General features: G+C 39.3%; 55 protein-coding genes and 1 pseudogene. 38 read left to right on the top strand and 18 right to left on the bottom strand.

The window, feature by feature from the left end:
• Positions 1–548 precede the first annotated feature (548 nt).
• Together GD002_RS08660 and GD002_RS08655 are read left to right on the top strand one after the other, a co-directional pair.
• A complete protein-coding gene (locus GD002_RS08660; protein ID WP_153731965.1) occupies positions 549–1,307 on the top strand; it encodes a TerC family protein in 759 nt (252 codons plus the stop codon).
• A gap of 172 nt (positions 1,308–1,479) precedes the next feature.
• Complete coding sequence (locus GD002_RS08655; protein ID WP_153731964.1) at positions 1,480–2,829, top strand: TrkH family potassium uptake protein; 1,350 nt, start codon at positions 1,480–1,482, stop codon at positions 2,827–2,829.
• Positions 2,830–2,885: 56 nt separating this feature from the next.
• Here GD002_RS08655 and GD002_RS08650 read toward each other — a convergent pair whose 3' ends face one another.
• On the bottom strand, positions 2,886–4,649 hold the full coding sequence (locus GD002_RS08650) for a B12-binding domain-containing radical SAM protein (RefSeq protein ID WP_153731963.1): 1,764 nt from the start codon (positions 4,647–4,649) through the stop codon (positions 2,886–2,888).
• A gap of 191 nt (positions 4,650–4,840) precedes the next feature.
• Here GD002_RS08650 and GD002_RS08645 point away from each other — a divergent pair, with 191 nt between their 5' ends.
• Positions 4,841–6,229, top strand: a complete 1,389-nt coding sequence (locus GD002_RS08645) for a two-component system sensor histidine kinase NtrB (RefSeq protein ID WP_194841528.1) — start codon at positions 4,841–4,843, stop codon at positions 6,227–6,229.
• A 53-nt stretch (positions 6,230–6,282) separates the two neighbouring features.
• Here GD002_RS08645 and GD002_RS08640 read toward each other — a convergent pair whose 3' ends face one another.
• Positions 6,283–6,945 carry a hypothetical protein gene (locus GD002_RS08640; RefSeq protein WP_153731961.1) on the bottom strand — a complete coding sequence of 221 codons (663 nt, stop codon included), beginning with the start codon at positions 6,943–6,945 and terminating at the stop codon, positions 6,283–6,285.
• A 59-nt stretch (positions 6,946–7,004) separates the two neighbouring features.
• Positions 7,005–7,187: pseudogene (locus GD002_RS08635) on the bottom strand (YkvS family protein); the annotation flags it as partial.
• A gap of 259 nt (positions 7,188–7,446) precedes the next feature.
• On the opposite strand from GD002_RS08635, the gene GD002_RS08630 reads away from it, so the two are divergent.
• From GD002_RS08630 to GD002_RS08600, 7 genes are all read left to right on the top strand, one after another.
• Positions 7,447–7,590: an aspartyl-phosphate phosphatase Spo0E family protein gene (locus GD002_RS08630; protein WP_153731959.1), complete on the top strand. Its 144-nt coding sequence runs from the start codon at positions 7,447–7,449 to the stop codon at positions 7,588–7,590.
• Between the two features lie 198 nt (positions 7,591–7,788).
• On the top strand, positions 7,789–8,658 hold the full coding sequence (locus GD002_RS08625; RefSeq protein WP_153731958.1) for an NAD(P)-dependent oxidoreductase: 870 nt from the start codon (positions 7,789–7,791) through the stop codon (positions 8,656–8,658).
• A 441-nt stretch (positions 8,659–9,099) separates the two neighbouring features.
• Entirely contained in the window at positions 9,100–11,121 is a 2,022-nt protein-coding gene (locus tag GD002_RS08620; protein ID WP_153731957.1) for a GGDEF domain-containing phosphodiesterase, read from the top strand.
• A gap of 77 nt (positions 11,122–11,198) precedes the next feature.
• Entirely contained in the window at positions 11,199–11,429 is a 231-nt protein-coding gene (locus GD002_RS08615; protein WP_153731956.1) for a hypothetical protein, read from the top strand.
• 137 nt (positions 11,430–11,566) lie between these two features.
• Positions 11,567–12,007 (top strand): cyclic-di-AMP-binding protein CbpB, encoded by a 441-nt coding sequence (cbpB, locus tag GD002_RS08610; RefSeq protein ID WP_153731955.1) that lies wholly within the window; start codon positions 11,567–11,569, stop codon positions 12,005–12,007.
• Between the two features lie 90 nt (positions 12,008–12,097).
• Positions 12,098–13,585 carry an MDR family MFS transporter gene (locus GD002_RS08605; protein ID WP_194841527.1) on the top strand — a complete coding sequence of 496 codons (1,488 nt, stop codon included), beginning with the start codon at positions 12,098–12,100 and terminating at the stop codon, positions 13,583–13,585.
• Complete coding sequence (locus GD002_RS08600) at positions 13,572–14,459, top strand: LysR family transcriptional regulator (protein WP_153731954.1); 888 nt, start codon at positions 13,572–13,574, stop codon at positions 14,457–14,459. The genes GD002_RS08605 and GD002_RS08600 overlap by 14 nt, the downstream gene beginning before the upstream one ends.
• Positions 14,460–14,948: 489 nt before the next feature.
• Here the strand turns inward: GD002_RS08600 and GD002_RS08595 are convergent, their stop codons facing one another.
• The 4 genes from GD002_RS08595 to GD002_RS08580 all read right to left on the bottom strand — a co-directional run bounded on the left by GD002_RS08595 (position 14,949) and on the right by GD002_RS08580 (position 17,857).
• Positions 14,949–16,139 carry an MFS transporter gene (locus GD002_RS08595; protein ID WP_153731953.1) on the bottom strand — a complete coding sequence of 397 codons (1,191 nt, stop codon included), beginning with the start codon at positions 16,137–16,139 and terminating at the stop codon, positions 14,949–14,951.
• 140 nt (positions 16,140–16,279) lie between these two features.
• On the bottom strand, positions 16,280–16,735 hold the full coding sequence (locus GD002_RS08590) for a TlpA family protein disulfide reductase (RefSeq protein ID WP_153731952.1): 456 nt from the start codon (positions 16,733–16,735) through the stop codon (positions 16,280–16,282).
• A 101-nt stretch (positions 16,736–16,836) separates the two neighbouring features.
• Positions 16,837–17,379 (bottom strand): peroxiredoxin, encoded by a 543-nt coding sequence (locus GD002_RS08585; protein WP_153731951.1) that lies wholly within the window; start codon positions 17,377–17,379, stop codon positions 16,837–16,839.
• A 175-nt stretch (positions 17,380–17,554) separates the two neighbouring features.
• On the bottom strand, positions 17,555–17,857 hold the full coding sequence (locus GD002_RS08580) for a hypothetical protein (protein ID WP_153731950.1): 303 nt from the start codon (positions 17,855–17,857) through the stop codon (positions 17,555–17,557).
• Between the two features lie 200 nt (positions 17,858–18,057).
• Here GD002_RS08580 and GD002_RS08575 point away from each other — a divergent pair, with 200 nt between their 5' ends.
• The 5 genes from GD002_RS08575 to GD002_RS08555 are packed head-to-tail and all read left to right on the top strand — an operon-like array spanning position 18,058 to position 22,521.
• Positions 18,058–19,164, top strand: coding sequence for an ABC transporter ATP-binding protein (locus GD002_RS08575; protein ID WP_153731949.1), 1,107 nt, complete (start codon positions 18,058–18,060; stop codon positions 19,162–19,164).
• Positions 19,154–19,978: an ABC transporter permease gene (locus GD002_RS08570; RefSeq protein WP_153731948.1), complete on the top strand. Its 825-nt coding sequence runs from the start codon at positions 19,154–19,156 to the stop codon at positions 19,976–19,978. Before GD002_RS08575 ends, GD002_RS08570 begins: the two co-directional genes overlap by 11 nt.
• Positions 19,962–20,762 (top strand): ABC transporter permease, encoded by an 801-nt coding sequence (locus GD002_RS08565; protein WP_153731947.1) that lies wholly within the window; start codon positions 19,962–19,964, stop codon positions 20,760–20,762. The genes GD002_RS08570 and GD002_RS08565 overlap by 17 nt, the downstream gene beginning before the upstream one ends.
• Positions 20,759–21,832 carry an ABC transporter substrate-binding protein gene (locus GD002_RS08560; protein WP_153731946.1) on the top strand — a complete coding sequence of 358 codons (1,074 nt, stop codon included), beginning with the start codon at positions 20,759–20,761 and terminating at the stop codon, positions 21,830–21,832. Before GD002_RS08565 ends, GD002_RS08560 begins: the two co-directional genes overlap by 4 nt.
• A gap of 29 nt (positions 21,833–21,861) precedes the next feature.
• On the top strand, positions 21,862–22,521 hold the full coding sequence (locus GD002_RS08555; protein ID WP_153731945.1) for a potassium channel family protein: 660 nt from the start codon (positions 21,862–21,864) through the stop codon (positions 22,519–22,521).
• 55 nt (positions 22,522–22,576) lie between these two features.
• Here GD002_RS08555 and rnjA read toward each other — a convergent pair whose 3' ends face one another.
• From rnjA to def, 3 genes are all read right to left on the bottom strand, one after another.
• Positions 22,577–24,244, bottom strand: a complete 1,668-nt coding sequence (gene rnjA / locus GD002_RS08550) for a ribonuclease J1 (RefSeq protein WP_153731944.1) — start codon at positions 24,242–24,244, stop codon at positions 22,577–22,579.
• Positions 24,245–24,247: 3 nt separating this feature from the next.
• Positions 24,248–24,457 carry a DNA-dependent RNA polymerase subunit epsilon gene (locus tag GD002_RS08545; protein ID WP_153731943.1) on the bottom strand — a complete coding sequence of 70 codons (210 nt, stop codon included), beginning with the start codon at positions 24,455–24,457 and terminating at the stop codon, positions 24,248–24,250.
• A 418-nt stretch (positions 24,458–24,875) separates the two neighbouring features.
• Positions 24,876–25,433, bottom strand: coding sequence for a peptide deformylase (gene def, locus GD002_RS08540; RefSeq protein ID WP_153731942.1), 558 nt, complete (start codon positions 25,431–25,433; stop codon positions 24,876–24,878).
• Positions 25,434–25,528: 95 nt separating this feature from the next.
• Here def and GD002_RS08535 point away from each other — a divergent pair, with 95 nt between their 5' ends.
• The 6 genes from GD002_RS08535 (at position 25,529) to GD002_RS08510 (ending at position 31,766) form a co-directional block, all read left to right on the top strand.
• The gene (locus GD002_RS08535; RefSeq protein WP_153731941.1) at positions 25,529–26,167 is read left to right on the top strand and encodes a YkyA family protein; all 639 of its coding nucleotides are present in this window, start codon (positions 25,529–25,531) and stop codon (positions 26,165–26,167) included.
• A gap of 281 nt (positions 26,168–26,448) precedes the next feature.
• Entirely contained in the window at positions 26,449–27,564 is a 1,116-nt protein-coding gene (gene pdhA / locus GD002_RS08530; protein WP_153731940.1) for a pyruvate dehydrogenase (acetyl-transferring) E1 component subunit alpha, read from the top strand.
• Positions 27,565–27,567: 3 nt separating this feature from the next.
• Positions 27,568–28,545 carry an alpha-ketoacid dehydrogenase subunit beta gene (locus GD002_RS08525; protein WP_153731939.1) on the top strand — a complete coding sequence of 326 codons (978 nt, stop codon included), beginning with the start codon at positions 27,568–27,570 and terminating at the stop codon, positions 28,543–28,545.
• A gap of 70 nt (positions 28,546–28,615) precedes the next feature.
• Complete coding sequence (locus tag GD002_RS08520) at positions 28,616–29,977, top strand: dihydrolipoamide acetyltransferase family protein (protein ID WP_153731938.1); 1,362 nt, start codon at positions 28,616–28,618, stop codon at positions 29,975–29,977.
• Positions 29,978–29,982: 5 nt separating this feature from the next.
• Entirely contained in the window at positions 29,983–31,395 is a 1,413-nt protein-coding gene (gene lpdA, locus GD002_RS08515) for a dihydrolipoyl dehydrogenase (RefSeq protein WP_153731937.1), read from the top strand.
• A 98-nt stretch (positions 31,396–31,493) separates the two neighbouring features.
• A complete protein-coding gene (locus GD002_RS08510) occupies positions 31,494–31,766 on the top strand; it encodes a UPF0223 family protein (RefSeq protein ID WP_153731936.1) in 273 nt (90 codons plus the stop codon).
• Between the two features lie 77 nt (positions 31,767–31,843).
• Here the strand turns inward: GD002_RS08510 and GD002_RS08505 are convergent, their stop codons facing one another.
• A complete protein-coding gene (locus GD002_RS08505; RefSeq protein ID WP_153731935.1) occupies positions 31,844–32,476 on the bottom strand; it encodes a YktB family protein in 633 nt (210 codons plus the stop codon).
• A 160-nt stretch (positions 32,477–32,636) separates the two neighbouring features.
• Here GD002_RS08505 and GD002_RS08500 point away from each other — a divergent pair, with 160 nt between their 5' ends.
• Positions 32,637–32,837, top strand: coding sequence for a hypothetical protein (locus GD002_RS08500; protein ID WP_153731934.1), 201 nt, complete (start codon positions 32,637–32,639; stop codon positions 32,835–32,837).
• Between the two features lie 153 nt (positions 32,838–32,990).
• Positions 32,991–33,782: an inositol monophosphatase family protein gene (locus tag GD002_RS08495; protein WP_153731933.1), complete on the top strand. Its 792-nt coding sequence runs from the start codon at positions 32,991–32,993 to the stop codon at positions 33,780–33,782.
• A gap of 85 nt (positions 33,783–33,867) precedes the next feature.
• Here the strand turns inward: GD002_RS08495 and GD002_RS08490 are convergent, their stop codons facing one another.
• Positions 33,868–34,053 (bottom strand): YlaF family protein, encoded by a 186-nt coding sequence (locus GD002_RS08490; protein WP_153731932.1) that lies wholly within the window; start codon positions 34,051–34,053, stop codon positions 33,868–33,870.
• Positions 34,054–34,152: 99 nt separating this feature from the next.
• Between GD002_RS08490 and typA the strand changes: the two genes are divergently transcribed.
• On the top strand, positions 34,153–35,994 hold the full coding sequence (gene typA, locus GD002_RS08485; RefSeq protein ID WP_153731931.1) for a translational GTPase TypA: 1,842 nt from the start codon (positions 34,153–34,155) through the stop codon (positions 35,992–35,994).
• Between the two features lie 24 nt (positions 35,995–36,018).
• On the top strand, positions 36,019–36,354 hold the full coding sequence (locus tag GD002_RS08480; RefSeq protein ID WP_330583380.1) for a YlaH-like family protein: 336 nt from the start codon (positions 36,019–36,021) through the stop codon (positions 36,352–36,354).
• Positions 36,355–36,380: 26 nt separating this feature from the next.
• Here the strand turns inward: GD002_RS08480 and GD002_RS08475 are convergent, their stop codons facing one another.
• The gene (locus GD002_RS08475; protein WP_153731929.1) at positions 36,381–36,584 is read right to left on the bottom strand and encodes a YlaI family protein; all 204 of its coding nucleotides are present in this window, start codon (positions 36,582–36,584) and stop codon (positions 36,381–36,383) included.
• A 13-nt stretch (positions 36,585–36,597) separates the two neighbouring features.
• Positions 36,598–37,098, bottom strand: coding sequence for a peptidyl-prolyl cis-trans isomerase (locus GD002_RS08470; RefSeq protein WP_153731928.1), 501 nt, complete (start codon positions 37,096–37,098; stop codon positions 36,598–36,600).
• A gap of 176 nt (positions 37,099–37,274) precedes the next feature.
• Between GD002_RS08470 and GD002_RS08465 the strand changes: the two genes are divergently transcribed.
• From GD002_RS08465 to pyc, 3 genes are all read left to right on the top strand, one after another.
• Positions 37,275–37,556, top strand: coding sequence for a YlaN family protein (locus tag GD002_RS08465; RefSeq protein WP_153731927.1), 282 nt, complete (start codon positions 37,275–37,277; stop codon positions 37,554–37,556).
• A gap of 64 nt (positions 37,557–37,620) precedes the next feature.
• Positions 37,621–38,790, top strand: a complete 1,170-nt coding sequence (locus tag GD002_RS08460; RefSeq protein ID WP_153731926.1) for an FtsW/RodA/SpoVE family cell cycle protein — start codon at positions 37,621–37,623, stop codon at positions 38,788–38,790.
• 14 nt (positions 38,791–38,804) lie between these two features.
• Positions 38,805–42,251 carry a pyruvate carboxylase gene (gene pyc / locus GD002_RS08455; RefSeq protein ID WP_153731925.1) on the top strand — a complete coding sequence of 1,149 codons (3,447 nt, stop codon included), beginning with the start codon at positions 38,805–38,807 and terminating at the stop codon, positions 42,249–42,251.
• A 277-nt stretch (positions 42,252–42,528) separates the two neighbouring features.
• Here the strand turns inward: pyc and GD002_RS08450 are convergent, their stop codons facing one another.
• Positions 42,529–43,437, bottom strand: a complete 909-nt coding sequence (locus tag GD002_RS08450; protein ID WP_228548337.1) for a COX15/CtaA family protein — start codon at positions 43,435–43,437, stop codon at positions 42,529–42,531.
• Between the two features lie 413 nt (positions 43,438–43,850).
• Here GD002_RS08450 and cyoE point away from each other — a divergent pair, with 413 nt between their 5' ends.
• From cyoE to GD002_RS08415, 7 genes are all read left to right on the top strand, one after another.
• The gene (cyoE, locus tag GD002_RS08445; protein ID WP_153731923.1) at positions 43,851–44,768 is read left to right on the top strand and encodes a heme o synthase; all 918 of its coding nucleotides are present in this window, start codon (positions 43,851–43,853) and stop codon (positions 44,766–44,768) included.
• A 102-nt stretch (positions 44,769–44,870) separates the two neighbouring features.
• Positions 44,871–45,938 (top strand): cytochrome c oxidase subunit II, encoded by a 1,068-nt coding sequence (gene coxB, locus GD002_RS08440; protein ID WP_153731922.1) that lies wholly within the window; start codon positions 44,871–44,873, stop codon positions 45,936–45,938.
• Between the two features lie 33 nt (positions 45,939–45,971).
• A complete protein-coding gene (gene ctaD, locus GD002_RS08435) occupies positions 45,972–47,846 on the top strand; it encodes a cytochrome c oxidase subunit I (RefSeq protein ID WP_153731921.1) in 1,875 nt (624 codons plus the stop codon).
• The gene (locus GD002_RS08430) at positions 47,846–48,472 is read left to right on the top strand and encodes a cytochrome c oxidase subunit 3 (RefSeq protein WP_153731920.1); all 627 of its coding nucleotides are present in this window, start codon (positions 47,846–47,848) and stop codon (positions 48,470–48,472) included. Before ctaD ends, GD002_RS08430 begins: the two co-directional genes overlap by 1 nt.
• 1 nt (position 48,473) lies before the next feature.
• Positions 48,474–48,821, top strand: coding sequence for a cytochrome C oxidase subunit IV family protein (locus GD002_RS08425; protein ID WP_153731919.1), 348 nt, complete (start codon positions 48,474–48,476; stop codon positions 48,819–48,821).
• Positions 48,822–49,068: 247 nt separating this feature from the next.
• Positions 49,069–49,992: a cytochrome c oxidase assembly factor CtaG gene (gene ctaG, locus GD002_RS08420; protein ID WP_153731918.1), complete on the top strand. Its 924-nt coding sequence runs from the start codon at positions 49,069–49,071 to the stop codon at positions 49,990–49,992.
• 25 nt (positions 49,993–50,017) lie between these two features.
• Positions 50,018–50,479 (top strand): DUF420 domain-containing protein, encoded by a 462-nt coding sequence (locus GD002_RS08415; protein WP_194841526.1) that lies wholly within the window; start codon positions 50,018–50,020, stop codon positions 50,477–50,479.
• A gap of 342 nt (positions 50,480–50,821) precedes the next feature.
• On the opposite strand, the gene ytvI is transcribed toward GD002_RS08415, so the two are convergent.
• Both ytvI and GD002_RS08405 read right to left on the bottom strand, forming a co-directional pair.
• Positions 50,822–51,877, bottom strand: coding sequence for a sporulation integral membrane protein YtvI (gene ytvI, locus GD002_RS08410; RefSeq protein ID WP_153731916.1), 1,056 nt, complete (start codon positions 51,875–51,877; stop codon positions 50,822–50,824).
• A gap of 106 nt (positions 51,878–51,983) precedes the next feature.
• Positions 51,984–52,343 carry a YugN family protein gene (locus GD002_RS08405; protein WP_153731915.1) on the bottom strand — a complete coding sequence of 120 codons (360 nt, stop codon included), beginning with the start codon at positions 52,341–52,343 and terminating at the stop codon, positions 51,984–51,986.
• A 420-nt stretch (positions 52,344–52,763) separates the two neighbouring features.
• Between GD002_RS08405 and GD002_RS08400 the strand changes: the two genes are divergently transcribed.
• Positions 52,764–53,849: a CAP domain-containing protein gene (locus GD002_RS08400; RefSeq protein ID WP_153731914.1), complete on the top strand. Its 1,086-nt coding sequence runs from the start codon at positions 52,764–52,766 to the stop codon at positions 53,847–53,849.
• Here GD002_RS08400 and GD002_RS08395 read toward each other — a convergent pair whose 3' ends face one another.
• Positions 53,850–54,581, bottom strand: coding sequence for an amino acid kinase family protein (locus GD002_RS08395; protein ID WP_153731913.1), 732 nt, complete (start codon positions 54,579–54,581; stop codon positions 53,850–53,852).
• Between the two features lie 260 nt (positions 54,582–54,841).
• Between GD002_RS08395 and GD002_RS08390 the strand changes: the two genes are divergently transcribed.
• Together GD002_RS08390 and GD002_RS08385 are read left to right on the top strand one after the other, a co-directional pair.
• On the top strand, positions 54,842–56,272 hold the full coding sequence (locus GD002_RS08390; protein WP_194841525.1) for a UDP-N-acetylmuramoyl-L-alanyl-D-glutamate--2,6-diaminopimelate ligase: 1,431 nt from the start codon (positions 54,842–54,844) through the stop codon (positions 56,270–56,272).
• A gap of 59 nt (positions 56,273–56,331) precedes the next feature.
• The gene (locus GD002_RS08385; RefSeq protein WP_153731911.1) at positions 56,332–56,775 is read left to right on the top strand and encodes a YlbF family regulator; all 444 of its coding nucleotides are present in this window, start codon (positions 56,332–56,334) and stop codon (positions 56,773–56,775) included.
• Positions 56,776–56,902: the final 127 nt, after the last annotated feature.

Below are 56,902 nucleotides of genomic sequence, written 5' to 3'. Positions count from 1 at the left end.
CAGGCTACGGCTGACCCCGCAGTTGCGCCTTCGCTAGTGAGTGGTAAGTTTAGGGAGAGAGATCCTGTTTTGTTGCTAGTCAAGTTGAAGTGAACTTTTTCTTAGTGTGTGGGGGAGTGGTCCTGTTCCTGCTACGGCGCTCGGGGATTGGCCTTACGCTGGAGAATTTAGTATATACGTGCGGTTGTTATTTTAATGAAAAGTCAGTTTTTAAGCATAAGTTTTGGCAATAATGCCTTCTTTAATAAAAGAAACGGTAAACTTATAGAACTAAATAGATCGACAGACACCACCTAAATCATTTGCAAAATGAAGTTATTATGTTATAATACTTTAAAAGTGTCCAATAACTTAATAACTTTTGACGCACTGTCAAAGGGGAGTAGCTATAGGGAAACCTATTTCATAATCGTCAATACGTGGTTGTCTATGAAACCATCGGTTATGATAGCTGGATTTTGAACTTACAAAAATTCCGACTTAGCGAGACCTTTGCCTTTTATTAGGTGAGGGTCTTTTTATATTGTAAAAAATAAGGAGGAATTTTGTTGGATGCAATTTTATTAGAGTACGCATGGGTACTTGTCGTACTCATCGTGTTAGAAGGATTATTAGCAACAGATAATGCAGTAGTAATGGCGGTTATGGTAAAACATTTACCGAAACCTCAACAGAAAAAAGCCTTATTTTATGGATTAGTTGGAGCTTTTGTATTTCGATTTGCAGCATTGTTCATGATTACATTTTTGGTGAACATCTGGCAGATTCAAGCACTGGGCGCAGCATATTTACTAATCATCTCCATAAAAAATATATATGATAAGGTCACCCATTCGCAGAAAAGTGACACTAATAAAAAACCGAGAAAACAGTCCGGTTTTTGGATGACGGTTTTAAAAGTGGAATTGGCTGATATTGCGTTTGCACTAGACTCTATGTTAGCGGCAGTCGCACTTGCTGTGACGTTACCGGAATTGGGTGATTTCCATATTGGTGGTATTAATGGTGGGCAGTTTGTTGTGATGTTGCTAGGTGGTATGATTGGTTTGATTATGATTCGTTTTGCGGCAAGACAGTTTGTTGTCTTGTTGGAGAAATACCCTACTCTTGAAACTGCAGCTTTCTTGATTGTCGGTTGGGTAGGTGTGAAGTTAGTTGTGTTAACACTTGCACATCCTGCACTTCAAATTTTGCCAGAGGCATTTCCGCACTCCACAGCATGGAAATCAATTTTCTGGATCGTATTATTAATCTTAGCAGTCGGTGGTTATGTATTAGCCGTTACGAAGTCTCGAATGAAAAAATAATAGCCATGCAGTCTCTTCTAACTCATAGAAGAGACTGTTTTTAGAATTGATCAAACATCTGTTGTTTAAATTCATCAAAAGAGTGTAAAGTTCCTTATAACGCTATCTTTTCATCAAGGCATTTGATAAAGTAGGAAAATGAAGTTTCCGTTATGAAAGGAATTTGAAATAGATGAAGCTTTCCAGGGAAGTTTTTCATAAATTTACACCAGCACAAATCATAGTGTTCTATTACTTTTTAGCAATCGCCTCTTCATTCCTGCTGTTAAACTTACCGGGTGTTTATAAACCAGATGTGAAGGTAGCGTTTATTGACAGCTTATTCACGGCTGTGAGCGCTGTAAGTGTAACTGGATTGTCTTCTATCAGTATTGGGGACACGTATTCTGTATTTGGCCTGTGCATGCTAATGTTGGTCTTACAGCTTGGCGGGATCGGGATCATGTCGTTAGGTACATTTTTTTGGTTGCTCGTTAAAAAGCGAATCGGCATGAGAGAACGTCAGCTCATTATGGTTGATCACAATCAATATACATTGGCTGGCGTTGTTCAACTCATTCGCCAAATTATTCAAATTATCTTTGCTATTGAGTTGATTGGTGGGTCTATTCTAACGTTTTATATTTATCGTTTTTATGATTCATTTAGTGAAGCACTTCTAAATGGTATGTTTATGGCGGTTTCTGCAACGACGAATGCAGGTTTCGATATTACCGGTTCTTCCATGATGCCGTATCGTGATGATTACTTTGTGCAATTGGTGTTAATTGTTTTGATTATTTTAGGAGCGATCGGGTTTCCGGTCCTAATTGAAGTGAAAAGTTACTTTTCGAAAAAAGTGCCTCATTTCCGTTTTTCCCTTTTTACAAAAATTACAACGGCAACATTTGGTTTATTGTTAGTCTTCGGCACCGTAATGATCTGGCTTTTAGAATCTGTTCATTCATTTAAAGGTATGAGTTGGCACCAACAATTTTTCACGGCGCTTTTTCATTCTGTTTCTGCACGATCGGCTGGTCTCGTCACATATGACGTAACAAAATTTAGTGAAGCCACCGATATATTCGTTAGTTCGTTAATGTTCATCGGTGCTTCTCCTAGTTCAGTTGGTGGTGGGATACGGACAACAACATTTGCCATTGCCTTATTATTCCTCATCAATTTTGCTCGAGGAAATGATGTCATTCATATCTTTAAACGTCAAATTAAGCTAATCGATGTGTTTCGTTCGTATGCAGTGATTCTCGTAGCATGTGTCATGGTCATGACGGCATTGCTCCTTTTGTTGCTAACGGAGCCAGGTATTCCGGTCGTTCCGTTACTGTTTGAAATCACATCGGCTTTCGGGACGTGTGGTATGTCTCTGGGCGTTACCTCCGAATTATCTGTAGTAGGAAAGATCATCATTATGATGTTAATGTTTATTGGGCGTGTAGGGTTGATTTCATTTATTTATACACTAGGTGGTAAGACGAATAAAACACCGTACCATTACCCGAAAGAACGTGTCATTATCGGATAATCGTCATGTCAGTAGTTAAAAAAGCAGGATGAGAGTAAATTCTCATCCCGCTTTTTTTATTGCTGATGCTCTTTCAAAGAGGCTATTCTTTTTTTAGAGAGGTGAAAATATTGTACTTCCTGACTTGGACTATAGTTAACGATTAAATAACCTGGGTCTTTTAGAATAGAGAGATCTTCACACAGTTTTGCGTCAGTATTCGTGATGAAAACTTGTTTTCGGATGGACCGTTCTGTATGCCCGATAGCTTCAAACTCATCGCCTAGTATATGTGGATTGCGCAATAATAGTTGAATAACCTGCTTAAGTTCATCTTCAAGTAAAGTGGATTCCCACCAAATTTTTCTAGGCAAGAACTTTTGATGCATTACGTAATCCAATTTGAGTAGACTAAGGGCAATTTGAGTATCGACTTTTAGTATTTGACTCAAAAACTGCTCCAAACGGATAAATAAATCTTCGAATTGATGCCCGATGCGAGACCACCCTTGTGTTTCCCAAAAAGTACCGAACAATTGAAAGAAGTCGAATGGTGTTTCGACTAATTCCGATACAATATACTCCATGGAATGTATAAAACGTCCTGAATTCCAATATTTCTCGAGAATGTCTTCTGTTTGTTTAATCTTCAGCATATCATCAAAGGACAACACATTATTTGATACGATTTCATAAGGAGCTGTGTCGATGAAACGATAACCATATTGTTCTGCTTGAATACGAAGACCTGTACCTCTTAGTAACTTTAAGAAACCTAATTGGAGTTCTTCAGGCCGTAATGCAAATACTTCATTAAAGGTATCACGGAAAGAAGCGTAATCTTCTTCGGGTAAGCCTGCAATTAAATCAAGATGCTGTGCAATTTTGCCTCCTTCTTTCACCATGGTGACGGTACGTGATAGCTTTGTGAAATTTTGTCTTCTTTTGACAAGTTCATTAGTTAAGTCGTTTGTCGATTGCACTCCAATTTCAAAACGGAATAAACCTACAGGTGCTTGTTCGTTTAAAAATTGAATGACTTCGGGTCGCATAATATCTCCGGTAATTTCAAATTGAAAAACGGTTCCCGGAACATGTTCATCGATTAGGAATTGAAACATTTCCATAGCGTAGCTTCGGCTAATGTTAAATGTGCGATCAACGAACTTTATTGTTTTAGCCCCATGTTTCATTAAATAACGGATATCTTCTTTAATTGCTTCTCTATTGAAGTACCGAACACCTACTTCTATAGAAGAGAGACAGAACTGACAGGAGAAAGGACAGCCACGGCTCGTTTCGATGTACATGACCCGATTTCGTAGATGAGGGATATCCTCGACAAAGCGAAAAGGGGAAGGGAGTGTTCGTAGATCCAATTTAGGTCCAGGAGCGGTAATAGATAATTTTCCATCTTGACGATAGGCAATACCTTGCACGCTTGAAAGATTAGTTTGACCATCGATGGCTCTAAGTAATTCTTTAAACGTACGTTCACCTTCGCCGATGACAATGTAATCAATCTCTGGCACTCGTTCGAGCCATTGATCATAATCGTATGTCACTTCTGGTCCGCCACAAACGATGAGAGTGTCTGGACTTGTCAATTTAAGCAATCGAATGACTTTAAGTGTTTCTTCGATATTCCAAATATAGACACTGAAGCCAACAACTTTCGGTGCTCGTTGATAAAGTTCTGAAACAATCGACATCGTTGGATCGTGGATGGTAAATTCCGCTAGATCACAGCAATATTCAGGCTCTGCATAGGCCTTTAGATAGCGGATTGCGATGTTCGTATGTATATATTTAGCATTTAAAGTAGATAAAACAATATTCATGGTAAAACTCCTAACTAAGTGGGATTTATATCCTGTAAGTACCTAAATGGACCGATATACCTATGTAAACAGTTTCAAAAATATGACATAATGAGAAAACCATCACAAGATATTCCATATTTAATTTTTTATTGATTGCAAACATATCAAAGTCAGATCTAGGATATGATTGAGGGGGTCATGGAATGGTAATGAAAACATTGGATATTAATAAATTTCTTGAAAGTTCTCTTTTTAAAATTATGATTAATAAAAATGGTGAGGTACTAGGGATGACAAAAGCCTTCAAAGCCTTACTAAATATGGATAGTACACCGAATTATATTTCAGAAATTTTTGACAAGGGATTGCTCGAACAAATAGAAGAATATTTAGCCGATTCTTTTTTAAAACAAGCGATCACTCAAAATTGCTTAACTGGATATTTAATACAGGAAAACAAAAGGCTTGCATCATGTTATATTATATACCAGCCGCATAGCGAAAAGGCGATTATTACAATAAAAATAGATGAACAAAGAGGGAATTTGAGTCATCTTTATGAAAATGCCTTCAAACAGGCTAATGTCCCTATGGCATTAGTGAACGAATGGGGTTTCTTTGTATCAATGAATGAAGAATTCAATAGAATCTTCCCTCGCCAATTTCTTGGCACGTTCCTCCACTTAAAGAAATTTCTAGAGAGCTTTCATTGTGATAAAGCGTTTTGTTACTCTGAATATCTACACAAGGCAAAGACTGAAGGATATGTACAATACAAAATGGTGTATCGTGAGAATGGATACGATATGCACTTGAATGTTCTTTTGCAGAGGGACAGGGAAACAGAAATGTATGTCTTAAAGATATTGGACATATCAGAACAAGAACATCTCCTCCAGTTACTAGCACACTCTGATCAACTATCCACTACGGGTGAAATTGCGGCAAGTATAGCCCATGAAGTCCGTAATCCTATGACCACTTTACAAGGCTTTCTTCAATTGTTGGAACATGAGGTTACTGGTAACGCCTATAAATATGTGACAGTGATTCAGGGTGAAGTGAAGCGGATGAACGAGATCTTGAATGAGATGCTTTCTCTTTCTAAACCTTCTGTTGACGAAATCACAGTCTTTTCGCTTTCTGTCTTGGTAGAGGATGTGTTGGTTTTATTACGTCCGAAAGCCTTGCTTGATCAGATTAATTTGTTCAGTGAAATTCTTGTGAAAGAACCGGTTTTGATTAAAGGAAACCCAAATCGAATGAAACAAGTACTAGTGAATCTCTTAAAAAATGCCATGGAGGCAATGGAACCTAAGGGGATTCTAAATGTTCAAGTTCTTGAGGGTGAAGAAGAAAGTGTGGATATTTTTATTTCGGATACTGGAATTGGAATGAGTGAAGAAATAATGGAAACTATTTTCCTTCCATTTGTTTCAGGTAAACCAGGAGGTACCGGATTAGGCCTTCCGTTTGTAAAGAAAACAGTGAATGAATTTGGAGGAAGTATTTCTGTTAGTAGTGAACTAGGAAAAGGGTCCGTGTTTCATTTGATATTTCCGAGAACAGCAGTTGCTATATCCACTCTTAATTCATAGTTTGTTATTTTAAAAAAGGCCGACCCGGATTATTTCCAGGTCGGCCTTCTGTATTAATGAATAGTAGAAGCCATTTGTGTGAATTCTTTACTATGCTCGTTATCGTCTGCAGTATAAATTGTCACGCGAATCAACATGTCCTCACGTTCCATCACGAAACCTTTAAAGAAACCTTCAGATGATTTTACTTCTAAACCTTTTACTTGGGCGATACCTTCATCCTGAGGAAGCGCAGTTGCATTCGTCACTTCTGTAGGAGTTTCGCCATTACTAGAAGCATTTAATAACTCTCCCATATTTTCATAGAGCTCATCGAAAGTGAAAGATTCGTCACTTTTTGGCATGGTTTCGATTCGCATAAATACAGAACTGTCTTCTTCTAGATATAAGCTGTCTCTCCCAGGTTCTTCGCTCGTTAATGTAAACCCTGGAATTACCTTCATAGAATAGTTTTGTTCATCGCTTTTCGTTTCTACAGCATCTTGTAACAAATCCGTTTCGTCCGCTTGATTTCCCTCGGTTTCCGATTTGTTTTCAGAAGCTACATCTTGTTCTTCCACTACATCTGTTTCTGGATTTTCTGCTGGTTCTTCTACAGCATTTCCAGAAGAACTATCTGTTTGTGATGAATTTTTGTCTGCATCAGACGTTCCGCAAGCTGCAAGCAGTAAGGAAGCAGCCAATGAAGCGAAAATTATACGCCATTTGTTGTTCATATCGAGACACTCCTTTATATATGAATCTACTAATTGGACGGTTGTGCGGAAAGAAAGTTTCATTCGTTGGCGCTGTGAATAATTGTATACCGTTTATGATTGATCACTGTTTTTTCTTCCATTTCTAAATCTTCGAAGTTCTCCATATACGTCAAATCGACAATTACAGAGTTCTCATTTACCTTTTCAACAATCCCTTGTAAACCTTCTTTAAATTCAATAATATCCCCAACTTCTGCAATGTGCATAGCGCGACATCCTTTCTGTCTTCATAATTACTCTAGGTAGTAGAGTGACGATAACCAATTCCAGAGAATTACTTTCTAGTTTGCCTGAAAACGTAGAAAAGGTAAAGAATTATCTCCTGAATCCCCTCTGGAAAATTCGTGTAATTGTCGGAAAATGTCGACAAATTTATAGCGAAATTTATTCATACTTCTTGTATACTAAATTAATATCCAATTATGATGGAAGGTGTATGTTTTGGAGTCGAGCTGTGAAATGAAAATTGAACGTCTTAGGAATCAATTAATTGAAGTCGCCCAGCAGGAAGGTATGCATTCGGAGCGTACGATTTTATTAAGCCGCCAATTGGATTTACTCATTAATGAATATGACAAACAGAAGGAAGAGAAATCTGTTTGATTCTTTTTTAAAGATTTTATGTTTATATATAAGAAAAAGGGGGATACTAATATTGAACACAGCAACATTCTCATTTCCCCCTTTTGTGGGTCGATCTTATGTATTAGATCGACCCTCTTTTTTTCGACCTCCTTTATTGTAAAAATATTTCAACTTCGATACTCTAGAGAAGATGAATAAATAAGTGGGAGTGATAGTATGCGAGATGAAAAGATAGCCTTTATTGGGACAGGCGTTATGGGTGCTAGTATTGTAAAGCATTTGCTACATGCGTCCTATGAAGTGACAGTGTACACAAGAACGAAGTCTAAAGCAGACCCTTTACTTGAACTTGGTGCACATTGGGCTGAAACAATTGGTGAAGCTGTAAAGGAAGCGGATATGATCTTTACGATGATCGGCATGCCTACAGACGTAGAAGAAGTTTATTTCTCTGAGCATGGCATTTTTGCGAATAGTCGCCCTTCTCAAATCGTAGTTGATATGACAACTTCGAGTCCAGAGCTAGCGATATCGATTGCTCAGAAAGCAGAGACTCTTGGAATGCAATCGCTTGATGCACCTGTGTCTGGTGGAGATATTGGCGCAAAAAATGGAACTCTTTCAATCATGTGTGGCGGTGAAAAGGAACTGTTTGATCGCTTGCTGCCGATTTTGTCGGAGTTTGGTAAACAAATTATTTACCAAGGAAATGCAGGAGCAGGTCAACATGCGAAAATGTGTAATCAAATCACAGTGGCAGGTAATATGATTGGTGCGTGCGAGGCATTGGCATATGCAATGAAATCAGGTTTAGATCCTGACACGATGCTCCAATCGGTAGCCTCTGGTGCCGCTAGCTCTTGGAACTTATCAACTCTTGGTCCGCGTATTATTAAAGAAGATTACGAGCCTGGATTTTATGTGAAACATTTTGTCAAAGATTTGAATATTGCACTTCATGAGGCAGAAAGACTTGAAGTGGATTTGCCAGGTTTGAAACTTGCCCGCAAAATGTATCAAGAATTGCTAGATCGAGGCTATGGAGAAAATGGTACACAAGTCCTGATCAAACAGTATATCGATTAAGTTAAGAGGCTATTTAATATGTACTAAACAGCAAACGAGTAACGATAACCAACTGGTTATTGTTACTTGTTTTTTTACTTCCTGTACAAAATATCTGTTAATGGCAATGAAAACACTTTATGATCGCTAACAAGAGTGTTATGTGTGTTATCGGTCGTGAGTAACAAGGAAAGGAGGAGGTCTGTCTACGTATTTTTTTCTTATGACTTTCATTATGAAAGAGTGATTTTGAAAGTTGATTCCTAAAGTAGTAATGAAATTCCGTCTAAAGTAACAGTAGTTACGCAAATAGTCACAATATAAACCATAAACTGTTAGAGTATTTCTTTTATTACATACTAAATCACTGTATACTTTAGAAGTGTGAGGTAATTTAACAGGATAAAATTAATTGTGAAATAAAAAATAAGATATATTGTAAATGAAAGGAAGAATCCGCACATGACCAATGAAGGACCATTTGATCATCTTCTTCAAAAGGAAAAATCCCAAGTTCACTCGAATATGACCATCATCTTAGAAGTGCTTACCGAACATCAAATGAAGATTTTGCATGCAAATGTAAGTTCCACTTCCTTCTTTTTTTCATCAGACGATTCATCACCTCAGCAATTCTTTGGTCCTTATTGGGGAGATATCTGTACTTTCATTACAGAACAAGCATCGTGCTCTTCTTCACGTTTTATTATTAGTTTAGGATATGAGTCTTTTGAAGTCATAATGAAACGATTGCCGACTTCATTAGGAAATCCTATGGTATTCCTAGAATTTCAGAAAACGGCATCTGAGAATTGTGAACTCTTATGGAAAGAAAAATATGAATCACTTCTACAGTTTAATTCAGACGCGTTGCTGACTTTGAATGGTGAAGGTAAAATCACGTTTTGTAATCCGGTGATTAAGAAGTTACTAGACTATACGCCAAAACAATTAATGGGTACGTCTTTTAATCAGTTGGTGAGCGAGGTGGATCAGCTGCGTTTTAACCAGTTTTGGTCATATGTAAAATACGGTAAGGCTTTTGACTTGCCACACCTCGAACTATTACATCAAAAAGGACATGAGCTGCTCGTTTCTTTAAAAGCTTTACCTGTCATGGTGGAGGATGTTTGTCTAGAGACACATATTATCTTAAAGGAGTTACCAAATTACTTGATCAGCAATTCTAAAATGCATTATCTTTCCTATCATGATCATTTAACAGGGCTCTGGAATCGCCGCATGCTGAAAATCCATTTCGCTCAAGATTCTCTTCAAACAGTAAATGAAAAAGGTAAACTTTGCATGATACATTTAGGGGTTGATCGTTTTAAAGTGATTGGAGAATCACTTGGCTATATGGCGGGAAATCAATTCTTGACTATGATAGCTGAGCGATTAAAGCAAATCTGCACAGCAAGTGAGAAATTGTATCGCAATAGCGGCGATGAGTTTATTATAGTCGTTCAAGAATATACTTTTGCTCAAACGGAAAAACTATGTGAAGAGGTTTTACGTTCATTTAAAAAACCTTTTATATTTAATGGTCACGATTATTATTTATCTGTATCCATCGGGATTGCTACATTTCCCGACAATGGGAAATCGGTGGATGAATTAATAGAAAAGTCGAAACAAGCATTATTGATTACTAAAGAACGAGGTCGTGCACATTATCGTTATTTCATGGAAGACATGAAAAGTACTTTTACGAATGAAGCGCTGATGGAATCTCATTTGCGACGTGCAATTGAATATAATGAGTTGACGGTTTGTTTCCAACCTCAGGTGGAATTGGAAACAGGGCGTTCATTAAGTTTCGAAGCATTGCTGCGTTGGAACAATCGTAAGTTTGGTGAAGTATCTCCTGCTAAGTTTATTCCAATCGCGGAAGCATCTGGAGTCATTCATATGATTGGCGACTGGGTCATTGATCAAGTATGTCAGCGTTTGAAAGAGTGGCAGGAAAAGCAGTATAAACCCGTAAAAATTGCAATTAATATTTCTGCTAGTCAGCTCAAATCGGAAAATTTTTGCAAGAAGCTAATTGAAACTGTAAGTAAATATGAACTACAGACAGATTGTATCGAAATTGAAATAACCGAGAGTGCGCTCATGAGTCCAGATGAAACATTAAAATCTTTACAACAGTTAAAAGAAATGGGATTCACTATTTCGATTGATGATTTTGGAACAGGCTATTCATCATTAAGTTATTTGAAAAAGTATCCGATAGATATTATTAAAATTGATCGTTCATTTATTCAAGACATCGAAACCGATCCGAAAAATGAAGCAATTGCTAAAACTATTATTAATTTGGCACATAACTTAGGGATGACTGTCATTGCTGAAGGCGTGGAGACTGATTCTCAGGCGAAAATTATGAAGGATTCGAAATGCCAAATTGCTCAAGGGTTTCTGTATAGCCGAGCAGTTCCGCCAGAAGTGATTGAAGAAAATTATTTAAAAGCGCTACGTTAATAATTGTTTTCTTACATAATTTTTCTCTTTCTACACATCCTTTGATGTAAAGAATGTGAAAGAAGGAGTGATTGATTATGTGGGATATCTGGGTATGGCCTATGGTGTTTGCGACTGCCATAATGCTATGGATTTGTTTAGCGGGCTTGAGAAAATCGAGGCGTTCGTTTCAATTGAATGAACACGACAAAATTCCTGAGACGGCAGCAGAACATCCTTTTTCGATGAATCCATTGCTTTGGATCATACTTGTTTCAACAGTCTTTACCTTCATTGTGATTTTTTATTATTGGGCCTCTTCTTATTAAAGGAAGAGGTTTTTTGTGTATGGAAACTATCTTTCTTTTGAGGTGAAAAAAGGCTATTTGTGGTATGATAGAGTAGAAGAGGTTAACTTTCTTTATGAGATAATGGATTTGATGATGAACAGAAGGAGCGATAATGTATGGTATCTATAAATAATAAAGATTTTCTTGCTGCGCCGATTGCTGACCAAATAATTTCTTCCGAAAAAGTTGCTCATGTACAAATCGGCAATAATGCAGAACACGCTCTTCTCGTTTTGACGAAGACAGGTTATTCTGCCATCCCAGTGCTAGATCACCAATATCATTTAAAAGGCTTATTAGGGATTGGTATGATCACAGATGCGATTTTAGGTTTAGAACGTATTGAATATGAACGATTGGAAGATATTAAAGTAGATGAAATTATGGACACTTCTCTTCCGACTATTCGAGTAAATGACCGTTTTCAGCGAGCGATGGATTTATTAATAAATCATCCGTTTTTATGTGTGACCGAAGAGGATGGTACATTTGCAGGAATTCTAACTAGACGGGTAATTCTTAAACAGTTCAAAAAATATATCTATACTGCACAATGATAAACTGCTAGCATTATCTATTGATTCATTATAGTAAAATAACAACAAGGCTCCTTTCATGGAGTCTTTTTCTAATAGAGGGGAGTTGAAATGTCTGTGCGAAAAGAAACAAAACGTCCGCTTGTCCTAGCTGCTGTCATGCTGGCTATGTTTGTCGGTGCTGTAGAAGCGACCATTGTTACAACCGCTATGCCGACAATTGCCTCGGAATTAGGAGGCTTTTCACGCTATAGCTGGATTTTTTCATCTTATTTACTTATGAGTACCGTTACGGTATTGATCTATGGGAAGTTAGCAGACTTATTTGGAAGGAAACCTGTTTTCTTTGTAGGATTGACGATCTTTTTAATTGGCTCTATATTATGTGGTTTTGCAGTGTCGATGGAACAATTGATTATATATCGTCTGATCCAAGGTATGGGGGCAGGAGCAGTTATGCCTATTGCGACTACGATCGTTGGAGATATTTATTCGACTGAGGAACGAGCGAAGATACAAGGGTACCTATCAAGTGTCTGGGGGATTTCCGCTGTTTCGGGTCCTGTCATTGGTGGTCTGCTTGTTCAGTATGTCAGCTGGCAATTTGTGTTTTGGGTGAATGTACCTTTAGGGTTGCTTGCTATGGTCGGTATCTATCTGTTTTTGCACGAACCAAAAGAGTTACGAAAAGCGTCTATTGATTATAAGGGAGCATTCTTACTGACTGTCGCTTTGTCTTCTTTGTTAATTTGGTTGGTCGAGGGTGGACAGTCATTTGACCGAACTTCGGGAACCAGCATTTTGTTGCTTCTTCTGTCTGCTGTCATGTTCATTTTGTTTTTCAGGCAAGAGAAGACTGCGCAAGATCCACTCATCTCTTTTAGTATTTGGAAGAATCCAGTCATTCTATATGCCAACCTCGTGTCATTAACGACTGGGATTATATTAATCGGCATATCTTCCTACTTACCAACTTATGTGTCGGGTGTAATGGAGCAACGGGCGATTATCGCTGGTTTTACGTTGACAGCGATGTCTATTGGTTGGCCATTAGCTTCATCATTAGCGGGACATTTACTTCTTCGATTTGGACCGTTTCTCGTATCTTTCGCTGGGGGTATCTCACTTGTGATCGGCTCGATGATGTTTGTTTTCATGAATGCTAACTTAGGTCCGATTTGGGCAGCGTGTTCTAGTTTTTTTATTGGGATTGGGATGGGGCTGACGAATACTTCCTTTATTGTCACGATCCAAGGAGCGGTTCCACGGTCACAAAGAGGCTCTGCTACGGCTGCTAATATGTTTATGAAAAATTTTGGAAATACAATTGGTGCGTCTGTGTTTGGAGCTATTTTGAATGGTACGCTCCTATCCTATTTTGCAAAAGAGAAATTAGTGTATTCCGTTGATGATGTTAATTCATTATTGACAGAAGAAGGTCGATTAATAATTCCGCATCAAGAACTAGTAGGCTTGCAGAATGGATTGGAGAGCTCACTGCATTGGGTATATATCGCAATTGCTATCTTTGCGTTTATCAGTTTGCTCCTAATTTTACGAATTCCACGAGGAAAGGTGTATGAGCATGTCAACAACTGAGCTGGATATCATAAAGGCACTAGCTGAAGAAGGCAATATGAGAAAAGCTTCTGAACGATTACATTTATCTCAGCCCGCATTATCGCAACGATTGCAGACAATAGAAAAGGAGTGGGGGATGCAGTTATTCATTCGTTCTCAGAAAGGTCTTGAACCGACCCCTGCCGGTGAGCATGTGATTGCCTATGCTAAGGAATCATTGGCAAAACGGGATGAAACGTTGGAATTAATTGCGTCTCTTCAAGATAGGGTACATGGAACATTGAAAATTGCTTGTGCTTCGATCATTGGACAAACGTGGCTCCCGCAAGTGCTGAAAGATTACGTTGCTCTGTATCCAGATGCTAAAATTTCATTGATGACGGGGTGGAGCTCTGAAATATCAAAAGCTTTGTATGAAGGAGAAGCACATATTGGGATTGTCAGAGGGCAGACTGATTGGAAGAGTAACCGCGTCTATTTATTTCGTGATCAGTTATATTTAGTCGATAGTGAAATTTCTACAATTGATGAACTGAAAGATACGAATCGACATTTCATTCAATTTAAAAGTGATTCCAATTATTATATGGAAATTCAACGCTGGTGGAACAAGCATTTTAATCAAAATCCAAGTCGCCAAATTATCGTCGATCAAATTGAGACATGCAAACAGCTAGCTCTGAATGGGATAGGTTATGCCATCTTACCTTCTATCACGCTGTCGGGAGATGAGAGAGTGAACCGTATCCCGTTACTGAATAGCGAAGAGGAATTTGAGTTGACGAGAGATACCTGGCTCATAGGATACAACTCGACATTTGAACTTAAGCAGGTGAATGCGTTTGTGGAAATAGTCCAACATTATGCCGAACTATTGAGAAAGAATCCATAAGGAAAAGGCCTTTCCGTTTGAGGAAGGCCTTAGACTGTAGACAAAGGAAAAGTAAGAGGGAAAGGTACCGTTGATCTACGTTCCAGGCGGACGCTTTCCGGAGGGCGTGGCTTGAGCCAATCGAACAGCGAAGGGTTCGATTTGTATAATTTCTGCGGCTTTTTGCAGAAATTATACAGCGGTGCTCCTAACGCTACGCTTTTACTCGCAAAAGCCGTCCTTCGCAACGGCTTTCGCTCCCTGCGGGGTCTCAAGTCTCACGCTGATCCTCCCGGAGTCGCCGCCTTCCACTACGATCAACTAGCGTAATTCTTTGGCTTTTTAATCGGATCGTCCATTTCTAGTTCGTAATAGAGAGTATTGTTACCTTTTTGAGAGTTGTTAGAGACTAATACCAATGAAAAAGTTAAAGTTTATGAACGAACCTTTTATTGGGGTTTGTCTACAAGCTGAGGCCTTTCCGTTTGAGAAAGGCCTTTTCTTTACGAATCAAGAAGTTCGGGAAGACTGAAGTAGTTCTTTGTGTCCTTTCGCCCAGTAGGAAGCGAGCGAGAAGCAGAGCAATAAAATGAAGGTACCCACTATGTATGGTGAATTCATATTGATGTCAAATATAAATCCAGCCGTAGCAGGACCAATCATGTTACCTAAGCTCATATAGGCGTTCATCATCCCGGCTGCATATCCTTGCTCTTTACCAGCTAGCTTCGAGACTAATGTGTTGACTGCTGGGCGTAAGAGAGAGGTGGCGGTTGAAAAAATCGTAGCAACAAATAAAATCATCCAAAATGTATTGACAAATAGAATACCCAACATGGCGATCGCAGCTACCACTAAATTGATCAAAATCACACGCATCTCACCAAAGCGCTTGAATAGGCGATCGATGACGAAAGTTTGGATAATTACACCGACAAATCCACCGACTGTAATAATAACCGCAATCTGAGAAGGTGTATAGCCATATTTATGATCCACGTAGAGTGAGATCGTAGATTGGAAATTAGCCAAACCGAAAGAAAATACAAACATGACGATGAGCATGACGAAATACGGTGTTTTTGTGGATCTGCTCATTTGTTGGAATATATTCTCACTCGTTGAAGCACCTTGCAAGACCGGTTTAGGATTAGGCAAGAATAGCATGGAGATGAGGGCTGCGAACATGGATGCACCCGTAGCGACATAGAAAGGGAAGTGTAAACTGATTGTTGATAGAAATCCACCAAGACCAGGGCCAATCATAAATCCTAATGACATGGATGCACCTAGAAGTCCCATTCCTCGACCCCGATTTTCCATGGTGGTAATATCTGCAACAAAAGCCATTGTCGGTGGGATAATAAAAGCTGCACCAAATCCTGAAAAGAATCGAGAGATATACAGCATCCACAGCTCAGTTGATAAACTGAAAGCTAATTGAGAAAATCCATAAATTATCAAACCAATTACGATAATGCGTTTCCTCCCATAACGATCTGAGAGATTTCCGGAAAAAGGTGAGAAAATAAATTGCGCAAATGAAAAAATTGCGATTAAAAGTCCGAGTGCTTGTCCCGCTACTCCAAATGTTCCTAAAAACTCAGGCATGATGGGGATGATGAGCCCAACACCTGCCATCGCAATAAACATATTGAACATTAGAATGTAGAGTGCAAAATTCTTTGATTGTATGGCCATTCGTTTGCTCGCTTTCTAGATACTTTTACTTTATCCTATCATAAAAAAATAGGTTAGACACTTGCTCTGCTTGGGACTTTTGCTATCTAAATCAAATCAAAAACGGTTCCTACTCTTAGGAACCGGCTTGTCAATGTCAATCAATCTTCTTTTTTCATTTCATCTAATACACGATTTACACGCTTTTCAAGCATCTTCATACCGCTGCCGCCTGCTTGGAAGTGACGAAGTTGTCCATCTTTGTCAAAGACATAATAGGCAGGTACATATTGATTGCCGAAAGCATCATTTAGCTTCAATTCGCTATCGACGAATATTGACTGAGTAATATCATGTTCAGCAGCTACTTTTTTAATTAACTCAAGATCTGTATCATCTTCTGAACGTGGCATATGTACAGCTACAACATTCAGTTCATCTGCATACTGATCTCTGAAGTTATTCACATCGGGCATGGCTTCTTTACAAAGGTGACAGCTGACAGACCAGAAGTGAATTAACGTTGGTTTTTCGCCAACTAATTCAGATTTTGAAGTTTCGCCATTTAACCAAGTTGTTGCGCCTTGAAGTTCAGGCATCTGTTCACGTAATTTCATCAAGGTTTCCTCCTTGCTAATTGTGTATTATCTTTGTCAAAAAATCCCCACGAATAAGTGAATGCGTGGGGATGCTTGTCCTGCTTGTAAATTCTAATCAATTAAAGAGTTTCTTGACCTGGACGCCAGTTGGCAGGGCATAAGCCGCCAGTTTGTAATGCCTGAAGTACACGAAGAGTTTCATCTACGTCACGACCAATATTGTTGTGGAATACTGTTTGGTATTGAAGTTCCCCTTCAGGATTAATGATATAAAGACCGCGCAATGCGATTCCTTCTTCTTCAATCAATACACCGTAATCACGTGATACTGTGTGGTTCGTATCTGCTGCTAGTGGGTATTTTAATTGTTCAAGACCATTGTCCTTGCGATCCGTGTTGATCCATGCAAGGTGAGTGTGAATCGTATCAGTGGAAACACCGATAACTTCCGCATCTAAGTCTTCGAATTCGTCATAGCGATCGGACATTGCTGTGATTTCTGTCGGACAAACAAACGTGAAGTCCATCGGATAGAAGAATAGAACCGTCCATTTGTCGTTTTTAATGTTGTCTTGTAAACTAACTTTCCCAAAAGATTTGTCAGCTAGTACTGCCTCCATTGTGAAATCTGGAGCTTGTTTACCTACCATACGTTCAGCCATTTATAAATCCCTCCAATTAATCTTTTGTGCAAGACCATATCTGTGTTGCACAATTCTTATATAGAATATCAAATATTGAATTCAAATACAATTAGAATGACTTGAAGATAATAATTATTATTAAAAACAAGGGAAGATGTTATATGTAAAGGATTTGGGTAAGCTTACTGGACACTTACTCAAAATCTTGTTGACAGTCAGAGGGTTTTACAGGTCGTGATTGACAGGTTTGGCAATTGGGATCACAAATCATTTCGCGCCATTCATCACAATCTTTACAATAGCGTGCATCAAATTCATCACTATAATGTAACGGCTCCATGCATTCAATACAATGAGAAGCTAACTCTTTCCACGCAAGAATTTTTCGGTTATTTACAAGAAAGATGCCTTCAAGTTGATTAGTTTTTGTTGCAGGTTCAACTTTCCGGCTCTTCTTGGAATCAGAGTCTAAATAAAAAAACAAATGGTCATCCAATTGTATCCCTCCTTACTAGATGGTTTCATTTTACTATGCCCATTGCAAAAAAACAATTTTCATGACCATTTTCCTGTGTGGCATTTATCTTGTCGAATTAAGGATATATTTGCTTTCAGAATCGTTTTGTGTATAATGATTAAGTTTATAAGAGTTCCTATATTATAAGTGAGACTACGTCAACGTAGGGAGGAATAGAATTGACAAATCAACCGATTATCCGTTTTGAAAATGTTACAAAACGTTATAGCGAATCTACGACTGTACTAGATCGCGTTTCATTTGAGATGGAACGAGGGAAATTCTATACATTGCTTGGCCCATCAGGTTGTGGAAAAACAACGATTTTGCGTTTAATCGCTGGATTTACAGAAGCAACAGAAGGTTCTATCTTTTTTAATGGGAAGAAGATTAATTCAGTTCCGGCAAATGAGAGACAAGTAAACACGGTATTTCAAGATTACGCATTGTTTCCTCATTTAAACGTCTATGAAAATGTGGCGTTTGGATTGCGTATAAAAAAAGTGAAGAAGAATGAGATTGACCGTAGAGTGAAAGAAGCTCTAAAGTTTGTCAATTTAGCAGGATACGAAACGCGTGAAATTACAGAAATGTCAGGTGGACAGCGTCAGCGAGTTGCGATTGCACGGGCGATTATTAATGATCCAGAAGTCATTTTATTGGATGAGCCATTATCTGCATTGGACTTAAAACTACGATCAGAAATGCAATATGAATTGCGGGAGTTGCAACAACGACTAGGGAAGACATTTGTCTTTGTAACGCATGACCAAGAGGAAGCACTGGCGATGTCGGATGAGATTTTTGTCATGAATAATGGCGAAATTCAGCAGTCCGGTACACCGATCGATATATACGATGAACCGATTAACCGCTTTGTGGCAGATTTTATCGGTGAATCAAATATCGTTACAGGAAGAATTATTGAAGATTATTTGGTGGAGTTTGCGGGCAAACAATTTCAGTGCGTGGATGGTGGATTTTATCCGAACGAGAAAGTGGATATTGTCATTCGTCCTGAAGATTTGGAAATGACAACAATTGAAAAAGGGAAGTTAAGTGTGACAGTAGATACGCAATTGTTCCGAGGTGTCCACTATGAACTTTCTACTTATGATACAGATGGCAATGAGTGGTTAGTACATTCCACCAAGCCAGCAGACGTCGGTATGATGATTGGCTTAGATTTCGCGCCAGCTGATATTCATGTTATGCGTTTAAATGAATCGGAAGAAGATTTTGATGCACGTCTGGAGTCGTTTGGAGTGGCGGAAGATGAAGAATAACCCGTTCCGTTTAATTTATGCCGTGCCGTATGCTGTATGGATGTTGCTATTTGTGTTAGCCCCTATTTTAGTCGTTGTTTATTACTCGTTTTTCGATTTATCGGGGAATTTAACGTTAGGCAATTATCGTAACTTCTTCAGTTCTGTTTATTTCAAGTTAACGATGAGTTCTTTTTGGTATGCGTTTTTGATTACGTTTTTTTCTTTAGTGATTTCGTATCCGACAGCTTATTTCCTTACAAAAACGAAGCATAAGCAATTGTGGTTACTCCTAATCATCATTCCCTCTTGGATCAATCTGTTATTGAAGACGTATGCATTCATTGGCTTAATGGGACTTTATGGACCGATCAATGCATTTTTAGAAACAATAGGGATTGGTAATCAACAAATTTTATTTACAGATTTCAGTTTTGTATTTGTATCTGTCTATATATTCATTCCATTCATGATTTTGCCTATCTTCAACTCGCTAGATAAAATTAATCCTGCATTACTGGATGCTTCAAAGGATTTAGGGGCGAATAGCTGGATGACATTTAAACGGGTCATTTGGCCAATGACGATAGATGGCGTGAAATCAGGTGTCCAAGTCGTTTTCATACCTGCACTTTCATTATTTATGATTACAAGACTAATCGCAGGTAATAAAGTAATTACGCTCGGAACAGCAATTGAGCAACAATTTTTGGTAACGCAAAACTGGGGAATGGGGTCAACGATTGCTGTCTTCCTTATTATTTTCATGTTTTTAATTATGGTCCTGACGTCAGGAAAAGAGAGGGGGGCCCCTACGAATGGGAAAGTTAAGTAGTTTGCCGAGAATTTATTTGGCGGTCGTCTTTTTGATTTTATATACCCCTATTTTTTATCTTATTTATTATTCATTTAATTCAGGAGGGGGGATGTCTGATTTTGAATCCTTTACATGGGAACATTATCAAGCAGTGTTTCAGGATACCCGCCTTTTGATCATTGTTATGAACACGATTATTATCGCATTGTTGTCAGCATTGTTATCTACAGCAATTGGTGTCATCGGTGCACTTGCCATTTATTTCATGAGAAACAAATCAATGCGGCAGGCCGTTTTATCATTGAATAATATTTTGATTGTCAGTCCAGATGTTATCATCGGTGCTTCGTTTCTCATTTTGTTTACGTTAATTGGAGTCAAATTAGGATTTGCATCTGTCTTAATTTCGCATATTGCGTTTAGTATTCCCATCGTCGTCATCATGGTGCTGCCGAAGCTACAGGAGATGAGTACGTCGTTAGTAGATGCCGCACTTGATTTGGGGGCTTCACGAAAAGATGTCTTAACCCGAGTTGTGCTTCCGTACATCAAACCGGGAATTTTTGCGGGATTCTTTTTAGCGTTGACGTATTCATTGGACGACTTTGCTGTTACCTTTTTTGTGACAGGGAATGGTTTCTCTACGCTGTCTGTCGAAATCTACTCAATGGCACGAACGGGAATTACATTGACCATTAATGCATTGTCTGGTTTGATCTTCGTCATCACAATGATACTGGTACTTGGTTATTATGCAATCGGCAATAGAACGAAGTCACCCATTCAGGGGGTGAAGAGATGAAGGGAATCATCAGCGGTGCGGCAGCTATTTTAATCGTTTCTTTTATCTTGTTGTTTGCCAATTATCAACTGGAAAATAGGCAAGGTCATGTAGGGAAAGATACGATTACGGTGTATAACTGGGGAGAATATATTGATCCTGATCTGTTGAAGCAATTCGAAGAACAGGAAGGAATAAAAGTGATTTATGAAACGTTTGATTCGAACGAAGGGATGATGGGGAAAATAGAGCAGGGCGGTACGTCTTATGATATTTCGATCCCATCTGAATATGCGGTTCAAATGATGGAGGAAAGAAACTTGCTGTTGCCTTTAGATTTCAGTAAGATTCCGAACTTCCGAAATATCGATCCATATTTTACGGATCTTCCGTTCGATCCAAATAATAAATATTCGATTCCTTATTTTTGGGGGACCGTAGGAATTGCCTACAACCCAACACTGTTAGATGGACAGACATTTGAAAGCTGGGAAAGTTTATGGGATGCATCATTGCGTCAGAAGTTGATTTTAGTTGATAGTGCAAGGGAGGTGCTCGGTGTTTCGCTTAATTCTCTCGGCTATTCACTCAATTCTACTAGTTTGCAGGAACTAAAAGAAGCAACTGACAAGCTTGAAACCATGGGACCTAATGTGAAAGCGGTGATCGGGGATGAAGTTACGCAATTGATGATCAATAATGAAGCGTCGGTAGCTCTTACTTGGTCGGGACAGGCGGCAGATATGATTTCGGAGAATGAAGAAATTGATTACATCGTCCCGAAAGAAGGGTCCAACTTATGGTTTGATAATATTGTCATTCCTAAAACAGCTGCGAATATAGAAGGAGCCTATAAATTTATCAACTTCATGTTGGACCCTGAAATCGCCGCGCAAAATGCGGAGTATGTCGGATATTCAACACCAAATGTCGCAGCGCTTTCATTTATGGACGAAGAGATTATCAAGGATGAGAGATTCTACCCAGATGAAGAGGCTAGGGAACATTTAGAAGTGTATGAAAATTTAGGATTAGAAACACTTGGGGTGTATAATGAGTTATTCCTGAAATTCAAAATGGGATTACGATAGGACTTATATGTCATGTGAGGAGCAATGATATGAAAAAGGAATTTGTGGTCATTGGGTTAGGTCGGTTCGGGGGAAGTATTGTTAGGGAATTGATCGATCTAGAAGCGAATGTGATGGCGATTGATAAATCGCAAGAACGAGTGGATGAGTTTGCGAACATCGCTACGCAGGCGGTAGCAGTGGATACAACGGATGAAGCAGCATTGAGATCATTAGGTATCCGGAATTTTGAGCATGTTGTAATAGCAATTGGCGAAAATATTCAAGCAAGTATTTTAACTACATTAATTCTTAAAGAGATAGGTGTTCCTCGAATCACTGTTAAGGCCCAGAATGATTATCATGAAAAAGTGCTGCGTAAAATTGGAGCAGATCAGGTGGTCCATCCTGAACGAGATATGGGGAAGCGGATTGCGAATAATTTGGTCTCCAACAATATTTTAGATTACTTAGAGCTATCTGATGAATATTCAATAGTAGAAATTCAAGCGAATAATCATATTGCTGGTTCGTCGCTCATTGATTTGGATATTCGTGCGAAATACGGCGTCAACATTGTAGCGATCAAAAGAGGCTCGCATATATTAGTTTCTCCGCAAGCGATTGAGCAAATTGAAATTAATGACGTCCTAATTGTCATCGGTTCTGATTTGGATATTCATCGCTTTGAACGGAAAGCGTTACATTGATAGATAACAAGTAAAAAAGCAAGTGCAAAATTGCACTTGCTTTTTTCTATTCCGATTATAGTTCCATAATGACAGGAAGGATCATCGGCTTACGTTTTGTTTTTTCATAAAGATACGGTACGAGTGTATCGATAATCTCGCTTTTCAATTGATTGACTGAATCAGGCTTTGCGGCCAATTTTCGCTGTAATGTTTTTGATAGCATGTACTGCGCTTCATTAATCATTGCGCCTGATTCACGCATATAAACGAACCCGCGTGAAATTAAATCGGGACCAGAAACGATACGGTTCTTTTTCGTATCAATTGTAGCGACGACGATTACTAAGCCGTCTTCCGATAAGATACGACGATCACGCAAAACTACATTACCGATATCGCCGATGCCGCTACCGTCAATATAAACATCTCCTGAAGGTACGCGACCTGCGATTCTAGCTGTCTGATCAGTAAGTGCTAGCACTTCACCGTTAGACATGATAAAGATATTTTCACGCTCTACATCACAGTCTACAGCCAGTTCTGAGTGCATGTTCATCATTCGATATTCACCGTGGATCGGCATGAAGAATTTTGGTTTGATCAGACGTAACATCAACTTTTGTTCTTCTTGAGAGCCGTGACCGGATGTATGGATGTTATTCAAGGGGCCGTGAATTACTTCAGCACCTGCGCGAAACAGAGAATTTATCGTTTTATTTACACTTAGTGTGTTTCCAGGAATTGGAGAAGAAGAAAAGATGACCGTATCACCTGGTTGAATTTGTACTTGTCTATGCGTGCCGTTTGCTATTCGTGACAATGCCGCCATAGGCTCTCCTTGGCTTCCTGTACATAAAATCATAACTTCATTTGCAGGAAGGCGATTGAGGGATTGTGAATCCACGAACAAATCTTTCGGTGCGTCGATATAACCGAGCTCACGTCCTATTGTAATCGCATTGTCCATGCTACGTCCGAAAACAGCGATTTTCCGGTTGAAGTTTTGCGCTGCTTCGATCACTTGTTGTAGACGGTGAATATTGGAAGCGAATGTAGCGAAAATGATACGTCCTTCGACTACGCGGAAAATATCGTTTAGGCTTTCACCAACTTTTCGTTCGGACATCGTAAAGTTTGGCACTTCTGCATTTGTGCTGTCCGATAATAGACAAAGTACTCCTTCGCTACCGATTTTCGCCATCTTATGCAAGTTAGCTGGTTCCCCAACAGGCGTGAAATCGAACTTGAAGTCTCCTGTATGCACAATGTTCCCTGAGGGTGTTTTAATAACTACACCATATGCATCCGGAATACTGTGAGTTGTTCTGAAAAAAGACACCGCAGTTTTACGGAATTTGATAAAATCATCTTCTTCGATCTCATGAAGCTTGGTAGTACGTAGTAAACCGTGCTCTTCTAGTTTATTACGCAGTAAACCAATCGCAAGCTTTCCGCCGTAGACAGGTACATTGACTTTGCGTAATAGATAAGGAATACCGCCAATGTGATCCTCGTGTCCATGAGTGATAAAAAGTCCTTTGATTTTGTCGACATTGCGTTCAAGATATGTGTAATCTGGAATTACATAATCAATGCCCAACAAGTCATCTTCAGGAAATTTAATCCCGGCATCAATGATGATGATCTCGTCTTGAAATTGTACACAATACGTATTTTTACCGATTTCACCTAGTCCGCCTAGGGCGAAAACGGCCGTTTCATTATTTTTAATAGATTTCATAGATTAGACCTGCTCAACCTGGAAGTCTTGCGAGGCTTGTTCATACTCTAAATGTTCGCCTTCCAGCTTTTGAATAAATTCAATCATAATTTGACGGTCTCGCAATTGGTCGCGAACTGCCTTTTCTGTTTCTGCTTCTACGTACAGACTTTTTGTGTTTTCGCGGACTGGAACTTGGTGTACGTTTTCATGGTAATAAACTTTGTAGATCATAGTGAACTCTCCTTTTTTACGTTCGTAATCAATTACGCCTCGGCTGAACTATGTCCAGATTTTTTCAAGCATGCATGAAAAAATCTGGAACATTTGCCGGAGGCTTTATCTGGATTCAGCTAGGGTTTTAAACTCCCATAGAATGGAGGAGTCATTGCGTTATCTCCACTTCTTATAGAAGTAAGGGTCTTCTGCCGAATGCAAATAAAACATATTCTCCATAATAGCATGCAATTTCTTTAAAATAAAGAAAAGCCCACCAATTACTTGGCAGGCGTAAAAGTCTAAGCGATTGTCTTTTTACCGAGCAGGCCATTCAGTCGTCTAAGTAATTTGCGTTTCAGACGTTTGTACATGGCTACATCACTCCTTGACAAAACTGTATCACGTTTTGGTCGTTCTGTCAAGTTTTTTTGCTTTACTCTCTGTCGAAGGGGATAGCTCCAGGGATATCTTTGTATGGAGCATTCTCATCGATGTGATCGTAAAACATTATGCCATTCAGATGATCAAGCTCATGCTGGAATGCGATAGCGGGTAATCCTTTTAAACGTTTTTTTATTTCTTTGCCATCTTTATCAAACGCTTTAATGGTGATTTTTGAATAACGAGGCACATATCCTGGAACTTCACGGTCTACGGATAGACAGCCTTCTCCTGTTGTAATATACGTTTTTTCTACGGAATGACTAATAATTTTCGGATTAATCGCAATGAAATGGGTTAGTGCGTTTTCGTCATCAGGTATATGAAGAGCGAATACTCTTTTGGAAGCATTCACTTGAGGTGCTGCTAGACCGATTCCTGAACGTAAGTTATATTTTTCACATAGCTCTTCATCTTGACTATTCATTATATATTCTAGTAGGTCATCACATAGTTGACGATCCTCATTGCTTAAAGGGAAGGTCAACTCGGTTGCTTTTTTACGCAGGGTAGGATGTCCCTCACGAATAATGTCTTTCATTAAAATCATTTCTATTCTTCCTTTCGGATATGGTTGTTACTAGTATAAACGAACCTGAAACACGGTGAAAGAGAAATGTATATTCTGCTTAGGAGGTTTTTTTATTGAGGAAATTTTTTATTGCTGCAACGATGATAATACTACTATTAGGTGCCTGTTCTAAAGATCTAACGCTAGAACAACAACTAATTGACACGATAGCAAGTATGAATGAAAAAGAGAAACAAGGGATAAACTACGTGGGGAAGCTAAATCAACAGGAACAAAAGGAACAGGAATTATTCGTCGGCACTATGGAGTTAACGCAAGAACAGTATTCTCAAGTAAAAAAACAAGTCGCTGCTTTGAAGAAATCAGCGAGAGAACGAATGGTTATCGTACAAAAAGAAGAAGAAGCCCTGGATGAAACGAGGAAAACAGCGGATGATATAGCTGTGTTGATTGACACGGTGGACCAGGAGAAAAAGAAGGCGTTAGAAAAATTTGATCAAGCATTGACTGAGCGGTTCAATAAACATGAGCAATTGATTTTGGAGTACAAAAAACTAATCGATGCTCAAACGCAGCTATACACTTTATTAGAAGATCGTACAGTACGTGACAGTCAGTTACAAAAGCAAGTAAAGGAAGTCAACCACTTAACTTCTGTAGTTCAGGAGACGATTGAACAGTTCAATGATGAAACGATGGAAGTCAATCGATTAAAGTCACGGATATTGGCAAGTTTAGAGGAAGTGAAATAAGGAAAGAGAAAAGTAGAGATGATCGTGTCTCTGCTTTTTTTGAGAGTGTTAATTGCTTACAAAATTGTCTTTGAAGATAGTGGGATTTTTAAAACTGTACCAATACAGAATTGATATTGTGTTAGTACACTGTGTTTTTTAAAAAATCTTATAACGACAAAGAACTCTTTAAATTCAATGATTGACCAGGCGCTCAGTTTTGAGTATACTAACAAATAGGTTCAGTTGTATTAATTTTATTCGAAAACAATATAATACAGATATAAAGGAGAGATCAAGATATGGTCGCTAAAAAAGGAAATCAGTATGATCCAGTGAAAGCGCTTCAACTGATCGAAAGCCAATTTGAAATGGTGCAAATTCTTAATGAAGAAGGAAAAATCGTGGATAAGGACCTCGATCCTAAACTTCCAGATGAAGAGTTAGTGGAATTAATGACGCGAATGGTCTATACAAGGATTTTAGATCAACGTTCCATTTCTTTAAATAGACAAGGAAGACTAGGTTTTTATGCGCCAACGGCCGGTCAAGAAGCATCTCAACTAGCTTCTCAGTATGTGCTTGAAAAAGATGACTTTATTCTTCCTGGCTACCGTGACGTACCGCAATTGCTATTCCATGGCTGGCCTTTAGATATGGCATTCTTATGGTCAAGAGGCCATTACGAAGGAAGCATCATTCCAGAAGGCTTGAATATATTCCCACCTCAAATTATTATTGGTGCTCAATATATTCAGGCTGCAGGTGTAGGGCTTGGGTTTAAGAAGAAAGGCCAGAAATCAGTAGTTATCACATATACAGGTGATGGTGGTACTTCTCAAGGAGACTTCTATGAAGGTTTAAATTTTGCCGGAGCTTACAAAGTGCCTGCGATATTTGTTATTCAAAATAACCAATATGCAATTTCTACTCATCGCGACGTACAATCTGCAGCGAAAACATTAGCGCAAAAAGGTGTGGCTGCAGGAGTGCCAAGCGTCCTCGTTGATGGAATGGATCCTTTGGCGGTATATGTAGCGACTCGTGATGCGAGAGAGCGTGCAATCAATGGAGATGGACCGACATTAATAGAAACAATGTGTTACCGCTACGGTCCGCATACGATGGCAGGGGACGACCCGACTCGCTATCGTACAGCAGATATTGATAATGAATGGGAGAAGCGCGATCCAATCGTTCGTTTCAGAACATATCTAGAGAATAAAGGTATTTGGTCAAAAGATCAGGAAGAAAAAGTAATTGAGCGCGCGAAAGAAGAAATCAAAGATGCGATTAAAAAAGCAGATGCTGCACCTAAACAAAAAGCTAGTGATTTCATGAAGATCATGTATAAAGGTGATTTACCATTTAACTTACAAGAACAATTGGATGCTTATGTAGGAAAGGAGTCGAACTGACCAATGGCACAGATGACAATGATTCAAGCAATTACAGATGCGCTTCGCACAGAATTAAAAGCAGATGAAAATGTTCTGCTATTCGGAGAAGATGTAGGCGCAAACGGAGGTGTCTTCCGTGCAACGGAAGGTCTTCATAAAGAATTTGGAGAAGATCGCGTATTTGATACTCCGTTGGCAGAATCTGGGATTGGTGGTCTGGCGATCGGACTCGCATTAACTGGCTTCCGTCCAGTAATGGAAATTCAGTTCTTTGGATTTCTATTTGAAGTAATGGATTCTGTGAGCGGTCAACTAGCTCGAATGAGTTTTAGAACAGGCGGCCGTTTTAATGCACCGGTTACGATTCGTGCTCCGTTTGGCGGCGGTGTTGCAACTCCGGAAATGCACGCAGACAGTCTAGAAGGACTTGTAGCGGCACAGCCAGGCTTAACGGTTGTTATTCCATCGACTCCTTATGATGCAAAAGGACTTTTAATTTCTGCGATTAAGGATGATAATCCAGTTATTTTCTTAGAGCATATGAAATTATATCGTTCATTTAGACAAGAAGTGCCTGAAGAGGAATATACAATTCCATTGGGTAAAGCAGATGTCAAACGTGAAGGTACAGATTTGACGATCATCGCATACGGCGCAATGGTTCAAGAGAGTCTAAAAGCCGCGGAAGCGTTGGAAAAAGAAGAGTATTCTGTTGAAGTAATTGATTTGCGAACAATTCAACCTCTTGATATTGAGACAATTGTGGCATCTGTAGAAAAAACAAATCGCGTGATTGTCGTTCAGGAAGCCCAACGTCAAGCAGGTATTGCTGCAAATGTAGTGGCAGAAATTACTGAACGAGCGATCTTGAGTTTAGAAGCACCTGTATTGCGTGTGACTGCGCCAGATACTATTTATCCGTTTGCAGCAGGTGAAAATTCATGGCTTCCGAATGCTAAAGATATTGCAGCGAAAGCAAGAGAAGTATTGACATTTTAATGAATCCAGCGTTAGCCTTCATTTTTTGAATAGAGGGTATGCGCTGGTTAATCTAGAAAGGGTGAATTACGTGACCTATGAATTTCGTTTACCAGATATTGGAGAAGGTATACATGAAGGAGAGATCGTGAAGTGGTTTGTGAAACCAGGCGACACGATCCAGGAAGATGATACGTTGCTAGAAGTGCAAAATGATAAAGCAGTAGTAGAAATCCCATCTCCTGTTTCAGGTACGGTGGAAGAAATTTACGTGAATGAAGGAACCGTAGCGGTCGTTGGTGATAAATTGGTACGATTTGACGCGCCAGATCACGATATTCCTGATCATGAAGATGATGAAAGTGGCGAAAATTCATCAGAAGAAGCTAGCGCCGACAAATCACATGCACAAGTGGAAGAAGCACTTGGAGGAGCACCGGCCAAGAAGCCATCCGAAGCGTCGGAAGATAAGTCGGTTGTTGATTCCAAAGAAACTTCACCTGAACACGCTGATGAACAGCGCAGAGTGATTGCGATGCCTTCTGTTCGGAAGTATGCAAGAGAGCAAAATGTCGCGATTGCAAAAGTTGCAGGCACAGGTAAAAACGGACGAATCCTAAAAGAAGACATAGACTCATTCAAAGCTGGAGGACAGCAGCCAGCAAGTACGGCATCTTCTGAAGTAGAAGAAACTACAGAAACAGCGACAGAAACTGTTGCGGAGAAACAACAGCCAGTTCTTGAAGGTGAATTCCCTGAGACACGCGAAAAATTGTCACCTATGCGTAAAGCAATCTCTAAAGCGATGTCTAATTCTAAACATACAGCGGCACATGTCACATTGTTAGATGAAGTTGATGTGACGGCGTTAGTTGAACATCGTAAAGAATTCAAAGCAATCGCAGCGGAGAGAGACATTAAACTTACGTACTTACCATACGTTGTCAAAGCTCTTGTCGCGACATTACGTGAATTCCCACAATTAAATACATCGCTCGACGACGCAACGGAAGAATTGATACAAAAGCATTATTACAATATTGGGATTGCAGCAGATACGGACCGAGGTCTTATGGTACCGGTCGTCAAGAATGCAGATCGTAAATCTATGTTCGCCATTTCAAATGAAGTTAATGAACTTGCAGAAAAAGCTCGTTCTGGTAAAATTCAGGCTTCCGAAATGAAAGGTGCTTCCTGTACGATTACGAATATCGGTTCGGCAGGCGGACAATGGTTTACACCGATTATCAACCATCCAGAAGTCGCTATTTTAGGTGTGGGAAGAATTTCTGAAAAACCTGTAGTAAAAAATGGTGAAATTATAGTGGCACCTATGTTAGCATTGTCTTTAGTGTTCGATCACCGAGTAATTGATGGCGTAACGGGACAATTAGCGTTAAACTATCTTAAGGAATTACTTGGGAACCCATCACTTTTATTAATGGAGGCGTAAAGCACATGGTAGTAGGAGATTTTCCAATTGAAGTAGATACGCTCGTAGTCGGTTCTGGCCCCGGAGGATACGTGGCAGCAATTCGCGCAGCGCAACTTGGACAGAAAGTAACAATCGTAGAAAAAGACACAATCGGTGGCGTTTGCTTAAACGTAGGATGTATTCCATCCAAAGCGCTTATTTCTGTAGGTCATCGTTTTGCGGCAGCGAAAGACTCTGAAGCTATGGGGATTACTACGGAATCTGTCAAACTTGATTTTTCGAAAGCACAGAAGTTTAAAAATAGTGTGGTTTCTAAATTGACAGGCGGCGTGGAAGGACTTTTAAAAGGCAATAAAGTAGATACTGTATATGGGGAAGCATACTTTGTAGATGCGAATACCGTACGTGTTATGACAGAAAAATCTGCACAAACATATAAATTTAACAATGTAATCATTGCTACAGGCGCACGTCCTGTAGAAATTCCATCTTTCAAATTCACTGACCGTGTACTTAGTTCAACAGGCGCGTTGAATTTGAAAGAATTGCCTAAGAAACTTGTTGTAATCGGTGGCGGATATATCGGAACAGAGCTAGGTTCTTCGTATGCAAATCTTGGTTCAGAAGTGACGATTATTGAAGGTGCAGATGACATTCTTGCTGGTTTCGAAAAGCAAATGACTCAAATCGTTAAAAAAGGCCTAAAGAAAAAAGGTGTAGAAGTAGTTGTCAAAGCATCTGCTAAAGGCGTGGAAGAAACAAAAGACGGTGTGATTGTAACGTATGAAGCAAAAGGTGAAGAAGTAAAAGTAGAAGCTGATTATGTATTGGTAACAGTCGGTCGCCGTCCGAACACAGATGAAATCGGTCTAGAAGGACTAGGCTTAAACATGACAGATCGCGGATTGATCGAAGTGGACAAACAATGCCGTACGAACATTCCAAATGTGTATGCGATCGGTGATGTTGTACCGGGACCACAGCTTGCACATAAAGCATCCTATGAAGCGAAAGTTGCTGCTGAAGCAATCGCTGGAGAAAAATCTGAAGTAGATTACTTGGCAATTCCTGCTGTCTGCTTCACAGATCCAGAACTTGCAACAGTAGGATTGAATGAACAACAAGCAAAAGATGAAGGTTATGACGTAGTGAGCGGTAAGTTCCCGTTTGCAGCGAATGGCCGTGCACTTTCATTGGATGCAACAGATGGCTTCGTGAAGTTAGTTGCTCGCAAGGAAGATGGCTTGCTTCTAGGAGCGCAAATCGTTGGTGAAAATGCTTCCGATATGATTGCAGAAATGGGACTAGCTATTGAAGCTGGAATGACTCTTGAAGATGTGTCCATGACTATTCATGCACATCCTACATTAGGTGAAATTTCCATGGAAGCAGCTGAAGTTGCACTTGGCAAGCCGATCCATATGATCACGAAATAATACAGCTAGAAATTAGACAGCCCATGGGAATCTCTTTCTCATGGGTTGTTTTTAAATGGATTACATGAAAATGGAATAGAAGACAAGGAGAGAACTAGATGTCTGAATATCAATATCCTTTACGTGCAGATTGGTCCACGGAAGAAATCGTAGCCGTTATCGACTTTTTCACTAAAGTAGAGCAGGCCTACGAGTCATCTGTGGAGCGAGAAGAGTTTATGAGGTATTATCGATCATTCAAAAAAGTTGTGCCCTCTATGGCGGAGGAAAAGACATTGTGTAAAGAGTTTGAGGATAGCAGTGGATATGCTGCCTATCCGATTGTGAAATTAGCGAAAGAATGTAAAGCTGGAGTTCAGCTGAAGTTATAAAAAAGGAAAAACACAGTGACAGGAAAACTATCCTACCACTGTGTTTTGTTTTTTTATTTGCAAGATTATAGTAAGAATTAATCAAATGAATTGATCACGATATCATAGACAGGCAGAAGGTGAATGAGTGTATCTTCTGTAAAGCTGTAAAATTGCTCCTCCGTCATGTTTGCCGCTTGTTCTTTGGAAAGATGCCTACCGACAAGGAATTCAGCTTTCTTGACCGTCTGAAGACGCTCCAGCAGTTTTTCGAGTCTTTCTACTCCTACTTCGCTGATCAAATCAGCTTCTGGCTTCATATGATCCCCGGATACAATAAAATCTTCCGGCAAAGATGTCAGTACTTTTACATTTTTTTCTAACCTTTCCGCAATCCCTTTTTTATCAGGATTTTCATAAATAATTGCAAGTACGATGAATAAATGAGTGCCCCACAAGCCAATCTGAAAGTGAGGCAACGCTTTATATCCTCTTTTTGCAGGAGCGAATGCGACCCAGCTATCTTTTGGAGGATTCACTGTACGCCTTGCGTGTTTTGCAACATGAGGAAAGAATTCTCCTTTACCATGTGCTGAAAGGTGGTGTGAAAAATGATCTCCTAATTCTTTGAATTTTGGCTGGATCTTTTGCTGTAAAGCATTCATGCGATGATCTAAGCCTTCAATTGTAAAAACATCAAAATCTGTTGCTGACCAATAAAATTGAGTCAATGAAATTCTCCTCCAGTTTGTAATATCTACGTTTATCTTATCAATAAACGGGGAATAATTTAAAATAACAAGGCTTCTAACCACTTAAAGTCGGAATCTTCACATACCTATATTATAAGACGGTTAGACAAACCATTATTATTAAAAGGGGTGCTTACCTATGAAACAGGTTGTTCATTTCATTCGCAAAGAAGATGTGGAAAGAGAATATGTAAACACTTTAAATTTGGAACTTGATTACGAATTGGCCACTCTATATGATGCATTACAAGAAGAGGATACAAAACAAGTTGAGAAAAGTAAACAGCGGCTTGCTGAAATCCACAGTGAGTTGGAGACGTTAAATGTTTTCACAGCTTGAAGGTCAGGAGATAATAAGGCATCCCCATTTCCTTCAGAATTGAAGAAAATGTGACGGGATGCCTTTTTACTTAACCTACTGTAACCGTTTCCTCTTCTGTTCTTTCTGCTGTATGTTATACTAGCACTAGTCGGAATGGGGAGAGGTGGCAACATGAATCTTAGTGCAATCGATCGGTATGCAAAATCGTTAATCAAAGAGGCTGGCCACAAAATACGTGTGTCTTTTTTTAGTACAATAGACATCGATTCAAAGGCAGATGCCAATGACTTGGTTACAAATATTGACAAGGAAGTAGAGCGTTTCTTTGTTGATCGAGTAAAGCAAGATTTTCCGGAACATCATATTGTTTCGGAAGAAGGATTTGGGGATCGTGTGTCATCGTTGGATGGGGTTGTATGGTTTTTAGATCCAATCGATGGGACGATGAATTTTATTCATCAACGAAGGAATTTTGCGATTTCCTTGGGGATTTATGTAGACGGCGTGGGGATGCTGGGCTACATATACGATGTAATGCGAGATGACTTATACCACGCAGCGAAAGGTGAAGGAGCTTATTTCAATGATGAGCGACTTCCGCAACTTGAAATAACGCCTCTTGAAGAAGCGTTAATTGGGATAAATGCAAGTTGGGTAGCACCGAATAAAAAAGTGGAAAATGACAAGATCATTGAACTCGTAACACGTTGCAGAGGTACTCGCTCTTATGGATCTGCAGCGATCGAGTTAGCATATGTTTCGTCAGGTAGGATCGATGCATATATCTCTATGCGTTTAGCACCTTGGGATATAGCAGGAGGCATTGTCATCGCTCAAGAAGTAGGAGCGGTAGCCACGAACTTGCAAGGGAACAAACCTCATCTGCTAGGAACAGACACATTTATTGTGACTCGTCCCGGCTTGCATGAGGAGATTCTAACAAAATATATCCGACTAAAATAAAAAAGGGGCTGTTTGTTAAACCAGTTTGGTTTAATGTGCAGTCCCTTTAACTATATTTGTTTTATTTCTCGTACATTTTGTATGTTTATAAAGTGCCTGCTTCACGCATGCGCTTTTTAGTCTTAAATCCATTTCCCATAATAAGAATTAGAGCGACAATTGCAAATACAACGACGAAAATACTTCGCATGCCTATTCCAACACCGATTGCAGACATAGATAAAACGGCTGCAAGTGAATAAAGAACAAAAATCCACTTAATGTCTTTCAAAAAAATCCCTCCATATAAAATTAAATATTATTGAAATGAACTATCTTGTGCTATAATAACACAGTTGAACATCTGAAAAAAGATAAACGGAGTGAAAAAATGACAAACGAACGAGCAGATCTTAGAAATATAGCAATCATTGCCCACGTAGACCACGGAAAAACTACATTGGTAGATCAGTTGCTTAAACAATCAGGAATTTTCCGGTCAAACGAGCATGTGGAAGAACGGGCAATGGACTCAAATGAATTAGAACGTGAACGCGGAATTACGATATTAGCTAAAAACACAGCTATTGAATATAAAAACACAAAAATTAATATTTTAGACACACCTGGGCACGCGGACTTTGGTGGGGAAGTAGAAAGAATTTTGCGGATGGTGGATGGCGTCATCTTAGTTGTCGACTCATTTGAAGGTTGTATGCCACAAACACGTTTTGTTTTGAAGAAAGCATTAGAAACAAACCTTAAGCCAATCGTCGTAGTAAACAAAATTGACCGTGACTTTGCAAGACCTGAAGAAGTGGTAGATGAAGTGTTGGAATTATTTATTGAGTTGGATGCCAATGATGAACAATTGGAATTCCCTGTTGTTTATGCTTCAGGATTTAACGGTACAGCGAGTCTTTCTCCAGATCCAGCGACGCAAGAAGATACGTTGCGTGTTCTTTATGATTCCATTTTAGAGAATATCCCGGCACCTATCGATAATCGCGATGAGCCTTTGCAATTCCAAGTATCACTTTTAGATTACAATGACTATGTTGGGCGAATCGGGATCGGACGTATTTTCCGAGGTACTATGAAAGTCGGTGAACAGGTTTCCGTTTTGAAACGTGATGGATCTGTGAAGAATCTCCGCGTAACAAAATTATATGGATTCTTAGGTCTCAAGCGAGTTGAAGTAGAAGAAGCGTATGCGGGCGACCTCGTAGCTGTTTCTGGGATGGGTAATATTGACGTCGGTGAGACGGTATGTCCGACTGATCATCAAGAAGCTCTTCCGGAACTTCATGTTGATGAGCCTACACTTCAAATGAGATTCTTGGTCAACAACAGTCCGTTTGCAGGACGAGAAGGTAAATGGGTTACAGCTCGTAAGATTCAAGAACGTTTGGATCAGCAACTGGAGACAGACGTTTCTTTACGTGTTGATCAAACGGATTCACCAGACGAATGGATCGTTTCAGGACGTGGCGAGCTTCATTTGTCTATCCTTATCGAAAATATGCGCCGTGAAGGTTACGAACTGCAAGTATCTAAGCCACAAGTTATCATTCGTGAAATTGATGGAGTTCGTTCTGAGCCGTTTGAACGTGTTCAAATTGACGTGCCAGAAGAACATACAGGTTCCATCATCGAGTCGATTGGTGAACGAAAAGGTGAAATGATCGATATGATCAACAACGGAAATGGACAAGTTCGTCTGATTTTCCTAGTGCCTGCCCGTGGATTGATCGGGTATACAACAGAATTCCTTACATTAACACGCGGTTACGGAATTTTAAACCATACATTCGATTGCTATAAGCCAGTTACTTCAGGCAAAATTGGTGGCAGAAGACATGGCGTGCTTGTTTCAATGGAAAATGGAACGGTTACAGGCTATGGTGTGATGCAACTAGAAGATCGTGGTACAATGTTCGTAGAAACAGGTGCTGAAATCTATGCAGGTATGGTAGTGGGCGAAAGCAATCGTGACAGTGATTTGACGATCAACTTGACGAAAGTGAAACATGCGACGAATGTTCGTTCCGCTACAAAAGACCAAACTGTCACAACGAAAAAACCACGTATCATGTCCCTGGAAGAAGCACTCCAGTATATTGGAGATGACGAGTATTGTGAAGTGACGCCACAAACGATCCGTTTACGAAAGAAAATTCTAGACAAAAGTGAACGTGACCGTGCGAACAAAAGAAAAAAACTTGGCGAATAATATAGGTAGAAGGGAATGTATGGAATGAGAGTAGAGGATTCAGAGATGGTCTACAATCGGATGTCAGGAATCTCGCGCTTCATCTACGAAGTAGCGCCAAATTTCGACGCAGCCGGCTATATTCTGTTGGCCCTCATTTTCATCATGTCTGCTATTGTGTATAAGCTTGGATTTGCGAAAAAGATCAATTTTTGGCAGAATGTCGTGATCTATGTATTTTTATTTATCGGATGCTTAGTCTTGACGTTTTTAGCCTTCTTCCTCCCTATTGTGGAAGGATTGATCGTCGCTGCTGCCATTCTCATAATTTACCGTGTTCGACGATTGAATGAACATAAAAAAGACTCTGTTGTCCAATGACAATGGAGTCTTTTTTGCATCCTTATCTAAAAATCTTTTTCAGTAAGATGGGAACTTCGATAGAAAATAAAATTACCTGTTGCTTTCCTCGCTTCTGTCATCTCACTAATGCGCTGTTCACATATTGGGCACATATAGGTATGAATAGGCCGATTGCGCAGCTTTTTAGCAAGTGGTGTATCGTCTTCTAATTTACCAATCTGGTCGCATAGGACGCATTTGACGCGCATGCGTTCATCTCCTTCAGTCCACTTCGATCGCACGAACATGACGGATCGGAGAATCCTGGTTCGAGCCGTCTTTAAACAGTGCGTGTACAGGCCCATCTACCTTTAACGGTTTGCCATTTTCACTGAATTTAAAGAGAATGTTTTCTGCATCTGCAAGTGGATATGTGTATTTTTCCTCGTCTTTTGTTATGAGTGAAAATGTAGTTGCATCAGCTTTTGGTGTCGCATTTTTTATGAAAGGCTGCAAGATAATGCCGAAAGTGCCTGTCAACATTTTATCTTTTTCATATCTTTTTTCACTTTTTAATGTAGGTGGATATGTGGCGCCTTCCATAATTTCTCTTGACCAATGCTTGCCCATTTTTTCTTTGTATTCTTCCATTTCATCTCTTTCGACAAATTCCTCTGTAAAGAAAACTTCCAAATCTATACGACGATCGTCAAAAATCCAAACAGTTGGATCTAATGTGATCGCATGTTTCACATTTCCTGTAATGGGTATAATCGATTCCAAAATTCTTCCCCCTCATTCATATCAACTAATTTAAGTATACCTTTTCATTAGAGAAGTGAAAAGGATTTCAATTGAGTTAGCGATTTTTATCGGGTAATACTTGCAATTTTTAATTGCAAAAGATACAATTTAGTCATTAACACCTTGCGGGAATAATGAATAATGGGGGCGTCTCCATGGATATAGAAGTTCAAGATACTTACAAAGAAAAAGCAATGAAGCAGCTGCACGTAGATGCAGAGAAGATTGCTAAGTTGATAAAAGTTCAAATGGATAATTTAACTATGCCACAATGTCCGCTATATGAGGAAGTGCTTGACACACAAATGTACGGTTTATCTCGTGAAATCGATTTTGCTGTGAAACTCGGTCTTGTGGAGCAGGAAAAAGGCCGTGAAATTCTCTCGATGTTGGAAAAAGAGTTAAATATTCTGCATGAACTTTATACAAAAAAATAAATGAAAGACTCAAACTACTCAAACGGTTTGAGTTTTTTATTTAGGACGATGAGGTTACTAGTAAATGAAGACTTATATGAACCGAATTCTACGGAACTTTGATTATCCCTTATTTGCAGTCTACTTGATGCTATGTTTGTTTGGCTTAATTATGATTTATAGTGCCAGTATGGTATGGTCAGTAAATATTTATAATGATGAGCCTACACGGTTCTATCGGAAACAAATGATGAATCTGGCTATCGCTATTCCTGCTTTTTTTGCAGCATCTATTATTCCTTATAGGCATTATCGCAATAAAAATTTCTTATATGTAACAGTTGGAGTTATGTTTTTATTATTAATTTTAGTGAAATTTATCGGATTTGGTGAAAATGTTGGGGCGAAAAGTTGGATCACACTTCCCTTTAAATTAGGAAATCTCCAACCAACTGAAGTCGCTAAAATTGCGTTTATTATTTATTTCTCTGGTGTGTTTGCGAATAAGTATTATGCTGGTACGCTAAATGAAATTAAGACAACGATTTTTCCGACGTTTTCTATTTTGGTTGTATCCCTTTTCTTAGTTATATTGGAACCGGATATCGGTGCGACTATGATATTATTCCTAGTTGCAGTATCGGTAATTGGTGCTAGTGGCATGAATTTGAAAAATTATTTGAAAATTAGTGGTTTTTTTGCTGTATTAGGGGTTGCGTTGAGCCTCCTTTTATGGATAAAGTGGGAAGACGTCATGACACAATCTCGCGTCGGACGTTTTCTCGCATTCACAGATCCTTTTGAATATATGCAAGGATCAGGATTACAAATAGTCAACGGCTATATCGCTATTGGAGCCGGTGGATTGAAAGGGGTGGGGCTTGGAAACTCTATACAGAAACTAGGATATTTACCGGAACCTCACACAGACGTCATTATGGCCGTTATCTCCGAAGAAACTGGTTTGTTGGGAACAACTATCGTTCTAGGAGGTCTATTCTTTATCGTCATGAGAGCGTTTATTGTCGCCTTGCGCACTAAAGATGCACATGCCCGAATGTTAGCGGCTGGCGTCGGTAGTTTGATTGCGATTCAGACATTAGTAAACTTAGGGGGATTAACAGGTTTAATCCCGTTAACAGGTGTTACGTTGCCGTTTATTAGTTATGGTGGTACGTCTGTTGTCTTCTTATCAATTGCGTTGGGTGTACTTATGAATGTATCAATGTTTGTGAAGTATGAAAAAACGAAGTAGAGAGGATTGTGTTGTTGGTGGAGAAAAGAGAAATCAAGAAAGTTTTGGTCGCAAACCGCGGTGAAATTGCCATCCGTGTGTTTCGAGCATGTACAGAATTAGGAATTGCTACAGTAGGTATTTATTCAGCAGAAGATCGGGGATCTCTGCATAGATATAAATCTGATCAATCTTTTTTAGTCGGTGAAGGTAAGAAACCTATCGATGCATACTTGGATATCGAAGGAATCATTGCAATTGCCAAGCAAGCAAACGTGGATGCAATACATCCTGGATATGGATTTTTAGCTGAAAATGCTGAATTTGCAGCACGTTTAGAAGAAGAAGGCATTATTTTTATCGGGCCAACAGCTAAGCATTTGGAAATGTTCGGAGATAAAGTAAAGGCTAGAGAACAAGCGATTGCAGCAGAAATTCCTGTCATACCAGGAAGCGATGGTCCTGTAACATCGGTGGAAGAAGTGGCGGAATTTGGAGCGCAACATAAATATCCGATTATCATTAAGGCTTCGTTGGGTGGAGGCGGACGCGGAATGCGTATCGTAGAATCTGCAGATGAAGTACAAGAAGCGTTTAATCGTGCAAGATCAGAAGCGAAATCTGCATTTGGTTCTGATGAAGTGTATGTAGAAAAGTATATTAATCAGCCAAAACATATTGAAGTGCAAATACTTGGTGATACATATGGCAATACTGTCCATTTGTATGAGCGTGATTGTTCGATCCAGCGACGTCATCAGAAAGTAGTTGAGATTGCGCCTTCTATCTCTTTAACGGAAGAGCTAAGAGAAGCTATTTGTGAAGCTGCTGTCAAATTAGCGAAGAATGTGGAATATATAAATGCAGGAACCGTTGAGTTTTTAGTTGCGGATAACGAATTTTATTTCATCGAAGTGAATCCACGTATCCAAGTAGAGCATACGATTACTGAAATGATTACAGGAATTGATATTGTTCAGTCGCAAATTCATATTGCAGCCGGTGAAGAGCTTCAGTCCGATAAAGTAAATATACCGGAACAGAAAGATATTCCGTTGTTCGGTTATGCTATTCAGTCTCGTGTGACAACTGAAGATCCATTAAATGATTTTATGCCAGACACCGGTAAGTTGTCGGTTTATCGTTCAGGTGGAGGTTTCGGGGTCCGTTTAGATACAGGAAATGCGTTCCAAGGATCCATCATCAGTCCATACTATGATTCTTTACTAGTTAAAGTATCTACATGGGGTCCAACCTTTAGCAATGCTGCAGGTAAAATGCTCAGAAATTTGAAGGAATTCAGAATCAGAGGGATTAAAACGAATATTCCATTCTTAGAGAATGTAGTTTGTCATGAAGACTTCTTAACTGGTCAGTATAATACGAGTTTTATAGATGAAACTCCTGAATTATTCGAGTTCGCTAAAAGACAGGACAGAGGTACAAAAATTTTATCTTATTTAGGAAACGTTACAATTAATGGATTTCCTGGTATTGACGATCCGACACGGCCAGTTCTACACCCTGTGCGTATTCCAGAGATCGATCGACAGGCTCCGCTACCAAAAGGAACTAAACAAATCTTGGACGAGCAAGGTCCTGACGGGTTAGTCGATTGGATTCGCAAGCAAGATGATGTATTATTGACGGACACGACTTTCCGGGATGCACATCAGTCATTATTAGCTACACGCATGAGAACTTCCGAACTGACTCAGATTGCTACAGAAAGTGCACATCTCCTTCCAGATTTATTTTCATTTGAAATGTGGGGAGGAGCCACATTTGATGTCGCTTATCGATTCTTAAAGGAGAGTCCATGGGATCGACTCGAAAAACTGCGTGGACAAATTCCGAATGTGTTGTTCCAAATGCTCTTCAGAGGTGCAAATGCAGTTGGTTATACGAACTATCCTGATAATGTCATTCGTGAATTTATCAAAGAAGCAGCTTCCTCAGGTATTGATGTATTCAGAATCTTTGATAGCTTGAACTGGATCAAAGGAATGGAAGTAGCAATCGATCAAACTCGTGCTTCAGGTAAAATTGCAGAAGCCACGATTTGTTATACAGGTGATATATTGGATGATAATCGTGCCAAATATACCGTCAATTATTACAAAGAGATGGCGAAAGAGTTGGAAGCGGTCGGTGCTCACATGTTGGCAATCAAAGACATGGCAGGGTTGTTAAAACCGGAAGCGGCATATCGTTTAATTTCAGAATTAAAAGACTCCACTGAACTACCAATTCATTTGCATACGCATGACACGAGTGGTAATGGAATCTTCATGTATGCGAGAGCAATTGAAGCAGGTGTGGATATTGTTGATACGGCAATCGGTTCAATGGCGGGCATGACATCACAACCTTCTGCTAACTCGCTTGCTTATGCAATGCAAAACAACAAGCGGAAAGTCCGCGCAGAGACAGAATCGTTAGAAAAACTATCACATTATTGGGAAGACGTTAGAAAGTATTACAAGCCATTTGAGAGCGGTATGAACAGCCCACATTCAGAGATCTATGTTCACGAAATGCCGGGTGGACAGTATTCTAATTTACAACAGCAAGCGAAAGCAGTAGGGCTTGGTGAACGATGGGAAGAAGTAAAGAAGATGTATTCTCGTGTAAACTTCTTGTTTGGAGATATCGTCAAAGTAACTCCATCGTCAAAAGTTGTAGGGGATATGGCACTCTTCATGGTTCAAAACGATCTGAATGAACAGTCAGTCATATCTAGAGGCCAATCAATTGATTTTCCAGAATCGGTAATCGAGTTCTTTGAAGGATCAATTGGCCAACCATATGGTGGATTCCCGAAAGAATTGCAAGAAGTGATCTTAAAGGGTCGTGAAGCAATTACAGTTCGTCCAGGAGAGCTTTTAGAGCCTGTTGATTTTGATGACGTACTGAAAAAGCTGACAGAAAAAATGGAGAAACCGGCTACGATGCATGATGCGTTAGCCTATGTTCTTTATCCGAAAGTATTTGAAGAATATGTGGAAACGAAAAAGCAATTTGGTGATGTTTCCGTAATTAGCACCCCTCAATTTTTATATGGTCTCCGTCTAGGTGAAGAGGTTGAAATTGAGATTGAAGTAGGTAAGACGTTAATTGTTAAACTCGTATCAATTGGTGAGCCGCAACCGAACGGAACTCGTGTCCTTTACTTCGAGTTGAATGGTCAGCCGCGTGAAGTTGTGATTCAAGATTTCCAAATTGAGACAAAAGACGTGAAAAAACAAAAAGCAGATCCGACAAACGAATCCCATATTGCAGCAACAATGCCTGGAACGGTATTGCAAGTAGCCGTATCATTGGGTGCAAAAGTGAAACGCGGAGAACATTTGCTAATCACAGAAGCGATGAAAATGGAAACGACAATTCAAGCTCCATTTGATGGCATCGTGAAAGCGCTTTATGTTGGTCCAGGGGATTCTATCTCTACTGGAGATCTACTCATTGAAATAGAGCATTAATAAAAACTTCCTGCAGTCCAGTGTGGCTGTAGGAAGTTTTTGTGTGAATAGCTGAAAAAAACTCTAAATCGAAAACAGTTCTTCTCTGTATATTTTGAAAGGCAGAAATCCTGTTATATACTTAATGAGAGTATACAACCACGTTCTTAAACTTTTTTAGTAGGATTGAAGCGGAAGAAGGTCGATCCACTAAATATGTTTTCAAGCACATATTTTGATGAGAAACCAAAAAACGCACAAATGTTGATGAACTCAACATTTGTACGTTATGAATGAATTACTTTGGACCGCTTCGAGATACGAGAAGTACTAAGTACGTCAATAATCCGAATAACAACGTGATGAAAAGTGAATGCAACAGAGCAACATAAAGGTTTAGTCTTGTTAACACTACAATCATACCTGTTGTAGCTTGAGCAAGTACTAATAAAAAGGCGGTAATCCAGCCCCAATAAATGACTCGCTGATCACGATACTGTTTAATAGCCTTAATCGCGATAAAGCCAACCCATATCAGTATGAAGGCTGCGGCTAACCGATGTCCCATTTGAACCCATTCATACATAGTACTTGGTAAGCTGAATTCGTTATTTCGACAGAGTGGCCAATCCGAACAAACAAGACTAGAGTTGGTATGTCTAACGAGAGCCCCAGTATAAATAACGAAATAGGAATAAACGGTAACGGCTATTGTATGAAAACGTAAGGATGCACCTATCCTTACTTTATCTGCATCAAATTTTTGATCTACCTCAAAAATCAGCAGTGTTAACAAAAATACAGCTGCAAAGGAAATAAGAGAGATACCAAAATGCAAGGCAAGAATGAAATCACCTTGTCCCCATAGTACTTGTGCTGCTCCAATGAGTGCTTGGAGTACTAAAAAAAACACAGCCATGGAAGCTAAAAATTTTGTTTCACGTATATGACCAAGTGCTTTCCATGACCACACAGCTAATATTACGATGAAGATCCCGACGCCACCTGTTACGAGTCGATGAGAGAATTCTATGAGAACCTCCGCTGTAATTTCGTCTGGAATCAGCTGACCATTGCAACCAGGCCAATGTCTGCCGCAACCCATTCCGCTATCTGTTTTCGTAACGAGTGCTCCTCCGAGCAAGATGGCGAGCATTCCAATAGTGGAAGCAACTCCAAACCATTTTAAAAATCTATTGTATTGCAAGTTTGAGACACCTTCTTTTATGAACTGACCGTCTAGTAGAGGTCGATCGATATTGTATTTTGCCATAAACCGCGAAATATATCATATAAGCATATTAATTGGCTTAAGTTGATACATTCAACATGTCTTCAGCATTCGTTTCAAATGTAATGATATCTAAAAAAACACGGAAACACAATGCTATGGGGGAAGAAAGCGGTAAGGTGAAAAGCTTTTCACAAATTGTTCATAAAAAAGCCTCTTTAACTTCACAAATGCTAGGTAGAAATGCTTTACTATATAGTAGATGAAGGACAAAGACGCTTAGGTTGCACTAAACAGCTATAAATTGTGAATTAGTCTAGAAATTACTGACGAATTTCGATATAGTAAGTGTTAGGGTCTTTGCTGAAAACTTTGAAAGGAGGGTTATTATGTCAAACGGTCGAACGCTTTCGACAGTTGCAAATCCCAAAGTGGAGACGACTACATTATGGAAAGACTTTTTGGCGCTTATCAAAATAGGTATCGTCAATTCGAATTTGATTACTACGTTCACCGGTCTTTTTTTGGCATTTCAATTCACTGGGAAAAGTTTTCTCCATAACTTCGATGTATTGGTATTTGCAATTTTGGGTACAGGGTTGATCATCGCGGCTTCTGGCGCATTGAATAATTTGATTGACCGAGATATTGACCCCATCATGTCGAGAACGAAGTCGAGACCGACAGTAACAGGAAGATTTAAAGTGCCTGCCGTGTTGACATTGGCAATTACTTTTTTGGTTGCTGGAGAAATTTTATTGTTCTCTGCTTCCGCAATGGCTGGATGGCTTGGAATCATTGGTGTATTGGCTTACGTTGTTCTCTACTCCATGTGGTCAAAACGCCAGCACGTCAGTAATACTGTAGTGGGAAGTCTCTCAGGTGCAATTCCACCCCTTATCGGATGGGCAGCGGTTGATCCTACACTGCCGATGGGAGCGTGGGCATTGTTTTTAATTATGTTTATCTGGCAGCCTCCTCATTTCTATGCGTTGGCAATGCGCAGAACAGAGGAATATCGTGCAGCAAATATTCCGATGCTACCTGTAGTTAAAGGATTTGAGCGGACTAAAAAGTCAATGCTTATGTGGGTATTACTATTATTTCCACTTCCTTTCTTGCTTCAAGAACTTGGCACGGGATTTATTGTGTTTGCAACCTTGTTGAATGTCGGGTGGCTTTATCTAGCTAGTAAAGGATTTAAAGCTAAAGAAGATTTGAAATGGGCAACTTCGATGTTTGTGTATTCTTTGAATTACATGACAATTTTGTTTGTCGCCATGATTATTTTCTCTATATTCATCTAAAGTTTCGGAATTCTTTCTTTAAAACAGGAATTCATCATAGAGAGGCTTCTAGTCCTCCATAGTAGAAAAACATTTTTTTAGAAAGAGAGGTATTAGTTAGCGATGATTAAAGGACTCAAAAAGTGGCGTCTCTTTTCTTTATTAGCGGTTTTCGCAGTGTTCTTAGCAGGTTGTGGACAAGAGCAACTTTCAACTTTCCAACCAGCTGGGCAAGTCGCTAAAGATCAGTTTAACTTGCTGCTGTTAGCTTCAGGAATCATGTTACTAGTCATCATCGTAGTGGTAATAATTTACTTAGTTGCACTAGTTCGCTTCAGACGTTCCAAATTGGGTGAAGATCATATGCCTAAGGATGTAGAAGGAAGTCATACGCTGGAATTGGTTTGGACATTTATTCCAATCGTTTTGATTCTAATCCTAGCTGTTCCTACGGTTTACTACACTTATAAACTTGGTGATGTGAAAGCAATGGGTGCGGTTGATGAAGATGGAAACGCTGAAAATCTTGTAGTTGATGTAACAGCAAAATTGTATTGGTGGGAATTCGAGTATCCTGACTTAGGTATTGTTACAGCTCAGGAATTGGTAGTACCTACAGATGAAAAAGTTTATTTCAACTTGATTGCTGCAGATGTGAAACACTCCTTCTGGATACCGGCAGTTGGCGGTAAAATAGATACCAACGTTGAAAACGTGAATAAATTCTATTTAAGTTTTGAAAAAGAATCTGAAGGTTTGAAGGATGGCGTCTTCTACGGGAAATGTGCGGAACTTTGTGGACCTTCACATGCTTTGATGGACTTCAAAGTGAAAACTTTACCAAGAGACCAGTTCGATGACTGGGTTGCTGCTATGCAAGACACAGCTGAAAATCCAGTTGTAGCAAATGCTGACGGTGAAGAAGTATTTAATCAAAGTTGTATTGGGTGTCACGCAGTTTCAGGTGTAGGTGAATCTGGAGCGCAGGGGCCGAACTTAGCTGCTTTCGGTGACCGCAACCGTGTTGCAGGTTTCCTTGAGCATGATGAAGAGAATCTGAAAGCTTGGATTCGTGATACACAGAAACATAAACCAGGCAATATAATGCCTTCATTTAGTGAAGACCAGATTTCTGACGAGGACTTAGATGCTTTATCAGAATATCTACTAGGCTTGAAAGTCGCAAAATAATTTTCAAACGGAAATTGAATAGGAGGTAACAAAGTGAGTTCAGTTGCACAAAAAAAAGGCTTTGGCGCAACGCTCTGGGATTGGCTGACGACAGTCGACCATAAGAAGATCGGAATTCTTTATCTCCTTGGGGGACTATTCTTCTTCGTCCTTGGTGGAATTGAAGCGATGATCATTCGTCTTCAATTGATGACGCCAAACAATGATCTCGTAAGCGCGGGGCTTTTTAATGACTTAATTACTATGCACGGAACAACCATGATTTTCTTGGCAGCCATGCCGATTTTATTTGGATTTATGAACGCCATCGTACCACTTCAAATTGGAGCACGTGACGTAGCATTTCCATTTATCAACTCATTAGGTTTTTGGATGTTCGTTTTTGGGGGACTATTCCTAAACATTTCATGGCTTTTCGGAGAGGTTCCAGATGCAGGATGGACATCTTATGCATCGTTATCACTTCACTCACCAGGTCATGGTATTGATTTCTACGCAATTGGTTTACAGATTGCAGGTGGCGGTACGTTAATGGCAGGGATTAACTTCCTAGTTACGATCATTAACATGCGTGCACCAGGGATGACGTATATGCGTATGCCATTATTTACATGGACTACATTTGTTGCGTCAGCGATGATCCTGTTCGCATTCCCACCATTAACAATTGGTTTGTTCTTCTTGACGTTTGATCGTATGTTTAACGGTAACTTCTTTGATCATACGATGGGTGGTAACACAATTATTTGGGAGCATATTTTCTGGATTTTTGGTCACCCTGAGGTATATATCTTGATTTTACCGGCATTCGGTATTTTCTCTGAGATTTTCTCCGTATTCTCGCGGAAGCGTCTCTTCGGTTATACCGCGATGGTATTCGCTACAGTATTAATCGGATTCTTAGGTTTCATGGTATGGGCTCACCACATGTTCACAGTTGGACTCGGGCCTACAGCTAACGCGATCTTCGCAGTAGCGACAATGGCAATTGCTGTACCAACAGGTGTTAAAATCTTTAACTGGCTCCTGACAATCTGGGGCGGTAGCATTAAAGTAACAACTCCTATGTTGTATGCTCTAGGTTTTATTCCTTCATTTGTAATGGGGGGGGTAACTGGAGTTATGCAAGGAGCTGCACCTCTTGACTATCAATTGCACGATACGTACTTTATCGTTGCTCACTTCCACTATGTAATCATTGGTGGGGTAGTATTAGCAATATTTGCAGCGCTTCATTACTGGTGGCCAAAAATGTTTGGTACGATGTTACATGAAGGCCTAGGAAAGATTACGTTTGTTTTCTTCTTTATCGGTTTCCACTTAACATTCCTAATCCAACACTGGTTAGGCTTCTGGGGAATGCCACGCCGTGTATGGACATACATGGATGGGCAAGGCTGGAATATGCCTAACATGATCAGTACCATCGGTGCACTTTTAATGGCAGTTGGATTTATCGTAATGGTTATCAATATTGTGATGACAACTGTTAAGAATGAGCGTGTTGGTAATGACCCATGGGGAGATGGACGTACACTGGAGTGGGCGATTGAATCACCTCCAGTATTCTATAACTTTGCTCAAACTCCATTAGTACGTGGTTTGGATACACTATGGATTGAAAAGATGGAAGGTAGTAAAGAACTCATTACACCGGCTGAGCCTATTCAGGATATTCATATGCCTCACGGTTCAATTATTCCGATGTTAATGTCTTTAGGTCTTTTCATTGCAGGATTTGGTGCAATGTTCCATCAAGAGACGTCGTGGGGACTTCCTGTATTAGTATTTGGCTTAGCGTTTACTTTCGTGATGATGGCAACACGTTCACTGAAAGATGACCTTGGCTTCTACGTAACAAAAGAGCAAATTTTAGAAGATCTAAAGAATAAAGGGGGGCGTAACTAATGGATTTGAACAAGAAATTCACCCCTGAAACATGGCCTGCTCATCCAGAAAAGGCTACTTTAGAAGCAAAAAACAAATTCGTTGGTTTTTGGCTTTTCCTAGGTGGAGAGACTATTCTTTTCGCTACATTGTTTGCGACATATATGGCATTGAAAAATAAAGGTCCTAGTGGCTTTGGTTTTACAACGCAAGAGCTATATACTTTACCTTTAGTATTTGTCATGACCATGCTGCTTTTGACATCTTCATTGACAAGTGTTTATGCCATGTATCATCTGAAGAGTTACAATTTTAAAAAGATGCAATTATGGTTAGCCCTTACTGCATTTTTAGGACTTGGGTTCTTAATGTTAGAAGTCTATGAGTTCTCTCACTATGTTAAGGAAGGATTTACGTTCAGTAATAGTGCGTTCAGTTCCTCTTTCTTTACGCTAGTAGGTACACACGGCTTTCACGTGGCAATTGGTTTAGTTTGGGTAACGTTATTAATCTTCCGTAACTCTAAACGTGGACTGAATTTGTATAATGCAACTAAGTATTATACATTTTCACTATACTGGCACTTCATTGACGTGGTTTGGGTATTCATCTTCACTGTAGTCTACTTGATGGGAGTGATCGGTTAAGATGGCGGATATTCAAGTTATTAAAAGGTCTCCAGCTGAACAGGCGTTACAACAGCGTCGAGCTAAGGAAGGCATGCGAAATCAAGTTACCATGTTTTCTCTTATGATTTTCTTAACGCTTGTGTCATTTTCAATTGTAGTCGCTTATCTATCTGACGTTGCTGGTTTCTCAAAGTTCTTTGTCATTCCAACATTATTCCTCTTTGCAGCTGTTCAAGTTGGTTTACAACTTTATTACTTCATGCATATGAGTGAAAAAGGACATGGCATTCCACAAATGTTTATGTTTACAGGTGCGTTATTAGGATTCTTGATTCCTTTGACGTTTGTAACGATCGTTTGGTGGTAATAGTAGTGAAAGAGCCTACGGACATAGTCCGTAGGCTCTTTCTAACTTTGTTTAAAAGTTAAATTGTCAAAGTTCGTACATTGAGTTATGGTTTGGTTGCTCGTATAATGAGGATAGAGTGGCTTCTCGTCGATCATTGCTGTGTCATGTCGTTGTGTTTCTGAAGATTCCTCCATAGATTGATCAGCATGTTTTTTCGATAGAAACACACTTTTGGCAAGTTCATCATAAAAGGAGAGTGACTGTTTTGCCTTTAAGTATTTTTGGTTTTCGGGCTTTGTGGAGCCCTTATTTCTTATTAGCTCTTGTAATTGGCATGGTTCTATATTATCTCATTACCGTTAAATGGAGAGACCGTTTTGAAGGGGCTGAGCCAGTCACAAAGCGGCAGATCACCTACTTCATAGCTTCGATGGTTCTATTGTATATAGTTAAAGGTTCGCCAATGGATTTAGTGGGGCATATTTTGTTTTCCGTTCATATGGCTCAAATGGCGATACTCCTATTAATTGTTGCACCATTCTTTATTATTGGTATCCCAAATTGGATTTGGGAAAAAGTCTTATCCGTGCAAATGATTAATAAAGTATTTATGTTATTTACGAAACCTGTAATTAGCTTATTGCTGTTTACACTCATGTTTTCAATGTATCATTATCCACTTGTATTGGATCAAGTGAAGTTAAGTTTGCCTTTGCATACGGTATTTACTGTAACACTTTTTATTTCAGCAATTTTTCTTTGGTGGCCCGTTGTCAACACCGTAAAAGGACAGCCACAGCTTCATGGTTTGAAGAAAATAGGTTATGTGATTTTAAGTGCACTCTTGATCACACCCGCTTGTTCCTTAATCATTTTCGTAGACGTTCCTGTTTATGAGACATATAGCAGTGGAGAAGCGTGGCTAAAAGCAATGGCATTGTGTGTACCGAGTAGTACACTAGCTGGCTTTTCAAATCTTGGAATTTCAGGTCCAGAGCTTTTCACAGATATGCCTACGCTCTATGATCAGCAATTGGGTGGTATTTTGATGAAAGTCATTCAAGAGCTTATTTACGTTGTAGTAATTGGGCGTATTTTCTTAGGGTGGGCCAAGTATGAACAAGAGAATGCAGATGAAATTACACGTCAAGACTTACTGAAACGGCAGAAATTAACGATGCATGGTTGAGTAAGAGAAAAAGGGGTTAAAAATGATGGAACTTCCGATATTACCAACGATCAGTACATTTTTTATAGTTCTATCTGCTATACTGGTTGCGATTGGTTGGTATTTGATTCTTCAGAAGAAAAAGCTAGCCCACCAGAAAACAATGGTGGCAGCTGCAATATCTGCAGTATTGTTTTTTATTATCTACATTTCAAGAACAATTTTTATTGGGAACACTGCCTTCGGGGGACCCTCGGATTTGAAACTTTACTACACTGTGTTTCTGATCTTCCATATCATACTGGCTACAACAGGTGCTGTGCTTGGTGTGATTACCATCATCGCTGGTTTTAAAAACAACTTGTCACGTCATCGTAAAATGGGCCCTGTGACTAGTGTTATCTGGTTCTTTACTGCCATAACAGGAGTAGCTGTCTATTTGTTGCTTTATGTTTTTTATAAGGGTGGCGAAACAACTTCTGTATTCAAAGCGATCTTAGGGTTTTAATGTAACTTAATAAGAGCCTGTCCAAAAAGTCGTTTTCACCTGACTTTTCGGGCGGCTCTTATTTTTGTATGGATAGGAAAATTTCTGTTCATCCTAGTCTGTTTTTTAAGAAAGTTAAAGATGAGGTGAACGACTGGTTTGGCTAGTTGTGTGGTAAGTAATGCTCGGTTGGAAATCTCACCCAACCGCTCATAGAAACTGCATACGCGATCATAACCCCCGCTCAACCGCTCATAGAAACCGATCGGTGCGATGCAACTTTAGCGCGTTGCCTAACTTTTCTACGCAAATAAAAAACTGCCACTGAAAGTTATTCCACTTTCAGGACAGCCCCTTTTTGCTTTATATTTTAAAGTTTAGTTTAATGATACCTGCTTCTCTCGCAGTATTAAATAAGATGACCAGCATGGGACCAATGAAGAAACCTAGCACTCCAAACAATTTTAATCCAATAAACATGGCGATCAAGGTAGGTAAAGGAGATAATCCAATTTGAGTTCCCATCACTTTCGGTTCAACAGTACGTCTGATGATTAGCAGGATGAACGCTAAAATTGCAAGCTTCGTTCCCATGGCAATGTCCCCTGATATATACTGATAAATTGACCAAGGTGCCAGAATAATGATGGAACCTAATATTGGGATGACATCAATTATCCAAATAACGAGAGACATTATAACCGCATATTTAGGGATGATCAGCAACAGTCCAATAAATGAAACCACCAGGATGATTAAGCTAACTAAGAGCTGAGCTTTGACAAAACCTAAAATAACGCTGTTTAATCTGTTCATCATATAATGTACTTTTTGTGCCGTTGTCTCAGTTAAATGACGATAAAATGTCTTCTTTAAAATAGGAAGTTCTAACATGAATAAGAATAACGCAATCATAAACACGATAAAGCTAACTAAGAAATCGGGTATTTCAGAAATCAATCCCAAGATTTTATCATAACTAAGTAGTGTGATTAAAGATACTCGAAAGGATTCTATAATTTCATTGAATTCATTCTCCAGCATGCTAATAATATCATCAGGCATGCCTACAGTATATTGAAAAATTTTACTCTGTGCATTGATCCAGACACTAGATAGGGAATTCAAATAATTAGGGATTTCTTTAGTGAAGTAGACGATTTTGCCGATTAACGTATTCACCGTATAGAAAAGAAGGAATATACTGACGCCGACAAAAACAATAAAATTGACGATAACGGATACTTTTCTTTTCCATTTAAACTTTCTCTCTACCCACTTTACAAGTGGATCTAAAAAGAGAGCGGTTAACAGTGCTAGAATAATGGGAATTGAGACAGGTAAAATAAAAAATACAATTAATAATAAAACTACAATGCTTAAAGCAATCAATAAATTTCGTTTAGTGAGCAATTTCAAAAGTAATCGTCCTCCACATAGGTACTGAGTTTATTATAACCAAATTAGTGGAGTAATAATAGGAAAAAGCCGAAGAAGTTGTAATTCTTCGACTTTCTGTAAATTGTTACACACTATAATTTTTAAGCTCATCAAAGATGGACTTAGCAGTTAATTCACAGTCTTTGACTAGGCTGGCAGGAAAGTCTTCCTCTTCGCCATATTCCACGCCAAAAGGATAGTAGTACTTACCAAGTACAGGTTGTTTTAGGCGTACTGTAGCTTTTCTTCCATCAATATCGCCTTCTACTAACTCACCAAAAATGCGTAAGTAATATGTACCTTCACGAATAACATACTTTTTGTCGAAAGTTACACGCTCATAATCCCATTGACCTTCAAGTACAAGATTATTTTTTAGCATAACTTCTTCCATTACCTTCAGATCAGTAACAAGGCCGTCAATGCCTATATTTTCAATATACATTTGTAAATCCCCCTTCATGTTCGTCCAGACAAATACTTATACCATTATATCATAGAACAAATCAAATTTACTTGCAATGACAACATTGTGTCAACGAAAGGACAAATTATACACAAAGGTCTAGATGCTTATATTGTCAATAGATGATTTCTATAATGAGAAAGAAGAACAACTTAAATAGCATGTTATATAGGTGACGTTAGTGGGTCTTTTCTGTACAATAATAGAGAGAGTGAATGTTGTACGGTATATAATTTTAAGTGGTCGAATTACATACTATTTATTTTCTAGAGTTGATATAGTGAATTCAATTAGAAATCGTTCGTAAACGATTACCGTTATGAAGAGTGACTTTTAGGAGTACTACAAATCAACGGTATCTAATTAAGATAGTTTAAAGGGAATGGAAAGGGAGATTACATGTGGAAAGTTGTATGGAAGATTCTTGTTATTTTAGTGGTGGGAATGGGTATATTTTATTTTATGAATGATCAGATTAGTGAAAATGAGCCACTTGAATCACCTGTACAGCACGCTAATCCCATTGCGGAACCAGAAAAAGGTCAATCAATGGGGGGAGAAGGGATGCCGAGACCTGAAGAGGGAATATCTGTTTATGTAGGGCAAAAAGTAGAGAAATTAGAAAAAACGTTTGGCAATCCCTCTAGAATTGAACCTTCAAGTTATCAATATGAGTGGTGGGTATATACTACTGAACCTACTTTCATGGCTGGGGTTCTGAACGGCAAAGTGAATCAGATCTACACATCTGATCGAATAGCAGATGTTTCTCCGTTTACTATTGGTCAAAATGTACAAGAAATTCATCGTTTTTCACCGATTGAATCGGAAATTGATGTGGCTATAAAAGATAATGTTTATACTTTTTCACTTACTAGTGAAGATATTAAAAATCGAATATTAATTCCATACAAAAATTTGTACGTGCAGTTATATATTGATCAAGTAGATGATCAACTAGAAGGTGTTCGTTTTATTAGTCCGAGTACGCTAGTGAAACATCAACCGTATGATATGACATATTTAGGAGAAATGATGGAAGCACCAAAACCTTCTTCTATGGTTCAGACAGAAGTGGATCGAGCAATGGAACGACAAACGTTGGAGTTGACGAACCAGTTACGTAAAGGACATGAACTGCCAATTTTATTGGAAAACACGAAATTGGCTACGCTTTCATGGGAGCATAGCCAAGAAATGATTTTTCAGAAATATACTTCACGTGATGTGGAGCCAATAGAAAACTTTGCGGAACGTTTGAAAGAAGCCGAAATACATTCTACAAAGGCCGGTGAAAATACGGCATTTAACTATATTGATGCGATTGAAACAGTACATGGTTGGTTAAATTCACCGAAACATCGGGAAGTTCTTCTTGGTTCAGTATTTACTCATACAGGAGTGGGTGTATATAATAAATACTATACGCAATCTTACATTGCGCAGACACAACCTAAGGAATCTACTGAAACCACTGAAAAATAACTAGGGAAGAATCCAAGTACCTTCCTCATTAGAAGCGATTCCTCGTATGTGTAGAGGAGTCGCTGTTTTTTTTGCATGAATGGCGGCTTTTTTCTGTATGATCGGCCGTTCGCAATCTAATAGAGGAATAAACTCATCAAATGATAGTTTGTCAAAGCGTTCATAACTTGATGCTTTGTGAGGATCTGCGGACATGACGGCAGGAACATCCTTGTAGAATTCCACATGCTGAGCTTGAAGAGCAGCGGCTAATGCAATGGCGGTCAAATCACTGCCGCCTCTTCCCAATGTCATGAATTGGCCTTGTTCATTCATACCTTGAAAGCCTGGAACGATTAAACAAGAATGTGTTTGTAGTGTTTTCAATATATGGGTTGTATTAATCTTTTCTATGGTGGCATTACAAAAAACGCCATTTGTCCGAATGCCCGTATTTTGTCCATATATGATCGTGTTGTCTATTCCTTCACTAGATAACTCTGCTGACATAACAGCTGATGCAATCAGCTCTCCACAAGCGGCAGCTAAGTCTTTTGCTTCACTAGATTTTTCAAAAGCCTCTGTCACATTCAGCAACCGATCCGTTGAATACGCATCCTCCCCACGCCCCATGGCCGATACGACTACAACCACAGAGCGATATTTCAACAAGGCTTCCTTAATCTGATGTATACACTTCGCTCGCTGTTGCTGATTCTGCATCGCAATCCCACCGAATTTTTGAATAATCATAGAATCCCAACTTTCTTCGTGACATTCTTCTTACACCCTTCATAGGATACAGTGAAACTTCAATCAGAGAGGACGTTTTTTATCCTCCAATGATTGGTAGTTGAACCAATCGAACATTTTCTGGCTGTTAATCCTCCATTCGGAACTTTCATACTAGTAATTTTAAGATAAGATCTTACAGCCAGTTAATGTGGAATAAATTATGTTTCGATTCATTATATTCTGTGGTCGATAAAATGTTCGGGAAGGGGCGGTATACCTTGCTTTTATCTGAATTAATGAAGGATTGGCCATGTACATTGCTTCAAGGATCTATACGGCAAACAGTCCTAGGAATAACCGAATCTTCAAAGAGAGTTGAAGAGGGATTTGTTTTTATCGTGAGGAAAGGAACGATATGTGATGGAATGGAATTTATCAAGGAAGCTTTAGAAAAAGGAGCGAATACCATTGTAGTAGATCGTGTAGATTTGGACCTTTCATATATTCCTAAAGAAATTACAGTACTCAGGGTACCTGACAGCACCTTGTTTGTTTCTTATGGAAGTGCAAAATTGGCTGGGTTTCCTGGTGAAGAGTTAGAGATTATCGCTGTTACAGGAACAAATGGAAAGACAACGGTTAGTCATTTTATTGGTCAATTATTGGAGGCTGTAGGGTGTCGAACGGCCGTAATTGGAACTACCGGCATATATTTGAATGGTGTGTTGAAAGAGCATGTACAAGATTCGATGACCACGATGCCAGCTGAACGATTGCATCCGATCCTGCGTGATTGTGTAGACCAAAAAGTCACTCATGTTATCCTCGAAGCGTCCTCCTTAGGTCTTTCCTCTAACCGCTTAGCGCATTGTCCTATATCAGTTGGTATTCTTTTGAATGTAGGAATTGATCATTACGCCGAACATGGCGGAAAACAGCAATATATTGAGGCGAAGAAGCAACTGATTCGACTAGCGAAAAAAATGATTGTAAATGAAGATGATCCGATCTGTTGTGATATGTGTACGGAAATGGCAAGTGAACCTACTTATTTTAGCTCAGCGCATATTAATAGAAAACCATATACGGCCAATGAACTGAATGTTCCTGTGCTAGGCAAACATAATGAAATGAATGCTAGAGCGGCAATCTGCGCGTTGCTGTCACTTGGTTATTCTTTTGAAGAAATACATTCAGTGTTGTCTGTATTACACTTACCTTCAGGTCGGTTGCAAAGGTTTTATAAAGACGGCATAGAAGTGTACGTGGATTATGCGCATACACCGGATGCCTTACAAGTAGTTTTAGAAGCCCTACGTGATCATGGTGCTCAAAGGTTATTTACGGTCTTTGGCTGTGGAGGAGACCGTGATCATGAGAAAAGGCCACAAATGGGTGCAGTCGCGGCTCTTTACAGTTCACATGTCATTCTAACTTCAGACAATCCGAGGTCAGAGGAGCCATCGCAGATTATCTTAGATATTTTATCAGGAACAGCAGGTTTTTCTACGCCTATTGATGTGTTGCTAAATCGAAAATATGCGATTCAGTATGCGATACGGATGGCTCAGGATGGAGATGTAGTATTGATTGCTGGAAAAGGTCATGAACAAACGCAGCAGATTGGTGGAAACGTATATCCTTTTTGTGATATGGAGGAAGTGAAACGTGCATTTATCAATAAAAATAGAGCTGATCGCGATTCTTAATGAATAGGCGAATGAGATGTTTTTTGATATGATGGAAGGGATAGGAGGTGCGGCAATCTATGATGATGACAGATGAATGGATGCGTGTCGTCGATATGGCGGAAGAACTTGCCGATATGCTGCTGCGTTCTGAGGTTATGAAAACCTATCATGACGCATATAACCGTGTGTATTCTAATTCTGATCTGCGGAAAGAGATCATTGATTTTAATAAAATGAAAGAACAATATGAAGAAGTTCAACGTTTTGGTCGTTATCACCCGGATTATAAAATGATCATGAAGGAAATACGTCTGCAAAAAAGAGCCTTGGACTTACGAGAAGAAGTAGCGGCCTTACGTTTGGCCGAGAACGATGTCCAGGAACTATTAGATGAAATCGGAGTATTAATCGGGAATTCAGTATCAGAAGCAGTCAAAGTCCCTGCTGGAGATGGTGTATTCACGAACAGCTCTTGTGGCGGAGGATGTAGCTCTGGTGGCAGTTGTTCTTGCTCTGCATAAAAAGTTCTATCTATTCTCTTCGAAAGAAAACCCTACATTGAAATGTAGGGTTCAGACTGTAGACAAACTCCGGAAATTTGGAGTTTTCCTACAGTCTATTTTCTTTTACAATAGAGTAAACGCCAGG

The organism is Sporosarcina obsidiansis, assembly GCF_009651005.1.
In the GTDB taxonomy this organism is placed as follows: domain Bacteria; phylum Bacillota; class Bacilli; order Bacillales_A; family Planococcaceae; genus Sporosarcina; species Sporosarcina obsidiansis.
Note: the sequence above shows the minus strand (reverse complement) of the source record. Positions and strands in the feature narration are given on the sequence as shown.

Bases quoted from the DNA above. Each gene is read 5' to 3' on its own strand.
- def (WP_153731942.1), bottom strand. From the start codon at position 25,433: ATGATTTTAATGAAAGACATTATTCGTGAGGGACATCCTACCCTGCGT.
- GD002_RS08620 (WP_153731957.1), top strand. From the start codon at position 9,100: ATGACCAATGAAGGACCATTTGATCATCTTCTTCAAAAGGAAAAATCC.
- cbpB (WP_153731955.1), top strand. From the start codon at position 11,567: ATGGTATCTATAAATAATAAAGATTTTCTTGCTGCGCCGATTGCTGAC.
- GD002_RS08405 (WP_153731915.1), bottom strand. From the start codon at position 52,343: ATGTATATTGAAAATATAGGCATTGACGGCCTTGTTACTGATCTGAAG.
- GD002_RS08495 (WP_153731933.1), top strand. From the start codon at position 32,991: ATGAATCTTAGTGCAATCGATCGGTATGCAAAATCGTTAATCAAAGAG.
- GD002_RS08630 (WP_153731959.1), top strand. From the start codon at position 7,447: ATGAAAATTGAACGTCTTAGGAATCAATTAATTGAAGTCGCCCAGCAG.
- GD002_RS08640 (WP_153731961.1), bottom strand. From the start codon at position 6,945: ATGAACAACAAATGGCGTATAATTTTCGCTTCATTGGCTGCTTCCTTA.
- GD002_RS08475 (WP_153731929.1), bottom strand. From the start codon at position 36,584: ATGCGCGTCAAATGCGTCCTATGCGACCAGATTGGTAAATTAGAAGAC.
- GD002_RS08545 (WP_153731943.1), bottom strand. From the start codon at position 24,457: ATGATCTACAAAGTTTATTACCATGAAAACGTACACCAAGTTCCAGTC.
- GD002_RS08430 (WP_153731920.1), top strand. From the start codon at position 47,846: ATGGATTTGAACAAGAAATTCACCCCTGAAACATGGCCTGCTCATCCA.
- GD002_RS08585 (WP_153731951.1), bottom strand. From the start codon at position 17,379: ATGGCTGAACGTATGGTAGGTAAACAAGCTCCAGATTTCACAATGGAG.
- pdhA (WP_153731940.1), top strand. From the start codon at position 26,449: ATGGTCGCTAAAAAAGGAAATCAGTATGATCCAGTGAAAGCGCTTCAA.
- GD002_RS08460 (WP_153731926.1), top strand. From the start codon at position 37,621: ATGAAGACTTATATGAACCGAATTCTACGGAACTTTGATTATCCCTTA.
- GD002_RS08510 (WP_153731936.1), top strand. From the start codon at position 31,494: ATGTCTGAATATCAATATCCTTTACGTGCAGATTGGTCCACGGAAGAA.
- GD002_RS08605 (WP_194841527.1), top strand. From the start codon at position 12,098: ATGTCTGTGCGAAAAGAAACAAAACGTCCGCTTGTCCTAGCTGCTGTC.
- GD002_RS08525 (WP_153731939.1), top strand. From the start codon at position 27,568: ATGGCACAGATGACAATGATTCAAGCAATTACAGATGCGCTTCGCACA.
- GD002_RS08600 (WP_153731954.1), top strand. From the start codon at position 13,572: ATGTCAACAACTGAGCTGGATATCATAAAGGCACTAGCTGAAGAAGGC.
- cyoE (WP_153731923.1), top strand. From the start codon at position 43,851: ATGTCAAACGGTCGAACGCTTTCGACAGTTGCAAATCCCAAAGTGGAG.
- GD002_RS08480 (WP_330583380.1), top strand. From the start codon at position 36,019: ATGAGAGTAGAGGATTCAGAGATGGTCTACAATCGGATGTCAGGAATC.
- GD002_RS08560 (WP_153731946.1), top strand. From the start codon at position 20,759: ATGAAGGGAATCATCAGCGGTGCGGCAGCTATTTTAATCGTTTCTTTT.
- GD002_RS08425 (WP_153731919.1), top strand. From the start codon at position 48,474: ATGGCGGATATTCAAGTTATTAAAAGGTCTCCAGCTGAACAGGCGTTA.
- GD002_RS08595 (WP_153731953.1), bottom strand. From the start codon at position 16,139: ATGGCCATACAATCAAAGAATTTTGCACTCTACATTCTAATGTTCAAT.
- GD002_RS08555 (WP_153731945.1), top strand. From the start codon at position 21,862: ATGAAAAAGGAATTTGTGGTCATTGGGTTAGGTCGGTTCGGGGGAAGT.
- GD002_RS08385 (WP_153731911.1), top strand. From the start codon at position 56,332: ATGATGATGACAGATGAATGGATGCGTGTCGTCGATATGGCGGAAGAA.
- lpdA (WP_153731937.1), top strand. From the start codon at position 29,983: ATGGTAGTAGGAGATTTTCCAATTGAAGTAGATACGCTCGTAGTCGGT.
- rnjA (WP_153731944.1), bottom strand. From the start codon at position 24,244: ATGAAATCTATTAAAAATAATGAAACGGCCGTTTTCGCCCTAGGCGGA.
- GD002_RS08465 (WP_153731927.1), top strand. From the start codon at position 37,275: ATGGATATAGAAGTTCAAGATACTTACAAAGAAAAAGCAATGAAGCAG.
- GD002_RS08590 (WP_153731952.1), bottom strand. From the start codon at position 16,735: ATGAAATTACGTGAACAGATGCCTGAACTTCAAGGCGCAACAACTTGG.
- typA (WP_153731931.1), top strand. From the start codon at position 34,153: ATGACAAACGAACGAGCAGATCTTAGAAATATAGCAATCATTGCCCAC.
- GD002_RS08395 (WP_153731913.1), bottom strand. From the start codon at position 54,581: ATGATTATTCAAAAATTCGGTGGGATTGCGATGCAGAATCAGCAACAG.
- GD002_RS08400 (WP_153731914.1), top strand. From the start codon at position 52,764: ATGTGGAAAGTTGTATGGAAGATTCTTGTTATTTTAGTGGTGGGAATG.
- GD002_RS08625 (WP_153731958.1), top strand. From the start codon at position 7,789: ATGCGAGATGAAAAGATAGCCTTTATTGGGACAGGCGTTATGGGTGCT.
- coxB (WP_153731922.1), top strand. From the start codon at position 44,871: ATGATTAAAGGACTCAAAAAGTGGCGTCTCTTTTCTTTATTAGCGGTT.
- GD002_RS08650 (WP_153731963.1), bottom strand. From the start codon at position 4,649: ATGAATATTGTTTTATCTACTTTAAATGCTAAATATATACATACGAAC.
- GD002_RS08570 (WP_153731948.1), top strand. From the start codon at position 19,154: ATGAAGAATAACCCGTTCCGTTTAATTTATGCCGTGCCGTATGCTGTA.
- GD002_RS08645 (WP_194841528.1), top strand. From the start codon at position 4,841: ATGAAAACATTGGATATTAATAAATTTCTTGAAAGTTCTCTTTTTAAA.
- GD002_RS08415 (WP_194841526.1), top strand. From the start codon at position 50,018: ATGGAACTTCCGATATTACCAACGATCAGTACATTTTTTATAGTTCTA.
- GD002_RS08565 (WP_153731947.1), top strand. From the start codon at position 19,962: ATGGGAAAGTTAAGTAGTTTGCCGAGAATTTATTTGGCGGTCGTCTTT.
- GD002_RS08615 (WP_153731956.1), top strand. From the start codon at position 11,199: ATGTGGGATATCTGGGTATGGCCTATGGTGTTTGCGACTGCCATAATG.
- GD002_RS08655 (WP_153731964.1), top strand. From the start codon at position 1,480: ATGAAGCTTTCCAGGGAAGTTTTTCATAAATTTACACCAGCACAAATC.
- GD002_RS08500 (WP_153731934.1), top strand. From the start codon at position 32,637: ATGAAACAGGTTGTTCATTTCATTCGCAAAGAAGATGTGGAAAGAGAA.